Origin of the sequence: Paenibacillus sp. A3, from assembly GCF_001399685.1 — a bacterium.
GTDB lineage: Bacteria > Bacillota > Bacilli > Paenibacillales > NBRC-103111 > Paenibacillus_G.
Genome location: NZ_JTHN01000170.1, coordinates 1 through 42,097, shown reverse-complemented (window position 1 = coordinate 42,097; position 42,097 = coordinate 1). Strand labels below are relative to the sequence as shown.

40 protein-coding genes, 1 pseudogene and 1 other annotated feature are annotated in these 42,097 nt (G+C 55.3%); of the genes and pseudogenes, 8 read left to right on the top strand and 33 right to left on the bottom strand.

From position 1 onward, the window contains the following. The 5 genes and pseudogenes from proA to mtnB all read left to right on the top strand — a co-directional run. Positions 1-193: pseudogene (gene proA / locus QJ48_RS24645) on the top strand (gamma-glutamyl-phosphate reductase); the annotation flags it as partial. Positions 194-241: 48 nt separating this feature from the next. Continuing rightward, a complete protein-coding gene (proC, locus tag QJ48_RS24640; RefSeq protein WP_054976073.1) occupies positions 242-1,108 on the top strand; it encodes a pyrroline-5-carboxylate reductase in 867 nt (288 codons plus the stop codon). Between the two features lie 15 nt (positions 1,109-1,123). After that, positions 1,124-2,422, top strand: a complete 1,299-nt coding sequence (locus QJ48_RS24635) for a 2,3-diketo-5-methylthiopentyl-1-phosphate enolase (RefSeq protein ID WP_082420663.1) — start codon at positions 1,124-1,126, stop codon at positions 2,420-2,422. Continuing rightward, entirely contained in the window at positions 2,419-3,087 is a 669-nt protein-coding gene (locus QJ48_RS24630; protein ID WP_054976072.1) for a 2-hydroxy-3-keto-5-methylthiopentenyl-1-phosphate phosphatase, read from the top strand. Before QJ48_RS24635 ends, QJ48_RS24630 begins: the two co-directional genes overlap by 4 nt. Continuing rightward, a complete protein-coding gene (mtnB, locus tag QJ48_RS24625) occupies positions 3,077-3,721 on the top strand; it encodes a methylthioribulose 1-phosphate dehydratase (protein ID WP_054976071.1) in 645 nt (214 codons plus the stop codon). Before QJ48_RS24630 ends, mtnB begins: the two co-directional genes overlap by 11 nt. 109 nt (positions 3,722-3,830) lie before the next feature. Here mtnB and QJ48_RS24620 read toward each other — a convergent pair whose 3' ends face one another. The 11 genes from QJ48_RS24620 to pyrR all read right to left on the bottom strand — a co-directional run bounded on the left by QJ48_RS24620 (position 3,831) and on the right by pyrR (position 16,519). Then, the gene (locus QJ48_RS24620; protein WP_054976070.1) at positions 3,831-4,715 is read right to left on the bottom strand and encodes an ABC transporter permease; all 885 of its coding nucleotides are present in this window, start codon (positions 4,713-4,715) and stop codon (positions 3,831-3,833) included. Continuing rightward, positions 4,712-5,665: an ABC transporter ATP-binding protein gene (locus tag QJ48_RS24615; protein WP_054976069.1), complete on the bottom strand. Its 954-nt coding sequence runs from the start codon at positions 5,663-5,665 to the stop codon at positions 4,712-4,714. Before QJ48_RS24615 ends, QJ48_RS24620 begins: the two co-directional genes overlap by 4 nt. Next, positions 5,662-6,786: a hypothetical protein gene (locus QJ48_RS24610; protein WP_054976068.1), complete on the bottom strand. Its 1,125-nt coding sequence runs from the start codon at positions 6,784-6,786 to the stop codon at positions 5,662-5,664. The genes QJ48_RS24615 and QJ48_RS24610 overlap by 4 nt, the downstream gene beginning before the upstream one ends. A 14-nt stretch (positions 6,787-6,800) precedes the next feature. Further along, on the bottom strand, positions 6,801-7,319 hold the full coding sequence (locus QJ48_RS24605; protein WP_054976067.1) for a sigma-70 family RNA polymerase sigma factor: 519 nt from the start codon (positions 7,317-7,319) through the stop codon (positions 6,801-6,803). A gap of 136 nt (positions 7,320-7,455) precedes the next feature. Further along, positions 7,456-8,115: an orotate phosphoribosyltransferase gene (gene pyrE, locus QJ48_RS24600; protein ID WP_054976066.1), complete on the bottom strand. Its 660-nt coding sequence runs from the start codon at positions 8,113-8,115 to the stop codon at positions 7,456-7,458. A gap of 50 nt (positions 8,116-8,165) precedes the next feature. Further along, entirely contained in the window at positions 8,166-8,888 is a 723-nt protein-coding gene (gene pyrF / locus QJ48_RS24595) for an orotidine-5'-phosphate decarboxylase (protein ID WP_272948154.1), read from the bottom strand. Between the two features lie 119 nt (positions 8,889-9,007). Next, a complete protein-coding gene (carB, locus tag QJ48_RS24590) occupies positions 9,008-12,223 on the bottom strand; it encodes a carbamoyl-phosphate synthase large subunit (protein ID WP_054976065.1) in 3,216 nt (1,071 codons plus the stop codon). After that, on the bottom strand, positions 12,210-13,385 hold the full coding sequence (gene carA / locus QJ48_RS24585) for a glutamine-hydrolyzing carbamoyl-phosphate synthase small subunit (protein WP_054976064.1): 1,176 nt from the start codon (positions 13,383-13,385) through the stop codon (positions 12,210-12,212). Before carA ends, carB begins: the two co-directional genes overlap by 14 nt. Before the next feature lie 320 nt (positions 13,386-13,705). After that, positions 13,706-14,989: a dihydroorotase gene (locus QJ48_RS24580; protein WP_054976063.1), complete on the bottom strand. Its 1,284-nt coding sequence runs from the start codon at positions 14,987-14,989 to the stop codon at positions 13,706-13,708. A gap of 43 nt (positions 14,990-15,032) precedes the next feature. Then, positions 15,033-15,941 carry an aspartate carbamoyltransferase catalytic subunit gene (locus QJ48_RS24575; protein WP_054976062.1) on the bottom strand — a complete coding sequence of 303 codons (909 nt, stop codon included), beginning with the start codon at positions 15,939-15,941 and terminating at the stop codon, positions 15,033-15,035. Next, positions 15,938-16,519 (bottom strand): bifunctional pyr operon transcriptional regulator/uracil phosphoribosyltransferase PyrR, encoded by a 582-nt coding sequence (pyrR, locus tag QJ48_RS24570; RefSeq protein ID WP_054976061.1) that lies wholly within the window; start codon positions 16,517-16,519, stop codon positions 15,938-15,940. Before pyrR ends, QJ48_RS24575 begins: the two co-directional genes overlap by 4 nt. A gap of 402 nt (positions 16,520-16,921) precedes the next feature. On the opposite strand from pyrR, the gene dapD reads away from it, so the two are divergent. Together dapD and QJ48_RS24560 are read left to right on the top strand one after the other, a co-directional pair. Continuing rightward, complete coding sequence (gene dapD, locus QJ48_RS24565; RefSeq protein ID WP_025853391.1) at positions 16,922-17,635, top strand: 2,3,4,5-tetrahydropyridine-2,6-dicarboxylate N-acetyltransferase; 714 nt, start codon at positions 16,922-16,924, stop codon at positions 17,633-17,635. A gap of 76 nt (positions 17,636-17,711) precedes the next feature. Further along, complete coding sequence (locus tag QJ48_RS24560; protein WP_054976060.1) at positions 17,712-18,860, top strand: N-acetyldiaminopimelate deacetylase; 1,149 nt, start codon at positions 17,712-17,714, stop codon at positions 18,858-18,860. Positions 18,861-18,921: 61 nt separating this feature from the next. Here QJ48_RS24560 and QJ48_RS24555 read toward each other — a convergent pair whose 3' ends face one another. From QJ48_RS24555 to lspA, 3 genes are read right to left on the bottom strand one after another with little or no spacing between them, the layout of a single operon-like run. After that, on the bottom strand, positions 18,922-20,085 hold the full coding sequence (locus QJ48_RS24555) for an aminotransferase A (protein ID WP_054976059.1): 1,164 nt from the start codon (positions 20,083-20,085) through the stop codon (positions 18,922-18,924). 18 nt (positions 20,086-20,103) lie between these two features. Then, positions 20,104-21,057: an RluA family pseudouridine synthase gene (locus QJ48_RS24550; RefSeq protein WP_054976058.1), complete on the bottom strand. Its 954-nt coding sequence runs from the start codon at positions 21,055-21,057 to the stop codon at positions 20,104-20,106. After that, on the bottom strand, positions 21,054-21,581 hold the full coding sequence (gene lspA, locus QJ48_RS24545) for a signal peptidase II (protein ID WP_054976057.1): 528 nt from the start codon (positions 21,579-21,581) through the stop codon (positions 21,054-21,056). Before lspA ends, QJ48_RS24550 begins: the two co-directional genes overlap by 4 nt. Before the next feature lie 117 nt (positions 21,582-21,698). Between lspA and QJ48_RS24540 the strand changes: the two genes are divergently transcribed. Further along, entirely contained in the window at positions 21,699-22,469 is a 771-nt protein-coding gene (locus tag QJ48_RS24540; RefSeq protein WP_054976056.1) for a TraR/DksA C4-type zinc finger protein, read from the top strand. A gap of 5 nt (positions 22,470-22,474) precedes the next feature. On the opposite strand, the gene QJ48_RS24535 is transcribed toward QJ48_RS24540, so the two are convergent. The 19 genes from QJ48_RS24535 to spoVE form a co-directional block, all read right to left on the bottom strand. Continuing rightward, the gene (locus QJ48_RS24535) at positions 22,475-22,801 is read right to left on the bottom strand and encodes a DUF5665 domain-containing protein (RefSeq protein ID WP_025853398.1); all 327 of its coding nucleotides are present in this window, start codon (positions 22,799-22,801) and stop codon (positions 22,475-22,477) included. 78 nt (positions 22,802-22,879) lie between these two features. Further along, positions 22,880-25,648, bottom strand: a complete 2,769-nt coding sequence (gene ileS, locus QJ48_RS24530; RefSeq protein ID WP_054976055.1) for an isoleucine--tRNA ligase — start codon at positions 25,646-25,648, stop codon at positions 22,880-22,882. Between the two features lie 50 nt (positions 25,649-25,698). After that, positions 25,699-25,967, bottom strand: a binding site (T-box leader). A 60-nt stretch (positions 25,968-26,027) separates the two neighbouring features. Further along, positions 26,028-26,507, bottom strand: a complete 480-nt coding sequence (locus QJ48_RS24525) for a DivIVA domain-containing protein (protein ID WP_025853401.1) — start codon at positions 26,505-26,507, stop codon at positions 26,028-26,030. A 119-nt stretch (positions 26,508-26,626) separates the two neighbouring features. Beyond that, positions 26,627-27,409 (bottom strand): RNA-binding protein, encoded by a 783-nt coding sequence (locus QJ48_RS24520; RefSeq protein ID WP_054976054.1) that lies wholly within the window; start codon positions 27,407-27,409, stop codon positions 26,627-26,629. A 26-nt stretch (positions 27,410-27,435) separates the two neighbouring features. Beyond that, the gene (locus tag QJ48_RS24515) at positions 27,436-27,705 is read right to left on the bottom strand and encodes a YggT family protein (RefSeq protein ID WP_054976053.1); all 270 of its coding nucleotides are present in this window, start codon (positions 27,703-27,705) and stop codon (positions 27,436-27,438) included. Between the two features lie 28 nt (positions 27,706-27,733). After that, a complete protein-coding gene (locus tag QJ48_RS24510; RefSeq protein WP_036677368.1) occupies positions 27,734-28,159 on the bottom strand; it encodes a cell division protein SepF in 426 nt (141 codons plus the stop codon). A 29-nt stretch (positions 28,160-28,188) separates the two neighbouring features. Next, complete coding sequence (locus QJ48_RS24505) at positions 28,189-28,878, bottom strand: YggS family pyridoxal phosphate-dependent enzyme (protein ID WP_157261743.1); 690 nt, start codon at positions 28,876-28,878, stop codon at positions 28,189-28,191. 79 nt (positions 28,879-28,957) lie between these two features. After that, positions 28,958-29,818, bottom strand: a complete 861-nt coding sequence (gene pgeF / locus QJ48_RS24500; RefSeq protein ID WP_054976052.1) for a peptidoglycan editing factor PgeF — start codon at positions 29,816-29,818, stop codon at positions 28,958-28,960. Positions 29,819-29,916: 98 nt separating this feature from the next. Further along, entirely contained in the window at positions 29,917-30,216 is a 300-nt protein-coding gene (locus QJ48_RS24495; RefSeq protein WP_054976051.1) for a YlmC/YmxH family sporulation protein, read from the bottom strand. A gap of 295 nt (positions 30,217-30,511) precedes the next feature. Further along, positions 30,512-31,294 carry an RNA polymerase sporulation sigma factor SigG gene (sigG, locus tag QJ48_RS24490; protein ID WP_010491950.1) on the bottom strand — a complete coding sequence of 261 codons (783 nt, stop codon included), beginning with the start codon at positions 31,292-31,294 and terminating at the stop codon, positions 30,512-30,514. Between the two features lie 171 nt (positions 31,295-31,465). Then, positions 31,466-32,188: an RNA polymerase sporulation sigma factor SigE gene (gene sigE, locus QJ48_RS24485; protein ID WP_054976050.1), complete on the bottom strand. Its 723-nt coding sequence runs from the start codon at positions 32,186-32,188 to the stop codon at positions 31,466-31,468. 144 nt (positions 32,189-32,332) lie between these two features. Continuing rightward, positions 32,333-33,232, bottom strand: a complete 900-nt coding sequence (spoIIGA, locus tag QJ48_RS24480) for a sigma-E processing peptidase SpoIIGA (RefSeq protein WP_054976049.1) — start codon at positions 33,230-33,232, stop codon at positions 32,333-32,335. A 461-nt stretch (positions 33,233-33,693) separates the two neighbouring features. After that, positions 33,694-34,830, bottom strand: a complete 1,137-nt coding sequence (gene ftsZ / locus QJ48_RS24475) for a cell division protein FtsZ (RefSeq protein ID WP_054976048.1) — start codon at positions 34,828-34,830, stop codon at positions 33,694-33,696. A gap of 49 nt (positions 34,831-34,879) precedes the next feature. Continuing rightward, positions 34,880-36,127: a cell division protein FtsA gene (ftsA, locus tag QJ48_RS24470; RefSeq protein ID WP_054976047.1), complete on the bottom strand. Its 1,248-nt coding sequence runs from the start codon at positions 36,125-36,127 to the stop codon at positions 34,880-34,882. A gap of 182 nt (positions 36,128-36,309) precedes the next feature. Next, the gene (locus QJ48_RS24465; protein WP_054976046.1) at positions 36,310-37,233 is read right to left on the bottom strand and encodes a cell division protein FtsQ/DivIB; all 924 of its coding nucleotides are present in this window, start codon (positions 37,231-37,233) and stop codon (positions 36,310-36,312) included. Between the two features lie 251 nt (positions 37,234-37,484). Continuing rightward, positions 37,485-38,753, bottom strand: a complete 1,269-nt coding sequence (murA, locus tag QJ48_RS24460) for a UDP-N-acetylglucosamine 1-carboxyvinyltransferase (protein WP_054976045.1) — start codon at positions 38,751-38,753, stop codon at positions 37,485-37,487. A 15-nt stretch (positions 38,754-38,768) separates the two neighbouring features. Next, a complete protein-coding gene (gene murB / locus QJ48_RS24455) occupies positions 38,769-39,674 on the bottom strand; it encodes a UDP-N-acetylmuramate dehydrogenase (protein ID WP_054976044.1) in 906 nt (301 codons plus the stop codon). A 197-nt stretch (positions 39,675-39,871) separates the two neighbouring features. Beyond that, on the bottom strand, positions 39,872-40,945 hold the full coding sequence (locus QJ48_RS24450) for an undecaprenyldiphospho-muramoylpentapeptide beta-N-acetylglucosaminyltransferase (protein WP_054976043.1): 1,074 nt from the start codon (positions 40,943-40,945) through the stop codon (positions 39,872-39,874). 9 nt (positions 40,946-40,954) lie between these two features. After that, on the bottom strand, positions 40,955-42,052 hold the full coding sequence (gene spoVE / locus QJ48_RS24445) for a stage V sporulation protein E (protein ID WP_054976042.1): 1,098 nt from the start codon (positions 42,050-42,052) through the stop codon (positions 40,955-40,957). Between the last annotated feature and the right edge of the window lie 45 nt (positions 42,053-42,097).

Below are 42,097 nucleotides of genomic sequence, written 5' to 3'. Positions count from 1 at the left end.
CTTCCTGCAGGAAGTCGATGCAGCCGCCTTGTATCACAACGCCTCCACCCGCTTCACGGACGGCTTCGAATTCGGCTTTGGCGCCGAAATCGGTATCAGCACGCAAAAGCTGCACGCTCGCGGCCCTATGGGCTTGCCGGCGCTGACGTCGAGCAAATACTGCATTGTCGGAAGCGGACAAATTCGGGGTTAAACCCAGAAGATCCTATACATTTATGAATTTCGGAAGGAGCAGCCAATCATGACACAGATTTTATCCAAAAACATCACGTTCGTCGGCGCCGGCTCCATGGCGGAAGCGATCATTCGGGGACTCATCTCCGAAGCGGGCATGCAGGCGGACCAGCTTGTCGCTGTCAATCGGTCGAATGAAGCCCGTCTGCAAGAATTAAATAAGCAGTACGGCATTCGTTATGCCGCGGGAGCCGCCGAGCGAAACGAAGCCATCGCTTCCGCCGATATCCTCGTACTGGCCTTTAAGCCAAGCGACGCCGCTCAAGGCTTACTCGATTTGAAGCCGCTGCTCCGTAAAGAGCAGTTGCTCGTATCGGTGATTGCCGGACTTTCCGTCGACACGATGGAAGCGATTCTCGGCGGCACCGGCTGGGCCATCGTCCGCACGATGCCCAACACATCCAGCACCATCGGGCTTGGCGCAACCGGACTCAGCTTTTCCCGCGGCGTCTCGGACGCGCAGCGGCAGTTGGGCGAAGAGATGTTCCGCTCCATCGGCATCGTATCGATCGTCGAAGAATCGCTGATGGAAACGATTGTAGGTTTATCTGGCTGCGGCCCGGCCTACATTTATTATATGATGGAAGCCATGATCGAAGGCGGGATGAGCGGGGGGCTATCGCATGATGAGGCCAAGCGTCTGACCGTGCAAACGGTGATGGGCGCGGCACGCATGGTCGAGCTGAGCGGAGAAGAGCCGGCCGAGCTGCGACGCAAGGTGACGTCTCCTAACGGCGCTACGCATGCAGCCATCGAGACGATGGACAATTGCGGCTTCACCGATGCGGTCTCCAAAGCGATGCGCCGCGCCGCGGAACGCTCCGCCGAGATGGGTACGGCCATCAGCGCTTCCATCGCTTCCCATATTAAGTAAAGAAGGTGTCCGTTTGTGAGTCATGCTATATCCTCAGCCTATTGTATAGCCACCTACCGTTGCTACGACGAAAAAGCCGATTTTCATAAAAAAGCGACCGGCATAGCCGTCGGTCTGACCGTCGGAAGCTGGACCGAGCTGCCGGAAGCGCGCAAGGCGGAAATGGAAAAGCATCTCGGCCGCGTCGTCAGCGTGGACGTACACGAACCGTCGTCGGGCGAACCCGCTTCCGCAAGATATGCGGATATTCGTATCGCTTATCCCGATATTAATTTCAGCCGCGATATCCCTGCCCTGCTTGTCACCGTTTTCGGGAAGCTGTCAATGGACGGCCGGATCAAGCTGATCGACTTGGCATTTTCCGAGTCGTTCTTATCCGCCTTTCCAGGACCACGATTCGGCATCGAGGGCGTACGCAAGCTGCTTGGCGTCCACGACCGTCCGCTGCTCATGAGCATTTTCAAATCGGTGATCGGCCAGGATCTGCCCGCGCTTCGGGAGCAGTTTTATCAGCAGGCGCTCGGAGGCGTCGATCTGATCAAGGACGACGAGATTTTGTTCGAGAATCCGCTGACCCCGATCGAGAAGCGGGTCGAGCTGTGCATGCAGGCGGCGGCCGAAGCCGAGCGGGAAACCGGCCAGAAGCTGCTGTATGCGGCTAATCTTACCGGACCGACCTTCGGGCTCGTCGAACAAGCCAAAAAAGCGATCGACGCCGGAGCCAACGCGCTGCTGTTTAATGTGCTGGCTTACGGCTTCGACGCGCTCAGCGAGCTGAGCCGGCACCCTGACGTCAGCGTGCCGCTGATGGCTCATCCGTCGCTAGCCGGGGCCTTGTATCCGTCGCCGTATCACGGCATCGCCGCGAACGTACTGCTTGGCAAGCTCATGCGGCTAGCCGGGGCCGATTTGGTGCTGTTCCCTTCACCGTACGGTTCCGTCGTCATGCCGAAGGAAGAGAACATGGCGATCAAGGAAGCGCTGCTGACAACCGAAGCGGCCGATTATATTTACGGCGGGGGCGGCACATCAACGTCCGCGAACAGACAAGTTCCGCTTGCGGCGAGCTTTCCGGTTCCTTCGGCCGGCATTCATCCCGGACTTGTGCCGCTCATCTTGCGAGATTTTGGCGGGCAAGTGGTCGTCAATGCGGGAGGCGGAGTACATGGCCATCCTATGGGCGCTGCAGCCGGCGGGCGGGCCTTCCGGCAGGCGATCGACGGCTGCCAGTCGGGCGTTCCGCTGCGGGCGTATGCCGCGGACGGACATCCTGAGCTGCAGGCGGCTATTGACGCGTGGGGGATTAAAGAATGAGCAAGCAGCGGGTTATTTTTTGCGATTTCGACGGGACGATTACCGTGAACGACAATATCGTAGCGATTATGAAGCATTTTCAGCCTGAGGGCTGGGATACTTTGGTTAACCAAGTCATCTCCAAGGAGATTACGATCCGGGAAGGCGTCGGACGCATGTTTGCGCTGCTGCCGACCTCCCGCCGGCAGGAAGTCGTCGATTACGCGATCGGCAACGTGACGATTCGCAGCGGGTTCCGCGAGTTGCTGGATTACTGCAAGAAGGAGGACATCCTCTTTTTGGTGACAAGCGGCGGAATCGCCTTTTTCGTCTATCCCGTTCTATCATCATTTGCGATTCCGAAAGAGAACATTTATTGCAACGCGAGCGACTTCAGTGGCACGCATATTCGCATTTTGTGGCCGCATTCATGCGATGCCGAATGTGATAACGACTGCGGCATGTGCAAAACGAGAATCATTCGCTCCTACCCGCGGGAGAAGTACGAGCGCATTATGATCGGCGACAGCGTAACCGATTTTGCCGGGGCCAAGCTGGCCGATACGGTATTCGCCCGCTCCCATCTGATCGAGCTGTGCCAGGAGCTCGGGTTGAATTACTATCCATTTGAAGATTTTCACGACGTGATCAAGCAGTTAGAGGAGATGAAAGTGCGTGAGCTTTAGCGCTATTCGTTTGGAAGAGAAGCAGCAGGCGTTCGCCGAGCTGCGGGAGATTAAAACTTTGCTTGCCGCACGGGGCTGGTTTCCCGGAACAAGCGGTAATCTGTCGATCCGGACGGGGGAATTTTCTCCCGAGCAGTTTGCGTTTGCCATTACGGCGAGCGGCAAGGACAAATCGGTCAATACGCCTTCCGACTATTTGCTGGTCGATCAGTCGGGCCAACCGGTCGAAACGACCGGTCTGAAGCCGTCCGCGGAAACGTTGATTCACTGCGAGATCTACCGTTTGACGGGCTGCGGCGCGATTTTTCATGTGCACACCGTGTTCAACAACCTCGTCTCCGAGCTGTATGCGGAACGAGGCAGCGTGCCGGTGGACGGCGTCGAGCTGATCAAAGCATTCAACATATGGGAAGAAGAAGCGCACATCGATATCCCGATTCTGCCCAACTATGCGGAAATTCCGCGGATCGCCGAATTGGTCGAAGGCGCAATCGTGCCGCGCATTCCCGGCATTCTGCTGCGCAAGCACGGCATTTACGCTTGGGGCGCCAATGCCTTCGAAGCGAAGCGGCACCTCGAAGCGTTCGAGTTCCTGTTCGAGTACGCCTATCGCTGGGCCCTGCTGAAGAAGTAGACCGTTTCAGCAAGAACGCGGTCCTACTCGGCTTAAACGCAAAAACCCGTCTATCCCCTCATCGCATCGCGGTGAGGAACAGACGGGCTTTTTTTTATCGAAAAAGCATTCATAGGTCCTTTCTCCGAAACGACCACAAGCCGAGCAGCAGCATAACAAGCATATATCCGGCACTGTACATTAGAAAGGCGTTTGACGGCACTTGGCCGACACCGACAAAACCGAAAAGATTTCTAAGATTCACGATGCCTTGAAGCTCGTTCACGGCAAATAGCTCTGCTTGCATTCGGCTTTGCAGCGAATCGGCCGGCATGACAAGAGACATGATTCCTGCGATGGTCAGCAGCGGCTTAATAGCTATATTTTGATCAATTTGGACCGAGCCTGCCACTTTTTCAATCATGCCCCCAAGCCATCCCGCCCCGTAGAGCATCGTCATCAATACGCCATTCCCGGTGGAAGAGAAATGGGAGGAGCCCAGCATCGATAAAGACACAAGCAGTGGCACAACGAAAATAAACAAAGCAAACGAACGCGTCAGCGATACGATATCTCCGGGAATACCTGCATGAGCCCAAGCCACCAGCAGAATCGATATAAAAAGCAGCGCCGCATAACCGATTCCCCAACTGACAAATCCGATCCATCGACCCATATACCAGGATAAACGGGATAATGGCCGAGTCATTAAGGCCTGAAGTACGCCCTGCTCGGCTTCCCCTGCAATCACGGAGAACGAGCTAAAAATGGACAAAAAAGCAATGACGAACGAACCGAAAAAAAAGCCGAGCGACAAGATCATCGCGCTTCGTTCATAAACGGCAATTATATATTGCACGTCCGACGGATTATAGGTGCCGTCATGCAAGCTTGCTCCGATGGTTTTGGCAACAAACCAGAAGGCGAACAAGAAAATAACGGTCATCAGCAGCGTCAGCAGCATGACCCGTTTGCGCAGCAGCTCCTTCCAAGTCGAGCCGATGATGGTAATCATTCGCGTTCCCCCCTGTGGCTCCGTCCGGCAACAGAGCTGACGAACCATTCGTCCAGCTTCGTTTTTGCCTTCTTTACTTCGTAGAGCGTCATCCCCTGTTCGATAACAAGCGCGTTCAACCAGCCGACCTGTTCGTCATCTTCCAGCTCCGCTTCCAGCCAGACCGAATCTTCTTCCGCTCCCATCTCAAGAAGACGTACGGTCAGGCCCGAGGCTTCTTGAAGCCAGGCCAGCAAAAACGGCGCAAACCCGCCGACACGAAGGTGCCAGCGGGATGTCTCGTGCAGCACGTCGGCCACGGAACCAACCTGCAGAATTTGACCGTTATTCAGCAAGGCCACGCGATCGCACAGCAGCTCCACGTCCTCCAACAAGTGCGAGTTGAGAAAAATCGTTTTTCCCTGCGCCTTCATCAGCCGGAGCAATTCTCGTACGTCTCTCCGGCCCAATGGATCAAGCGCGGAGGCCGGCTCGTCCAAAAAAACGATAGGCGGGTCGTTTACCAAGGCGCAAGCCAAGCCAAGCCGCTGCTGCATCCCTTTGGAGTACATCTTCACCCGGTCTTTGCCCCGCAGCCCGAGACCGACAAGGTCGAGCAGCTCCGGAATGCGCCGCTTCGCCTCGGAAGCTTCGACGCCGCATAGCCGGGCATGCAGCTGCAGCACTTCTTCACCGCTGAGCCAATCCTGGTACCGGTACAGCTCCGGCAAGTAGCCGAAATGCCTTCTCGCTTCCAACGACCCGATCGGATGGCCGCAAATCGCACCGTGGCCCTGCGTCGGCCGGATCAAGCCGACGAGCATTTTCACAAAGGTGCTCTTGCCAGCTCCGTTCGGGCCGAGGAAGCCAAAGGCTTCCCCTTCCCCTACGGTAATCGTAATGCTGCGGCAGCCGCGGCCGTTGCCGTAATCTTTCGTCAGCTCATGCGCTGTAATGGCTAGCCCGGTCAAGAGCCGATCAGCTCCTTCACTTTGCCAAGCAGCGCTTCACGATCCGTGAGATATTCATAGCCATAAAGTTTGAAGAGTTGACCTTGCTTCACCCACATGGCATTGTAATAATTATGATTTTTCGTAGATTCCGTCATGATCAGCACATCCGTGCTTCCCACTTTGACCTTCTCGGTAGGCTGATTCGTGATGATAGGCAGCGGCACGTTTCCGGTAGTAAGCAGGTCCACGTTCTGCAAGCTCTGCTTCAAATGCTCCGGGAGCAGCGGGAACTGCAGAACCGCTTGCAGCGCTTCGGCCACCGGAATCGACGGATCGACTGATACGACGGGAATCGGCTCTTGGGTCAGAGAGTAGCTTCGTTCGCCGTTTTTCACGTTCAGATGAACTTTTTCGCCCGTTTCAAGCGTAATCGGTTTCCCGTCCACGGATTCAGGCAGCATCTGCTTCGCGCCAAGCCTGGACATTGCCCGGTTTACTTCGTCAACGTTCAACTTTAACGTTAGCGTATTGGAGGGGCTAACGTAAGGCTTATCTTGCTTGGCGTTGTAATCCTGAGGTAAGACGATACTGCGTCCCAGCATCTGCGAGAGCTCATTGGCCTCAAAAGATCCTCTTATTTTGCCGGATGTATTCGTGAATGCTCCAAGTTTGTTGATGTTTTCTTTCGTTTGTCCTTCCGGAAAAGCGCTGTTCAGCAAATACGTCAGATCGTTTTCCTGAACGACTGTCACTTCCTGCATCCGAAATTTATTCAATATGGAAGCCAGCGCTTCGTTGCCGATTGGCGTGCCCAGGAAAGCGGCCAGTACCAGCACCGCGGCCGAAGCAGCCACCCGCTTCCTGCGCCGTTTCATCCAGCGGACGAACGGATGGGCTTTAGGCGTCTCCCCCGTTGTCCTGTCCGGTTCCAAAACAGGTAACGGACGAATATCGGATACAGCGATCGATTGTAACGTTTCTGTCTCCCCGGCTTCTGCCGCCGACGGGTTTATTTTATCGGCTTCCTTTGCCCACTGCTCCCAACGAAGCGATTTCGATTCGGAAGCAAGCCGCTGCTGAAGCTTCTCCCAAGCCGTATCCGTGGGATCGGAATTTTTCCTTACAAATGACTCAGTCATATGCCATGGTCCTCCTATTCAACTTGAGTTTGCAATTCCGCATGCCGTTTCAATCGGGCGGTCGCCCGGTTGATAAGCGTCCCTACAAGCGGTGCGCGAATTTGAAGCTTCTCGGCGATCTCCGCGTAACTGTAGCCGGAGAATCGAAGGAGCAATACTTGCCGGTCCCGTTCCGAAAGCTGGTCCAGCCACCCGCGCAATTCCTCGTGTTCAAACTGCTCCAAAACCGTCTCCTCGTTCGACTTGCCCTCCTGCTCCGTTACCCGCAAATGAAGCTCCTGCTTCTCCTGAAGCGCCCGTTCGCGGGCCCGCTTGGACATATGGTCGTAGGCGATCCGGGTCAATACCCGATGAAGCCAAGCGCCGATCAATTGCGGATCGTCCGGCGGGTTGCGATATAGACGCAGAAATACTTCCTGGGCCAAATCATCGGCGGCTGCCTCGTCGCGGACTAACGCGATTAATTTTCGGCGCACCGACGGGTAATGCTTATAAAATATGTGACGGAAATAATCGGAATCCGGATGTTCCAATGTGATGTCCTCCTTTCAGCTGCAGCTATACATAAGACAGAGGTCAGCCTTATTTTGTATCACCCGGTGAAAAAAGAAAAGCATCCGAGCTCTTCCCTGTACCGTAGCGGAAGAATTCGAATGCCATAAATTTTGTTTAGGCTTTGCCGTATTCGCTCGGATTTTCACGCCATGCCTTCAGCGCCTGCAAATCCTGCTCTTGGATGCTGCCGTTCCGAAGAGCGACGTCGAGCAGTACCGAGTAATTCGTCAGCGTCTCAAAAGGAATGCCCGATCCCGCAAAGGCCTCGCGCGCCTTCTCGAACTGATACGAGAAGATGCCAAGCACCCCGAGAGCCTGCGCTCCGGCTTCATTTACGGCCAAGGCCACCTTGAGCGAGCTTCCGCCCGTCGAGATCAAGTCCTCGATGACCACCGTCTTCTGCCCGGGCTTGATCAAGCCTTCGATCAAGTTTTCCTTCCCGTGGCCCTTGGCCTTGTCGCGCACGTAAACCATCGGCAGACCGAGCTTTTGAGCGACCCAAGCCGCATGTGGAATCCCTCCGGTTGCCGCTCCCGCAATGACTTCGGCATCCGGGAAATTGTCGCGGATGAGCGTAACGAAGCCTTCGGCGATCCGTTCGCGGATCTCAGGAAACGAAATGGTCAGCCGGTTATCGCAGTAGATCGGCGATTTCAGGCCGGATGTCCAAGTAAACGGCTGCTGCGGACGAAGCGCCACGGCGCCGATCGCGAGCAGATCGGCGGCAATTTGCCCGGCCAGCTCCGGATTTATACGAATCGATGGGGTTGTCATTCGATTTCATCTCCTTAAGGTGTTGGTCTTCGTAAAAAACTTCTCTGCCGCTAGACAGAGGCGATAATCGCTTCCAGCGCCGCTCTTGGGTCCGGCGCGGCTGTGATCGGACGACCAATGACGATATAGTCCGTCCCTTGAGCAAACGCCTGTTCCGGCGTCATGACGCGGGATTGATCGCCGATGTCCGCTCCTGCCGGACGAATGCCCGGGGTCACGGTCACAAAGCCGCTGCAGCACGTTTCTTTGATCCGGACGACCTCCAGCGGAGAAGCGACCACACCTTGCAACCCGGCGGCTTGGGCCAATCGGGCATATCGGATCACCGCATCCTCTACCGTACCTTCAATGCCGATTTCTTCGTTCATGACCGCCTGGCTTGTGCTGGTAAGCTGTGTAACGCCGATGACGATCGGCTTGGGACCGGATGCAGCTTGAAGCGCTTTGTCCACGCCTTCCATCGCCGCCTCCATCATCTGCTTGCCGCCGGCCGCATGCACGTTGAACATGTCTACGCCAAGCTTCGTGATGCTTTCCGCGCCGCCTTTGACGGTATTCGGAATATCGTGCATTTTCAGATCGAGAAAGACGCTATAGCCCTTCTCTTTGAGCATCCGCACGAACGCCGGACCGGCGCTGTAAAACAGCTGCATTCCCACCTTCAAATAACAAGGAATGCCTTCCAGCGACCGGACGAGCGACTCCGCCTGCTTCGCCTCGGCATAATCGAGAGCAACCATGATGCGTTTCGCCGCCGCTAAGTTGGTAGACACAAGTTACCGCCCCTTTTTCTTTAAAATCGGATGAATCTGACGGCTCGTAGAAGGGCCTAATCAAGGGATTAGCACAGCATTTCCGCAAGGAACGGAACGCTGTGCTAATGCAATTGTTGTTATGCGTGATTCGCAGGCATAGCCGTGGATTGGAAGTAAATGGACTCCAACACGTGCAGCAGTGCGCTAACCGTATCTAACGAAGTCATACAGACGACGCCGTTCTCTACTGCCTCGCGGCGAATCCGGAAGCCGTCGCGCTCCGGCGTTTTGCCCTTCGTCAGCGTGTTGACGACAAAGTGCGCTTCGCCGTTGCGGATCAGGTCGAGAATGTTCGGCGAGCCTTCGCTCAGCTTGTTGACGCGGTTCACTTGGAGACCGGCGTCCTCCAAAGCCTGTGCCGTTCCGCCCGTAGCGACAATGCGGTAGCCCAATCTTTCGAAGCCGCGGAAGATCTCAATCGCCTCGGCTTTGTCTTTATCGGCAATCGTAGCAATGATCGCGCCTGTCGGCGGAATTTTCATGCCGGAGCCGATTAGCCCTTTATACAGCGCTTTGGCAAACGTTTTGTCACGGCCCATGACTTCGCCCGTCGATTTCATTTCCGGTCCGAGTGTCGTATCGACACGGCGCAGCTTCGCGAAGGAGAAGACCGGAACTTTGACGGATACGAAATCGTCCTCCGGCCACAAGCCGGTTTGATAGCCCATATCGGCCAGCTTTTCGCCCATAATGACGCGGGTTGCCACGTTGGCCATCGGAATTTTCGTCACTTTGCTGAGGAAAGGAACCGTACGCGAGGAGCGCGGATTCACTTCGATAACATACACTTCGTCTTTATAGATGACGAACTGGATGTTGACGAGACCGACAACCTGCAGCCCTCTGGCGATTTTGGTCGTAATGTCGATAATTTTTTGCTTCAGCTCGGCGGATACCGTCTGCGGCGGGTATACCGCGATGGAGTCGCCCGAGTGAACGCCGGCCCGCTCCACGTGCTCCATGATGCCCGGGATCAGTACCGTTTCTTTGTCGCAGATCGCGTCGACTTCAACTTCTTTGCCGAGCATGTAACGGTCGATGAGTACCGGATGCTCCGGATTGATTTTGACCGCGTATTCCATGTAGCTGAGCAATTCTTCGTCAGAGTAGACGATTTCCATCGCGCGGCCGCCAAGGACATACGACGGACGGACAAGCACCGGATACCCGAAGCGGGAGGCCATGCCGACAGCCTCGTCCACCGAGGTTACCGTACCGCCCGGCGGTTGTGCGATGTCAAGCTGACGGAGCAGCGCTTCGAACTTTTTGCGGTCCTCGGCCGCGTCGATGTTCTCCAAATCCGTGCCGAGGATGCGCACGCCAGCTTTCGCAAGCGGTGCCGCGAGGTTGATCGCCGTTTGTCCGCCGAATTGGACGATAACACCGATCGGCTGCTCGCGCTCGATGACGTTCATGACGTCCTCGAAGAACAGCGGCTCGAAGTACAGCCGGTCCGAAGTATTGAAGTCCGTAGACACCGTCTCCGGGTTGTTGTTGATAATAACGGCTTCATAGCCGGCCTTTTGGATAGCCCATACCGCATGCACGGTCGAGTAGTCGAACTCGATCCCTTGACCGATCCGGATCGGACCGGAGCCAAGCACGACAACCTTTTGTTTCGCCGTTTCCTTGACTTCGTCTTCCGTCTCGTAAGTCGAGTAATAGTAAGGTGTCGTCGCTTCGAATTCCGCGGCGCAGGTGTCGACCATTTTGTAAACCGGCTTCAGCCCCAAGCCGATTCGGTATGCGCGAACGTCGGCTTCCTGCGTCAAGCTCAGCCCTTTGTCAGCCTGACGGCGCAGCTCGGCAATGGCGCGGTCGGTGAAGCCTTTGCGCTTCGCTTCGCGGAGCAGCTCTTCGCTCAGCTCCGGCGCAAGCAGCTCGGCTTCGAAGGCGATCATGCCTTCCAGCTTGTGCAGGAACCACCAGTCCACCTTGGTCAAATCCTGCAATTGCTGTACGCTGTATCCGCGGCGGAGCGCTTCGGCGATCAGGAAGATGCGCTCGTCGTCCGGCTTCACGAGCCGCTGCTCAAGCGTCTCTTGGTCCAATGTCACCGCATCTTTCAAATACAGGCGGTGCACGCCGATTTCAAGGGAGCGAACCGCTTTGTGAATCGACTCTTCGAACGTACGACCGATGGCCATGACTTCGCCCGTCGCTTTCATTTGCGTGCCGAGCTTGCGGTTTGCCGCCGTAAATTTATCGAACGGCCAGCGCGGAATTTTGGAAACGATATAGTCCAGCGTCGGCTCGAAGCAAGCGTACGTTTGACCCGTTACCGGATTGACGATTTCGTCGAGCGTATAGCCGATCGCGATTTTGGCTGCCATTTTGGCAATCGGGTAGCCGGTTGCCTTGGAAGCGAGCGCCGACGAGCGGCTAACCCGCGGATTCACTTCGATGACGTAATATTGATAGCTGTGCGGGTCCAGCGCAAACTGCACGTTGCATCCGCCTTCGATGTTCAAGGCGCGGATGATTTTGAGCGATGCGGAACGCAGCATTTGGTATTCCCGGTCCGACAGTGTCTGGCTCGGCGCTACAACAATGCTGTCGCCCGTATGAACGCCGACCGGGTCGAAGTTTTCCATGTTGCACACGACGATACAGTTGTCGTTCGCGTCGCGCATCACCTCGTACTCGACTTCCTTCATGCCAGCGATGCTTTTCTCGATCAGACATTGGCCGATCGGGCTGTAACGTATACCGGAGGAAACAGTTTCCAGCAGTTCTTCCTCGGTGGCGCAGATGCCGCCGCCCGTACCGCCGAGCGTGTACGCAGGACGTACGATAATCGGATAGCCAATTTCATTCGCAAAATCGAGCGCTTCCTGCACGGTCGTTACGATCGTGCTCTCCGGTACCGGCTGCTCCAATTCGCGCATCAGATCGCGGAACAAATCGCGGTCTTCCGCTTTCTCGATTGCCGTCAGCTGGGTACCGAGCAGCTTCACGTTCTCGCGCTCCAGTACACCGGCGCGTGCCAACTCAACCGCCATATTGAGGCCAGTCTGCCCGCCGAGGGTCGGCAGCAAGCCGTCCGGACGCTCTTGGCGGATGATTTGGGTGACGAAGTCGAGCGTAATCGGCTCGATATATACTTTGTCGGCCATGTTCGTATCGGTCATGATCGTCGCCGGATTGCTGTTGATCAGAACGACTTCGAAGCCTTCTTCTTTCAGAGCTTGGCAAGCTTGCGTACCGGCATAATCGAATTCCGCTGCTTGTCCGATTACGATCGGACCGGAGCCGATCACGAGAATTTTTTTAAGGTTATTATTTTTCGGCATAGTGGAGCTCCCCTTTCGATGCGGATACGGCCGTGCTGCCCGCTTTGTATGCCGCTGCGATCTGCGCCTGACGCGGAAGCTGCGGGTTGTTGCTCTTATGCTCGCGGATCAGCTGCAGGAAGTCATCGAACAAGTAGCTCGAATCGAACGGTCCCGGCGCTGCCTCCGGGTGATACTGAACGGAAAAGGCCGGATATTTTTTGTGGCGCAGCCCTTCGATTGTCTTGTCGTTGTTGTTGATATGAGTCACTTCCAAATCCGTGCCGGCGATCGACTCTTCATTTACGGTGTAGCCATGGTTTTGCGATGTGATGTAGCAGCGGCCCGTAGCCAAATCTTTCACCGGGTGGTTGCCGCCGCGATGGCCGAATTTCAGCTTTTCCGTATCGGCGCCGCTCGCCAGCGCGAACAATTGATGGCCGAGGCAGATGCCGAAGATCGGGAATTCGCCGAGCAGCTCGGCGATCATTTTCGCCGCATGCGGCACGTCTTTCGGGTCCCCAGGACCGTTGGACAGCAGAATGCCGTCCGGCGCCAACCGGCGGATTTGGTCCGCGGTCGTGTCCTGCGGAACGACGACGACGTCGCAGCCGCGCTTGGTCAAGTCGCGCAAAATGCCGCTCTTGGAGCCGAAATCGACGAGCACGACGCGTTCTTTCGTTCCCGGTGCGCTGAACACGCTTTTCGTGGATACACGGGACACTTGATCAGTCATGAGCGGAGATGCTTTAAGCTGCTCCAGCAGCTCTTCCACACGCTTCTCGGAGGTGGTCAGAATGCCTTTCATGACGCCGTGGTGACGGATGCGGCGGGTCAGCATCCGGGTATCGATGCCGCTGATGCCGGTAATGCCATATTCTTTAAGCAGACTGTCCAACGAGTACTCGGCTCTCCAGTTGCTGGGCACCATTTCATGCTCGCGAACGACGAACCCGTGAATGAACGGGCGGATCGATTCGAAATCGTCGCGCGTGATGCCGTAGTTTCCGATCAACGGGTACGTCATGGTCACGATCTGGCCGCAGTAGGACGGATCGGACAATACCTCTTGGTATCCTGTAATGCCTGTATTGAACACGACTTCGCCAACCGAGTCGCCTGTGCTTCCGAATGCTTTGCCGGTAAACAGCGTACCGTCTTCCAACAACAATCTTGCCTGCATCTGCTGTCATCTCCTTATGTGGTATTAATCCCCCTAAATCCCCCTTTCTAAAGGGGGACCCCAGGGGCGCCGCCCCTGGACCCCTCAAGTTGTCGCACAAGGGGGTATGTAGCTTTAAAGGGGCTGCGGCGGGGGGATCGCGTTTGTCCGGACGGCGCGGAGGCTGACGCCCCCGCGGTCGGCCGGACACGCTTAACGGTGCTGCACACAGCGATGTGCGACCCACTCAAGCTGTTCTTTCAACTTCTATAAATAAACTTTGTTCCTTTATTTTCCCTAACTGTAGGTTTCCCTGGCAGCAGAGGTCTACTCGCTTTTTCTTACTCGGACCAGACGACGTTCCCGCCGACGATGGTTAAAGTCGGCCAGCCTTTCAAGCTCCAGCCCGTGAACGGCGTGTTGCGTCCCTTGGAGAGGAATTCCGCCGGATTGACCTCCTTCTCCGTTTCGAGGTCGATCAGCGTCAGATCGGCGGCTTTGCCAACCTCGATCGTTCCCCAAGGAAGTTCGAACACTTGCGCCGGCAGCTTGGTCATCTTATCGAGCAGAAACTCCAGCGTCCATTGGCCGGTAGCGACGAACTTTGTATACAAGAGCGGGAAGGCCGTCTCGAAGCCGACAATGCCGAACGGAGCCAGCTGCATGCCGCGCGCTTTCTCTTCCTCGCTGTGCGGCGCGTGATCGGTGACCACGATGTCGATCGTGCCGTCGACAAGGCCCTCGATGCAGGCCTGCACATCACGCGGTGTGCGCAGCGGCGGGTTCATTTTCCAGTTCGCATCCATCCCCGGAATGTCTTCGTCGGATAGCAGCAGGTGATGCGGGCACACTTCGGCGGTCACTTTGATGCCGATCTGCTTCGCTTGCCGGATCAGGCGGACCGACTGTTCCGTGCTGACGTGGCATACATGGTAGTGCACCCCTGTCGCTTCAGCCAGCAGAATGTCACGGCCGACATGAATCGCTTCGGATTCGTTCGGGATTCCTTTGAGTCCATGCTTGCGGGCAAATGCGCCTTCGCTTACGGCCGCGCCTTCGACCAACGTATTGTCCTCGCAGTGCGCAATAATCGGCATGCCGATCGATGCCGCTTTGGCCATCGCGTCCTTCATCATTTGCGCGCTTTGCACGCCGACCCCGTCGTCCGTATAGCCGATTACCCCGGCTTCCTTCAAGGCATCGAAGTCGGTGAGCTCGCGGCCCAGTTCGTTTTTCGTGATGCAGCCGTAAGGCAGGACGCGCACGATCCCTTCGGTTTGAGCCTTGTTCAGCACGTACTGCACCGTTTCCACCGTATCGATAACCGGCCGCGTGTTCGGCATGCAGGCAATCGTTGTGAAACCGCCGCGCGCCGCGGAACGGGTACCCGATGCGATATCTTCCTTATATTCGAAGCCCGGTTCGCGCAAATGTACGTGCATGTCGATAAGTCCGGGTGCCAGCAGCTTGCCTTGGGCGTCGATAATCGTATGTCCGGCCGTATCCGGCAAAGCTTCCCCTGCGTCGACGATTTGCTCGATACGCTCACCATTCGCGAACACGTGCTTTTTCTTTAATTCATTGCCCCCAGCCGCCAGGCTGGCATTCAGTATCCAAATTCCCATGGGAACCTCCGCTTCGTTTCATCTTAGTAGGTTAGGACTCGGTTTAGCTAAGCGCCCGCTCGATGACCGCCATCCGGATCGGTACGCCATGGCTCATTTGCGTAAAAATTTTCGATTTCTGGCATTCCACCAGCTCATCGTCGATTTCCACATTCCGGTTGAACGGAGCCGGGTGCATGATGACCGCGTGCGGTGCCATGCGGGCGGCGCGTTCTGCCGTCAACCCGTACGCGGCGCGATATTCCTCGGCCGAGCCGAACAGCGAGCCTTCGTGCCGTTCGAGCTGCACCCGCAGCATCATGACCACGTCGGCCTTCAGCGCCTCGTCAATCGAGACATAAGGCGCATGCTCCGCAAGCTCGGCGGCCTGCATGACCGGCGGCGCACAGAAGCTTACTTTGGCTCCCAGCGTTTGCAGCGCCCACAAGTTCGAACGCGCCACGCGGCTGTGCTGGATATCTCCGACGATCGCCACATGAAGGCCGCGGATTTCGCCGAACTGCTTGCGCATCGTATACAGATCGAGCAGCGCCTGCGTCGGATGCTCGTTGTTGCCGTCGCCCGCGTTGATCAGCGGGACTGTGATTTTTTGCGCCAGCTCGGCCAGCAGCCCGTTGGGCTTCATGCGGATGACGCCGGCGTCGATGCCCATCGATTCGAGCGTTCGCACCGTATCGTAGATCGATTCGCCCTTCTGTACGCTGGAGACGGCCGCCGCAAAGTTGAGTACTTCCGCTCCAAGCCTTTTTTCCGCAACCTCGAAGGAGAATCTCGTTCTTGTGCTGTTTTCAAAAAACATGTTGGCGACAAAGCGCCCTTGCAGCTGGTTCGTCACTTTTACCGGATGCTGTTCCCAGTGGGCCGCACGATCGAGGATCGCGTTCAGCTCTCCGGCGCTAAGTCCTTTGGTGCCTAGCAAATGTTTTTCCGACTGTACTTGAAGCTGTGTCATTCGTTTGGCCTCCTCTGTCCTGTGATGACGACTTGATCCACCCCATCCACTTCATTCACCTGTACTTCGATGCTTTCGAGCCGGGACGTCGGAATATTTTTCCCTACGAAGTCCGGACGAATCGGCAGTTCCCTGTGCCCCCGATCCACCAGCACCGCCAATTGAATCATTTGCGGCCGGCCGAGATCCATCAGGGCATCCATGGCTGCCCTTACCGTGCGTCCCGTGAACAGCACGTCATCGAACAAAATGAGCTTTTTGTTGTGAACCTCCAGACGATCGTTCGCCTGTTCGCTTCCCGGCGCATCTTCCCGGGTTCCCGATACGGTCGCTTCCAGCAAGCCGCTCCGGTCGTCCCGGTATTTGGTCACATCCACTTCGCCGACAGGTGCGGGTATGCCCTCGATTTCGCGGATTCGGTCGGCCACCCGCTTCGCGAGGTAAATCCCCCTTGTCCGGATCCCGATTAACATGCAGTTTTCAATGCCCTTGTTTTTCTCCAAAATCTCATGGGCGATACGCGTCAGAGCCCGACGTATCGCGGTTTCATCCATCAACACATGTTCATCAGACTGCATCGGTCAGGCAACCTCCTTCACCAAAGCTTTCGCGATTTAGACCATAAAAAAACCTTGCCGTATCGGCAAGGTTTGCGCACACAGGAACAGAACAGGTTACACCGGAACAGACACACCTCACCGGCATCTATGCCGTCGGGCGCATCCGCTTGGACCGTTCGATTCGTCGTTCACCTTGCCAGCCTCACGGGACTGATTTTAAAGGTGCTATTCAGTTACAAGCATTATGCCATGTTCGCCCCCCGATGTCAATACTCTCTGAATCGCACCCGGTTCAACCGGCCAAGGATTGCTAGGGCATGCGTTTTATGCTATAAAAGATGTAGTTCGTGATCTTCGGGACAACGGATCATGCCCGTTTTCGTTCACGGTATCACTACATAAGGAGCTGGAATCCCGTTTATGTCGATCGAAATGAATACGGAAGACGTCATTAATCTCATTAAAACAAGCAAGAAAAAGACTCCGGTTAAAGTATATGTCAAAGGCGACCTGGAATCCATCTCCTTCGGAGACAATATTCAAGCGTTCATCTCCGGCAAGAGCGGCGTGCTGTTCGGCGATTGGGCGGAAGTGAAAAGCGTGCTGGACGCGGAAGCCGGCAAAATCGAAGATTACGTGGTGGAAAATGACCGCCGCAATTCCGCAGTTCCGCTGCTGGACCTCAAAAATATCAATGCCCGCATCGAGCCGGGCGCGATAATCCGCGACATGGTCGGCATCGGCGACAACGCGATCATCATGATGGGAGCCGTCATCAACATCGGCGTAACCATCGGCGAAGGCACGATGATCGATATGAACGCCATTCTCGGCGGCCGCGTGAAAGTCGGAAAAATGTGCCACATTGGAGCAGGCGCTGTCCTCGCGGGCGTGATCGAGCCGCCTTCCGCTCAACCGGTCGTGATCGAGGACGACGTGCTCGTCGGAGCTAACGCCGTTATTCTCGAAGGCGTGCGCGTCGGACAAGGTTCCGTCGTCGCTGCAGGCGCAGTCGTCGTAGAAGACGTGCCGGAATTCAGCGTCGTTGCCGGTACCCCTGCCCGCGTCATCAAAAAAGTGGACGACAAAACGAAGTCGAAAACGGAAATTTTGAAAGACTTGCGCAACCTGTAATTCGGCGCAATCAAGGCTCGGCGATCAGACGCCGGGCCTTTCTCTTCATTCTCTCACCAAAGGAGGCATTGACACCATGTCCGTAGCCGTCAACCCGAGCCGCTTTGTACAAATTCGCAGAGATTTGCATAAAATCCCGGAGCTCGGGTATCAAGAGTTTAAGACCCAGCGGTATTTGCTCGATTACATCGCAACCTTGCCGCAGGAGCGGCTCGAAGTCCGCACTTGGCGAACCGGCATTATCGTGAACGTGAAAGGAACCGCACCCAAGCGCCGGTTCGGCTACCGCGCCGACATCGACGGGCTGCCGATAACAGAAGACACCGGGTACGATTTCCGTTCGGAGCATCCCGGCTTTATGCACGCCTGCGGGCACGATCTGCATATGTCCATCGGCCTCGGCATCCTGACGCATTTTGCAAAGCAGCCGATTCGCGATAATCTGACCTTTATTTTTCAGCCCGCGGAAGAAGGCCCGGGAGGCGCCAAGCCGATGCTCGAATGCGAAGAGCTCCGGGACTGGATGCCCGACGAAATTTTCGCCCTGCATATTGCGCCAGAATATCCGGTAGGCACCGTGGCTACCAAACCGGGCATCTTGTTTGCCAATACGTCCGAGCTGTTCATCACTCTCACGGGCAAAGGCGGACATGCGGCTTTTCCGCACAACGCGAACGATATGGTGATTGCCGCGTGCCAGCTTGTGGGACAACTGCAGACCGTCATTTCCCGAAATGTCAATCCCCTTGATTCGGCGGTCATTACCATCGGTAAAATCGACGGCGGCACGAAGCAAAATATTATCGCCGAAACGGCCCGCCTGGAAGGAACGATACGCACGCTCTCAGCCGAAACCATGTCGCTCGTCAAGTCTCGTATCGAGGCGCTCGTTGCCGGAATGGAGACGGCCTTCGCCTGCAAGGCCGAGATCGACTACGGGGCCAATTACAGGCAAGTGTTTAACGAGGCGGATGTGACGGGCCAATTTATGAACTGGGTCCGGGATACGAACCATTCGGTTCCCCTTCAATTGATCGAATGTACCGAAGCGATGACTGGAGAAGATTTCGGGTATTTTCTCGAAGCGATCCCCGGATTCATGTTCTGGCTCGGCGTCGGGACGCCTTACGGACTGCATCATGCGAAGCTTGAACCGGACGAACGCGCCATCGACGTGGCCATCGACCTAATGAGCCGCTTCCTGACTTGGAAAAGCGAGCAATAAAAAAAGCTTCTCATCACCGTCTCTGTCCATAGAGAAACGGGATGAGAAGCTTTTATTTTACCTACAAGCCGCTTACGAATACCTTCAACCGTTCCATGGCCCGTTCCAACACGTCCATCGAGTAAGCGTACGATAAGCGGATATAGCCTTCTCCAAGGGAGGAGAAAGCATCCCCCGGTACGACGGCGACCCGCTGTTCGTCCAGCAGCTTCATGGCAAAATCCATGGAAGACAAGCCAAAGCGCTCAATCGAAGGAAACAAATAAAACGCTCCCTCCGGCTTCGCCAGCTCGAAGCCCATCTCGACGAGCCGGTCATAGACGAAGTCCCGTCTTTTCACGTATTCGGCCCTCATCGGCAGCGCATCGTCGATTCCCGCCGTCAGCGCTTCGATGGCCGCATACTGGCTGATGGAGCTTGCGCAAGTGACATTGTACTGGTGAACCTTAACCATGTGCTGCGTCAAATAAGCCGGGGCAAAAGTAAAGCCAATTCGCCAGCCCGTCATTGAATGCGACTTGGACAATCCGTTAATGACGATGGTACGCTCCCGCATCCCAGGCAGGGAGGCAATGGAACGATGAGGCCCGTCGTAGATCAGCTCGCTGTAGATTTCGTCGGAAATGACGAACAGCTTGCGCGATTCGAGCAGCCGGGCAATATCGGCAAGCTCCTCCGCACTCATCACCCGGCCGGTCGGATTGGACGGATAAGCCAAAATGACACACCGCGTTTTATCCGTCAGATACGGCTCCAGCACTTCCGCCGTCAGCTTGAAGCCGGTGCCGCGGGTATCTGCATAAACCGGCACGCCGCCGCACAGCCGAATGAGCGGCTCATAGCCTGGATAGATCGGACCCGGCAGGATCACTTCGCTTCCCGGCTCCAAAATCGTGCGAAGCGTAATATCCAGCGCCTGACTCGCGCCTACGGTAACGAGCACTTCCTCCAGCCCGGAATAGCTGAGCCCGTATTTGCGTTCGATGAAGGCCGCTGCAGCCTGCCGGAGCTCCGGTAGACCCGGATTCGGCGTATAGGTCGTCCGATGCTCTTCGATGGCCCGCTCGGCCGCACGCATAATGTGGTCCGGCGTCGGAAAATCGGGCTGGCCGATCGTCAGCGTGAGGGCGTCTTTATAGTTCGCAACCAAATTGGAAATTTTCCGGATACCGGAGATCTGAATCTCCTTGACACTCGGATTAATTAAGCGCTCAAGCTGTTCCATAGCGTTCCCCCATGTTCCTTACCTTGTTCTTAGCACTTCCAGAACCCGCTGCATATCGTCCGGAATCGGCGCTTCGAACTGCAGCTCCTGTCCCGAACGCGGGTGCTCGAAACCGAGTACGGCCGCGTGAAGCGCTTGTCCCTCCATCAGGACCCCCTTGCTTTTGGAAGGACCGTAAGCCGGATCCCCTACAAGCGGATGTCCGATGAATTTCATATGCACCCGAATCTGATGCGTGCGCCCCGTCTCCAGCTTCAGCTCCAATAGCGTGTAATCGCCGAACCTTTCCACTACGAGAAAATGCGTTACCGCATGCTTGCTGTTCCGTTCGGTGACCGTATACAGCTTCCGATCCTTCGGATCGCGTCCGATCGGCGCATCGACGGTACCGTTCTCGTGCGGAACGTTCCCGTGCACCAGGGCAAAATATTTACGGTTGACCGTATGTGCCTTCAGTTGGGCGGCCAGCCCCGAATGAGCCAGATCGTTTTTCGCGGCCATCAGCAGACCCGACGTATCCTTATCGATACGATGAACGATGCCGGGCCGAATGACGCCGTTAATGCCGGACAAATCCTTGCAATGATACAGAAGCGCATTGACGAGCGTTCCGCTGTAGTGTCCTGGCGCCGGGTGCACGACCATGCCCCGCGGCTTGTTTACGACAATCACGTCGGAATCTTCATACACAACGTCCAGCGGAATCGGTTCCGGCGTAAGCACCAGCTCTTCCGGCTCGGGCATGACCAGTGTCATGGCATCCCCTTCGGAAAGCTTATAGTTCGGCTTGACCGCGCGGCCGTCGACCTTCACGCAGCCGTCCTTGATCCACTGCTGCACTTGCGTGCGGGACACTTCTTCCTCCAGCGCTTCCGTAATGAACTTATCGATTCGCTCTCCGGCGTCTTCCGGTTCGGCCGTCCATTCGAAGCGCTGATCCTGCTCCGACCATCCTTGCTCGGTCACACTCATGATTGCGCGTCCCCGCTTTCCAGCTTGTTGGCAGCATTTTGTTTCGATTCTTGGCGCCAGCTGATCAGCGAATCAACGAAGATCAAGGCGACGCCAACGACAATAGCGGAATCGGCAACGTTAAAGATCGGGAACGGATAGTCCACCGGGATGCCGAAGAAACTGAAACGGAAGTGAAAATCGAGAAAGTCCACGACTTCGCCAAACAGCGCACGGTCGATAAAATTGCCGAGCGCGCCTCCAAGCAGTAAGCTCAGAGCAAAAGGCAGCAGCTTCTTTCCTTCTTTTCGCGTCTTCTGCAAATACCAGACCACCCCAACCGCTACAAGAACGGTAATCACCAGGAAAAACCAGCGCTGATTTTGCAAAATACCGAAAGCCGCTCCAGCGTTCCGATGAGAGGTAATTTGGAAAAACTCGCCGATGACCGATCGCGATTCCCCCAGCTCCAACCGGCTTACAATTAGCCATTTTGTAGCCTGGTCCAACAGGAGAACGATGAAAGCGTAAATGTAATATCTCAAGATAACAACTCCTTATTGGGCTTGCTGAAAACCTGCATACATTTACCTAGCTAAAAACAACGGGCAGCGCGAAAAATAACGATACTTGCTTGCTTTAATCAAAAGGAGGCGCTTTTCTTGACAAACCTTCCGTTCGAATCCGGTTCATCCGGTCCGCTTACCGGGCAGCAGCTCCAAGCGCTCAAAGCCAAGCTGACGGAAGAAAAGCAATGGCTGGAGCGGCACTTGGAATCGCGCGAGCATATGGGACTCGGCGATTCCATGCGCGTCCAGACCGGAGAGCTTTCCAACTATGACAACCATCCGGCCGACTTGGGCACCGAGATGTACGAGCGCGGCAAAGATATCGCTCTTCACGAAAATGCCGAGCACCAGCTTACCGACATCAACGAAGCTCTGACACGTATGGAATCGGGGGAATACGGCATTTGCCGGGTATGCGGGCAGCCGATTCCGCACGAACGGCTGGAAGCCGTCCCTACAACCGCCTATTGCGTAGAACATGTACCCGACCCCGATATGTCCCAACGCCGTCCCGCGGAAGAAAAATTTCTTGACCCGCCGTTCGGAAGAACAAGCTTGGACGAGCGTGAGGGGCAAAATCAATTCGACGGCGAAGACGCTTGGCAAATCGTCGAAAGCTGGGGAACGTCCAATACGCCGGCGATGGCCGACGATCCGAACGAATCCGACAGCTACAACGAGATGCAGATCGAAGCCGACGAGACCGAAGGATATGTCGAACCAATCGAAAGCTTCCTTGCCACCGACATGTACGGCCGTCAGGTCACGGTTGTCCGCAACAAGGCGTACCAACACTATATGCGCAGCGGCGAAGGAGACGGCCTGCTCGAACCCGAGGAAGAGGCCGAAGACCGTTTTTCGTAAATGGGCTAGTACGTTCTTCTTCCTTCCAATTGAAACTGCACATATTTGACAATACTGGCGATATAGTCTCCGATAATAGGCAAGTTCAATACGTTAAGTGCCTGCAGCAAATACAGGATCGTGGAAGCAAACACGGTAAATCCGATCGCAATACCTACGCCGCGTGAAATCCCGGCAAGCAGGTTGGTCCAAATCAGGCGGATCGGGCTGTTCATGAGCAGTACGTAATCGGCAATTTGCGTCCGTTCGATGTTCGCGGCAATTTCGCTCACTTTTTTGTGCACCTGCTCAAGCAGTTTTTCCTGATCGTTCTTTTTCGTCGTCTGTTCCATTGTGCAACCCTCCCGGGGTTCAAATAACGAGCTTTCCATGGGAAGAACTTCACCCCCCATGGATGGCTCGCTAGCCCCTCAGCCTGCAGTGCCGGCTTTCAACACTTCCGAGCAGCGTTTGCACAGCGTCGGGCGCTCGGAGTCATGACCGACCTCCGGCGTAACGATCCAGCAGCGTTCGCACTTCTCCCCATCGGCCACAGCGACTTTTACGGCAAGTCCCTTGAATGTTTGAGCTCCCTCAGGGGCTGTTTCGTCAGGATGGTGTACCTTCACCGCGGAAACGATAAACAACAGATCCAACCGCTCAAAGCCGCCGAGCAGCTCGTACGTCTCCGCATTCGGGTACAGATGTACCGAGGCGCTGAGCGAATTGCCGATCAGCTTCTCCTTCCGCGCTTCCTCAAGCGCCTTCAGCACGTCGTCGCGCACGCCGCTGAACTTTTCCCATTTTTGTTCCAGATTCGCATCAAACAAGCTTGCATCGACCGCGGGCAGCTCCGCGAGCTGTACGCTCGGCAGTGTCGTGCCCGGAATGTATTTCCATACTTCGTCGGCCGTATGCGGCAAAATCGGAGCAATCAACTTAGTTATTGCCGTCAGCGCATCGTATAATACGGTTTGCGCCGCTCTGCGGGCCGGATCGGACGGCAGGCTGGCATACAGCCGGTCTTTCAAAATATCCAGATAGAACGCGCTCATATCGACCGCGCAGAAATGGTTCACGGTCTGATATACCACGTGAAAATCGTAATTATCGTACGCCTTAATGACACGATCCGTCATCCGGTGCAGACGCAGCAGCGCGAAGCGGTCCAGTTCGCTCATTTGTTCTACGGCTACGCGGTCTTTGGCCGGATCGAAATCCGACAGGTTGCCGAGCAAAAAGCGCAGCGTATTGCGGATTTTCCGGTAGCTCTCGGCAATCTGGTTCAAAATGTTGTCCGAGATACGCTGGTCCGCTTGGAAATCGGTCGAAGATACCCACAAGCGCAAAATATCGGCGCCCAGCTTGTTGCACATCTGGTTCGGATCGATCGTGTTGCCAAGCGATTTGGACATTTTGCGTCCTTCGCCGTCCAGCGTAAAGCCGTGGCTCAAAATGCCCTTGTACGGCGCTTGTCCTTTGACCGCCACACCGGTAATTAAGGACGAGTTATACCAGCCGCGGTATTGATCCGAGCCTTCCAGATACAGATCGGCCGGCCATTGCAGGTCTTCCCGCGTTTCGAGCACTGCCGAATGGCTGGACCCGGAATCGAACCATACGTCCATAATATCCGTTTCTTTGCGGAAATGGTCGTGACCGCATTTCGGGCAGACGGCACCCGCCGGAAGCAGCTCCTTCTCTTCACGCAGGAACCAGGCGTTGGAGCCTTCCTTCTCGAAAATCGAAGCGACATGCTCGATCGTCGTCTCGTTGACCAACGGCTCGTTGCAGCTGCGGCAGTAAAAGATCGGAATCGGCACGCCCCACGCCCGCTGACGGGAAATACACCAGTCGCCGCGGTCGGCGATCATGTTATGAAGGCGAATCTCGCCCCATTCCGGCGTCCACTTCACGCGCTTGATTTCGTCCAGCATCGCTTGGCGGAATTTATCTACCGATGCGAACCACTGCTCGGTCGCCCGGAAAATGACCGGCTTCTTCGTCCGCCAGTCATGCGGATATTGGTGCTGAATAAAGCTCATTTTGAGCAGGTGGCCGCTTTCCTGAAGCTTTTCTGTGATCGCTTTATTGGCTTTATCGTAAAACAGCCCTTCAAAGCCCGGCGCTTCCGCGGTCATATGCCCTTGGTCGTCCACCGGACACAAGACGCCGAGACCGTATTTTTGTCCGATCACGAAGTCGTCTTCCCCGTGCCCCGGAGCGGTGTGCACGCAGCCCGTCCCGGCTTCCAGCGTCACGTGCTCGCCGGTCATCACGAGCGACGTCCGGTCGTAGAACGGATGGCGGCAGAGCACATGCTCCAGCTCGCTGCCCTTGAACGTCTGTACAACGTTCACATCTGTCCAGCCGATCTCCTTGGCCGCCGCTTCGAGCAATCCTTGCGCCAGCACAAACTTCCGGCCTCCCGCTTCTACCAGCACGTAGTCGAAATCCGGATGAATGCTGATCCCAAGGTTCGCCGGCAGCGTCCAAGGCGTCGTCGTCCAAATGACAATAGCGGCGTCCGCAGGCAGCTTGCCTCTGCCATCCTGCACGTCGAAAGCTACATAGATCGAAGCCGACGTCTTGTCGCGGTATTCGATCTCAGCCTCCGCCAGCGCGCTTTCCGAAGAAGGCGACCAGTACACCGGCTTCAGCCCTTTGTAGATGTATCCTTTCGTCACCATCCCGCCGAAAACACGGATTTGCTGAGCTTCGTATTCAGGCAGCAGGGTAATATACGGGTGATCCCAATCGCCGCGGATACCGAGACGCTTGAACTGCGCTTTTTGCTTCTCCACCCACTGCAAAGCGTAGTCTTTGCAATAGTCGCGGAACTCCGGCACGCTCATTTTTTTCCGGTCCACTTTGCCGCTGTTGGTGATGGCCTGCTCGATCGGCAAGCCGTGCGTATCCCAGCCCGGCACGTAAGGCGCATCGAAGCCCTGCATCGTTTTGAAACGGACGATAATGTCCTTTAAAATTTTGTTCAGCGCGTGGCCGATATGAATGTCGCCGTTCGCATACGGCGGTCCGTCGTGCAATACAAACTTCGGTTTGCCCTTGCGGCTCTCCTGCACTTGACGGTAGATGTCCGTCTCGTCCCAATGCTGCTGCATTTTCGGCTCAGCCTGCGGAAGGTTGCCGCGCATCGGAAAATCCGTTTGCAGCAGGTTTAGCGTTTTTCCATAATCCATCGAATGTCTCACTCCTAACTGAATTTGCAACAAAAAAAGACCTCGCATCCCTAAGGGACGAGAAGTCTCGCGGTACCACCCTGATTAAGACGACGATCGTCGAAGCAATCGCCCGTGATATTCACGGCCGCTGCCCGGCTCGAAGTCTTCGCTCCATTGATCGATAACGGGATCAGCCGATGCTCTTTACTTCCGGAACGAGGTTCAAGAGATGCTCCTGGGGGATATTCCTTGACCGCCGAAGTCCGGGCTCGCACCATACCCCCGGTTCGCTGGCCTCCGCTGGACGTCAAGTACTCGTCCCAGTCATCGCTTTGGTTCATGTTAACTTATACAGGGAGTATAGCGGAAATGAGCTTCCACGTCAACTTTGGGCCCATTATGGCTGCTCGATTTCCACCCGGTCGAGCGAGCTCCAATCTTCCTTGCTAAGAAGCTCCAACTGCGCCTCGATGAGCGTGCGGAACCGGGTCCGGTAGATCGATGCCTGCTTCTTCAGCTCTTCGATTTCTACCGATACTTTACGCGCTTTGGTCAGCGATTCGTTAATGATGCGGTCGGCGTTCTTCTCCGCTTCTTTAATAATCAGCTGCGCTTCTTTCTTCGCGTTATTTTTCACTTCATCTGCGGCTTCCTGCGCGATGATGATGGTTTTGCTAAGCGTTTCTTCGATATTGGCAAAATGGTCAAGACGCTCTTGAATCGCGGCCAACTGATTTTGCAGCTCTTTATTTTCACGGATCAGCGATTCGTAATCTTTAATGACCTGATCCAGAAATTCGTTCACTTGATCTTCGTCATATCCCCGAAACGAGCGGCTGAACTCCTTGTTATGTATATCGAGCGGTGTTAAAGCCATTGCTGCACCTCCTGCAAATTTGGCAAAAAAGCTATGATCCTTGTTGTCCGCGCATGCGTAATCCTATATTCGACAGTTGCTGGCATATTCCTGCATCGGCAAACAAAAAAAATCGGCGTTCACGCATATTTGCCGATTTTTAAACGGTATCTTCCTTTTTTTGTTACCCCTTCGACTTCCAGCACCTTGAAGCGTCCGAACCCTTGAAGCGATACGACATCGCCCTGCTTCAGCGGCTTGCTCGGATCTTCCTCCTGCTTCCAGTTCACTTTGCACCGCCCGGCTTTAATCGGAACAAGCACTTTGGCCCGGCTCAGCCGGTACACGTCGCTTACGATGCCGTCCAGACGAAGCGAAGCGACCGATAGGGACATCTCGCCCAGCTTCGTTTCCGTCGCCTTAAGCTTATCGAGCGGCAGCAGCTCTGTCCGCACGTGCAGCCGGTGCACCTGACTGAGATTGAGCCGAATATAATCGGCAATTTCCGAAGCTACGAGAAAATGACAGCCATCTTCCCGCACATAAATATCGCCGATTTTATCGCGCTTGATGCCAAGTCCGAGGATCGCTCCCATGAAATCCCCATGGTCCAGTTCCTTCAGCTTGTCGTCCTCGGAGGTAATTTCAATGAGGCTGATCCCCATCTCCTCGCCGTCCAGCACGCGATAATCCGGAGCGACCAATGCCCGCTTCCGTTCCGCTCCCGGATGTCCGCCGTCGAATCGCACCTGCACGTCCGGGCTCCGGTTGGCGAGCGTGGTTAGGATGAAGATCTGCCGCGGGTCCAAAAAATCGGTCAGCCTGACCGTATGCTGTCCGGCCCGCTCCACCCATTCCTCCGCCTTATCGACAAAGCGGTGTTCGTCCGGATGGAAGTGGGCATATAGATGTTCCTGCATCATCGATTTCAGTCTCCTGCAATATTAAACTAGGGGATAATGAAACGGAGAACCGCAACGATTCCTTCCCCTACGAAACGAAGCGCAATCAGCGCGACAATCGGGGAAATATCGATCATCCCGCCGATCGGGGGAATGAAACGGCGGAATACGGACAAATACGGCTCGCACAGCTTCCCCAGCATTTCCCCAATAAAGCTTTCTCGCGCGCTCGGCAGCCAGGAGAGCAGAACGTAGGCGATGAGCACGTACTGATAAATCTCAATTAAAGTGCGAATATAACCTTCAATGGAGTACAAGCTGTTCACCTCGTTCTTTCTAAGTACGCTATTCTTCGTTATGGTGCATCATTTCCGAAATCGAACCGTGAATTTCCACGGTATCCGGAGTGCACAAGAAAATGTTCGGTCCGATCTTCGAGATGGAACCGCTGAGCGCATACACGGTACCGCTCAGGAAGTCGACGATCCGCGTAGCCTGATCCGGCCGGACCCGGTGCAGATTGACGACGACAGGTCGGCGTGAGCGCAAATGGTCGGCAATTTCCTGGGTTTCCTCGTAAGACCGTGGCTCGTTCAAGACGACCCGCACGTTTTTTTGTGAATGGATGCTGACGATGTTCCCCTTATTTTTACGCAATTCCTGCGCCGGGGTTTCAGCTTCTTCGTGATGCTCTACGACGCGCTCGCGCTCCACGACTTCTTCTTCTTCCTGCAAGCCCAGAAAGTTCATGAATTTATTCATTACGCCCATATCCTTTCCTCCTCGGAGTTTCATCTCTGTCACTCTTTACCTACCAAGACCGAACCAAGACGCACCCAAGTCGCTCCTTCTTCAATGGCTACTTCAAAATCGTTCGACATTCCCATCGATAAACCGGTCACTTCGTAATCGAGCACGGCTTCCCGGTTCAGACGGTCCCGCCACTCGCGCAAGCCGCGAAACACCGGACGTGTCGCCTCGGGCTCCGCTTCATAAGGCGCCATGGTCATCAGGCCGGCGACACGAATATGCTTCATGCTCCGCAGCTCCGCCGCAAAATCAAGCAGCTCGCCGGGCTCCAAACCGTATTTCGTCTCTTCCCCCGACACGTTCAGCTGAATAAAACACGGAACCTCGATTCCGAGCGCCGACGCCTTCTTCTCGATCTCTTTGGCCAGCGACAGCCTGTCCAGCGAATGAATATACGCGAATCGTCCGACGACGTCCTTTACTTTGTTCGTTTGCAGATGTCCGATGAAATGCCATACGCCTTCGCTGCCGAATGCTTCCCATTTGGCAGCGGCATCCTGCCAGCGGTTCTCGCCGACATCCGCCAGTCCGCTCCGAAGCGCTTGTCCCGTCGTTTCGAGCGAAACGTACTTGGTCACGGCGATGACGCGCACCTCTTCGGGACTGCGTCCTGCGCGGGCGCACGCCGCGGCAATGCGCTTGCGGACTTCTTCAATCCGTTCCTGCAGTTGTATAGTCAAAACGTCAATTCACCTCGCTTTCGGCCTGCTCGGCTATGGGGCGGTCCCCGGTGTTGTCAAGCCGGAAGTCCCCCAGCCGCTATTCCCGCAGTCCGATCCACGCCGCCATTCTGCCGGTTTTTCCGCCCTCTTTGCGGTGCGAGAAAAACAAGTCGGTACGGCAGCTTGTGCATAAACCACTTATTTCGATATGAGACGGCATAATTCCTGCTTTTATCATAATTTGTCGGTTTATTTGTTGCAAGTTCAACTTGTATTTTCCGTTGGCCTTTTTTTCGTAGAACGGCGAACGGCCGGATTCGTCGGCGCCGCTTCCCGTCGCAACCTTCTCAAGCACATTGTCCATTCGCGCAATAACGGCATCATCCACCTCGTAGCAGCATGCGCCGATGGAAGGGCCGATGGCGGCCTTCACGTCCCGGGGCTTGGTGCCGTATGCCGCACTCATCGTCTCCAGCGTTGCCCTGGCGATTTGCAGTGCGGTCCCCTTCCACCCCGCATGCGCCAACCCTACCGCCTTGCGGACCGGGTCGTAAAAATAAAGCGGCACACAGTCCGCAAACAACGCGTGCAAAAAGACCCCCGGTTCGTTCGTCACGAAGCCGTCTTTGCCCTGCAGCGCCTTCTCCCGAGAATCGTTGCCTGCGCCGCGCTGTCCTCTGCCGACAACTTGAATTTCCTTCCCGTGCACCTGCTCCGCGTAAGTACACGATTCGAACGGCAGCTCGAGCGATTCGGCCAGCAATTTTCGGTTCGCAACCACATCTGCAGGCGCATCCTCCACGTGAAGCCCGCAGTTCAAGCTGCCGAAAGCTTCGCGGCTAACTCCGCCGCGTCTTGTCGTAAAGCCGGCCGTAACGGCCGGACAGGCGTTCATGAAACGATCCAGCATAAGCAATTCACAGCCGTTTTCGGCTTGTCGGATTACAAAAGGTTCCATGGGTCCGCCTCCCGTCTTTTTACTACTCAGTATACACGAAGCGAAAAAAAAGAACACCCTTGTTCGTCCGGGTGAATGCACGCCTGTCTTCTTTTTCCCTATCCGCGGGACTGGCGGTTGTACTCATACACGTTATCGGCCGGCTCCTGCTGCCGGAAAGCCCGGACGTCCTCCAGCTTGACCAGGACAACGTCCATGCCGATTTTGACAATGTTGCTCCAAGGGATAATCACATCGGTTCCACCGCCGAATAATCCGAAAAAACGGGAGGAATTCGGGACGACGATCGCCTCGATACGTCCGTGCCGGAGATCAAGCTCCAAGTCGCTGATTTGGCCCAGCTTTTTGCCGTCGACGATATTGATCACGTCTTTGGTTTGGAAATCGGATATTTTCACGCTGTCACCACCGGGGAAGGCATATTGCGGAACGATTTTGGCAGCTTCATTGGCGGCACGTCTGCGAGTGAAAAGTAATCCGCTTCGGCTCAAACACAGCCTGAAAAAAACTCGCCGCGGATCACTTTTCACTCTACGACCAACGTCTCAAAATCCAAAAAACCGGTTCCGCAAATGCCCTTTTTTATACTATATGAGCAACTTGGGCAAAATGTCCTCGCCAGGCTATAAAAAAAGACCGTGCCCGCAGCGTGTAGCGAGTCGGTCGGATCTTCGCAGGTCGGGCAAGCTCCCGTCAGTTTTTCACATGCTTCTGCATCTGGGATATGGCCGATTTCTCGAGCCGAGATACTTGCGCTTGGGAAATGCCGATTTCGTCGGCCACTTCCATCTGGGTCTTTCCGTCGAAAAACCGCATGGACAAAATCATTTTCTCGCGGTCGTTCAGCTTTCGCATCGCTTCCCGGAGAGCGATGCCCTCGATCCACGATACGTCTTTGTTCCGGTCGTCGCTAATCTGGTCCATCACATAGATCGGATCGCCGCCGTCATGATAGATCGGTTCGAAGAGCGACACCGGGTCCTGTATGGCATCAAGCGCAAACACGACATCTTCCTTCGGCACGCCGAGCGCTTCCGAAATTTCGTAAATCGTGGGCTCCCGCGAATTCTGATTCGTCAGCTGATCGCGCACCTGAAGGGCCTTATAAGCGATATCGCGCAAGGAGCGGGATACGCGGATCGGGTTGTTGTCCCGAAGGTAACGGCGGATCTCTCCAATAATCATCGGAACCGCGTAGGTGGAAAACTTGACGTTCTGGCTCAAATCGAAATTATCAATGGCTTTCATCAGTCCGATACAGCCTACTTGGAACAGGTCGTCGACAAATTCCCCCCGATTGTTGAACCGCTGGATGACGCTCAGCACGAGCCGGAGGTTGCCGTTGACTAATTTCTCTCTTGCAGATCGTTCGTTATTCGTTTGCAGGTCCACGAATAGTTCACGCATTTCCGCATTGGTCAAAACCGGTAGCTTTGCCGTATCGACGCCGCATATTTCGACTTTGTTTCGGGTCACCGTGATTACCTCCCAAGGAGAAACATTATTGTTAATTATCTCCTCGGAATGCTTTTTTATGCGGCTCTTTCGGGCCCTCTCCCCGCCCCATCGTCACCCGAAAATCGTTCAAAGCCAGTTCCGGCAAGGACGGTTTCGCTTTCATCGCCGACGAAAAAAACTTTTTCCAGTTTACACCATCTTATTGAACTCTTTGCGGAGCCGTTTGATGATCCGTTTTTCGAGCCGCGAAATATACGACTGGGAAATGCCGAGCATGTCCGCGACGTCCTTTTGCGTCTTCTCTTCGCCGTCCTGCAGGCCGAAACGCAGCTCCATGATGATCCGTTCGCGCTCCGTCAGCTTATCAAGCGCCTTATGGAGAAGCTTCCGGTCTACCTGCTCCTCGATATTGCGGTAGATGGTGTCGTTTTCGGTCCCAAGCACATCCGAAAGCAAAAGCTCGTTGCCGTCCCAATCGATATTGAGCGGCTCGTCGAACGAAACTTCGGTGCGGATTTTGCTGTTGCGCCGCAAATACATCAAAATCTCGTTTTCGATGCATCGCGAGGCGTACGTGGCGAGCTTGATCTTTTTCTCGGGATCGAACGTATTGACCGCTTTGATCAAGCCGATTGCGCCGATCGATACGAGGTCTTCGATGTTGATGCCTGTGTTTTCGAATTTGCGCGCGATGTAAACGACGAGCCGCAGATTTCGTTCGATCAGCATGCCGCGGATGGCCGCATCTCCTGAAGGAAGCTTTTCCAGTAAATATTCTTCCTCTTCGCGTGTGAGCGGGGGCGGCAGCGCTTCGCTTCCACCGATGTAGTAGATTTCGTCCGACTTGAGCCCCAGCACCAGCAGCAGGCGAAAATACATAATTTGCAGCATCAGCTTCCACTTGACCATCATGTTTACGCTTCCTCCCATTCGTACCGTTTTAATAGCCGGTCAGCCCCAGTGAACACAACTTTCTTGCGGTCAAGCTTCGTTCTTCCTTTACAAGCACGGCCTTGAGCTGCGGCAAGCAGGCGGTAGATATCGGGTCCCTCTCGTTTACATGTTGACTAGCGAAGGATGAATGATGGCCTGATAAGCGTTGTCCGAACTGAGGCGGCCACCGTCCAGTCCGATCAACACTTTATTCGCCTCGATCTGCTCGCTTCCCGTTGTGATAACGACCCGGTCCGGCTTGAGCGCCAGCATAAACTGCGTATTCCGGTTCACCCCCCGATACGGCACCAAGCGCAAACGGTCTTGCCAGACAAAGGGTTCGGTACCGATCGACGTCACGAGTTGATCCACTTCGGCCCGGCGGATTTTGGCCAGCCAAGCTTCGGGAATGCGCTCTCCCCACTGTGCCGCTTCCATGACCATGACCGGCGTTTTTGTCAGCGGATCGTATAGTTGATTGCCCGTATCGATAAGTCCGGTGCAACTGGAAGCAAATTCGTCGATATGGACCTCCACCTTGGCCAAGAACGAGGTCAGCTCCTGCTTGCGCCTCCAAGCTTGCAGGACGTGCCGGCACAGCCATACCGCCAAAGGGAAGGAAAAGGCCAGCATCGTCAGCGTGACCCCCAAATCGTGGCTGAACAAGATGCCATTTACGATTTCGTTGGAGGATTGCCAGAAGTAGGCGCACCCGAAGACGGCACCGGCCGCCATGAAATTAATGACATAAAATGCGCCAAGGTTCCGCAAAAAATGCTGCAATCCCCTAAATCCGAAGGCGGTCAGCAGCATCAGCAGAGAAAGCGCAAATTTTAGCGCAAACGTAAACAGAAACGATAACGGCGGAAAAAAGAGCATCCCCGCATAGCTGCCTCCGATGGCTGCGGAAAGCCCCAACCGCCACGGGCGGTAACGGAGCTTGCGCGACCAGGCCGTCGTCCAGAGCAGCGCGCCGTCGATCAGCACGTTCATGAGGAAAATGACATCGACGTATACGACCATCTTCGTTACCTCCCGCCCAGCTTGCCGCCCGCTTGCCGCGAATGAGACAAGTATATCCCAATCGTATTCCAAAGTCTGTCTAAACATGCCGAGGGGGTGGTACTATTTTTGTCGAGAGGAGGGGGTTGGGAGAGAGTGAGTGATGGAACTGAGTGGAATGGAGGTTGATCAGCAGTCGTGTGGCTGCGAGCAGCCGTATGTGCCTTCGGCCGCTGTTGAACTCGGGTTCTATTCAATTTACCTTGCGGTAAGAACCCGAGTTCAAAGGCGGCACGTAAACTCTACGGCACATACGCTGCTCTCCGCCACACAAGCTGATCTGGCAAGGACTCACTCCTCCCAACCGAGGAAGGAGTAGAAATTTATGCCTCTCGGTACGTGAGGAGGCGAAAAAAAGCACAGCCGCCTCTATCGCTAGAGGCGGCTGTGGATTAACAATATAATAACCATAGATTAGTTCATTATTTGTCGAAGCCGTTGCGGTTGCGGTTGCGAAGGAAAGCCGGGATGTCGAGCTGGTCGTTCGACGATTGGCCTCCGAATGGACGGAGGTTGCCAAGCCGGTTGTCTACAGGCTCCTGCGATTGGCTGGCGGATGCCGTTGTTCCGGTAGCTGCCGGTTTCTTGGCAGGTGATGCCGCTTCGCGATGTTCGAAACCGGTGGCGATAACCGTCACCCGAATCTCGTCTTTCAAGGTTTCGTCAATAACCGCACCGAAAATCATATTAACTTCCGGGTCGGCGGCATCGGCTACGATATCAGCCGCTTCGTTGACTTCGTAAAGCGACAGGTTGTTGCCGCCCGTGATGTTGAGCAGAACGCCGCGCGCGCCGTCGATCGACGTTTCAAGCAGCGGAGAGCTGATCGCTTTCTTGGCGGCTTCTGCCGCACGATTTTCACCCGAAGCGTAGCCGATGCCCATCAAAGCCGAGCCGCGCTCGGTCATGATCGTTTTTACGTCGGCAAAGTCCAAGTTGATCAAGCCGGGAACGGCGATCAGGTCGGAAACCCCTTGAACCCCTTGACGCAATACGTTGTCCGCCGCAAGGAACGCTTCCAGCATCGGCGTTTTCTTGTCAACAATCTCGAGCAAACGATCGTTCGGAATAATAATGAGCGTATCGACTTTTTCTTTGAGAGCCGCAATTCCTTGCTCCGCTTGTCGAGCGCGCTTCAATCCTTCAAAACGGAACGGACGCGTCACAACGCCGACGGTCAGCGCGCCGCACTCTTTGGCGATTTCGGCGATAACCGGCGCAGCGCCTGTCCCTGTACCCCCGCCCATACCGGCGGTAACAAAGACGAGGTCGGAGCCTTTGAGCGCATTGGCGATTAACTCGCGCGACTCCTCAGCCGCCTTCTTTCCAACCTCGGGATTTGCACCAGCCCCAAGACCGCGCGTGAGCTTGTCCCCGATTTGCAGCTTCATCTCCGATTTGGCAAGATGCAGAGCCTGCGCGTCGGTGTTGACCGTTATAAACTCGACCCCTTTCACGCCGGTATCAATCATCCGGTTGACAGCGTTGCTTCCGCCGCCGCCGCAGCCGATTACCTTTATTTTGGCAAATCCTTCCATGTCCATATCAAATTCAAACATACTAGCGTCTTCCCCCTCATTAGGCTTTCATCGTGCAAGCTACCCGAGTTTAAATAAATTCGCTTAACCAATTTTTGAAACGTTCCATGGCCGAGGGCTTTTGCTCTTGACCGGAAGACGCTTTTTTCGTCGTGACCAGCTTCTTGACGCCGGAGCTTTGTTTGGCATGCCGCAAATATTTGGAGGCGTACTGGATAATCCCTACGCCGCTCGTGAAAGCAGGGTCGCGCACGCCGATGAACTCGGGAACGGCAATACGAACGGAAGACGCCAGCTCCACTTGGGCGACATTCAATACGCCGGGCAGCGAAACCGTTCCGCCAGAGAGCACATAACCGCCTGGCAGATCGGTGAAGCCAAGCCTCTGAACTTCAAGACCGATCAGATGAAATATTTCTTGTACCCGAGGCTCGATGATGTTCGCCAGATCGACCTGGGAAAATTCCTTGTCCACATTGCTGCCGATCCGGTTAACCTTGAACACTTGATCAGGCGCTGCATGCTCGACGACGGCGCACCCGAATTTCAGCTTGATCTTCTCGGCGATGTCCGCTTGCGTCCGCAAGCCGTAAGCAATATCGTTCGTAATGAACTCGCCTCCAATCGGAAGCGTCGATGTAGCAACCAGATTGTTCTCGTTAAAAATGGCGATCGTCGTAGCGCCCGCCCCGATATCGACCAGTACGGTTCCGACAGCCTTTTCGTCCTTGGACAAAGCTAGATGGCCTGCGGCCAGAGACATCAAGATAAGTCCGGCTACCTTGAGCCCGGATTTCTCCACGACGCGAAGCAAATTATGTATCGCCGTTTTCGTACCGGTAACGATGGTCGCTTCGACTTCCAGTCTAACTCCGATCATGCTCCGGGGATCGTGAATCTGATCCGTTCCGTCTACTACGTATTGGTTCGGCACAACGCCGATAATCTCGCGTTCGGGAGCCAAAGGAATCACTTTCGCCGCCTGAATGACCCGTTCGATGTCGTCGTCGCCGATTTCGCGGTCTTCGTTCGATACCGCCACGACCCCGTGACTCGATTGCAGCGCAATATGATTGCCGGAAATTCCAACGTACACTTCCGATATTTGCACTCCGACCATTCGCTCGGCATGATCCACTGCGCTCCGGATCGACTGGACCGTTTGATCGATATCCACGATCGCTCCTTTGCGAATTCCCTGCGAGTCGGCAGATCCAACTCCAATTATATTAATGGCGCCGTTAACGACTTCCCCAATAATAGCACGAACTTTGGATGTACCGATGTCCAAACTAACAATGATGTCATTGCTGCTCAACCCGTGGCACCTCCTGTGACAATAATTTCGATATGAGCCTTGGTCAGCAAAACCTCCTGTAGATATTCCACACGGCTCGGCAATTCCCTCTTTTTTAGTTCATTTTTTTTCACGGCCAGGCTTAAATTATACCATAATTTCAATTCTAGCACTATTCTAGTAGGTTGAGTAGAGTTTTTTGCTCAGTTGCGGGCCGTTTCCTGGCTTTCCGGCTTCTTTTCGTCAGCGGACGATGATGCGCTATCGCGCTTGTCCGTCTCTTTGGAAGCGGGGGTTTTACCGTCCTTACCGTCCTTACCTTCCTTGCTATCCTTGCTGTCTTTTCCTTCCGCGCTGTCTTTTATATCCTTGGCGTTCGTTTTGCCCGACTCCTTGTCAAAAGGGGCATGCGTGTCCGCTTCGAGCATCGTAATCACGCCCCCCGATATTTTACTACTTTGCAGGCTGGCGATGTAAGAATCCAAATATTTCATCTTTTCGGGCAAATACTCGATCGTCGTCTGCACTTCATAATGGGATCGGGTGTACATCTTGATTTTATCGGGATAAGGAAGTGTCGGCGAAGGCTTGATCTCGGACACGTCGGAGAAGTAAGCGGCCGGCAGCTTGGACATGGCCAGACACAGCTTGACCTTGAGCGGATCGTCCTTCGACCATCCCGTCAAGATCGGCTTGTCCAGCGCAACGCCCTGAACATTAACGGGCACAACGCTGGCGTCGGCGAGCAGCGCCTCGATCTGGCCGTTCTCCCCAACTTGGTAGGCTACCTTCGGGTACTCGTGCACCTGTATGATGAGGCGCCCCGGGAACTTTTTGGACACTTCGACGGATTCGACCATCCTTAGCGCTTTGACCTGCGTTTCGACTTTGGAGGATGAGACGGAAAAGAAATGGTCCCCCGCTTTGACGGCGGCCGCTTGGGCGATTTCCTCCTTGGATATCAACTGCTGCCCTTGAATCTCGATCTCCGTTATTTTACTGAGCGACGATTGGAAAAAGAGAATCAGCAGAAGCGTAATAAAAAAGATAAATAAAAACACCAGCAGCTTCTTGCTGCTCCGGCTTTTCGGATTCGGTTTCTTGATCACTGGGAGTCTTTCTTCCATAGGTGCCTCCTCTTCTGAACGCAACAAAGCCCGCATGGCAGGCTCTGTACGCTTTTGCGCCGGGCAGCTTGTCCCGGACAGGACGGGAGCCGTCCGCGGGCTGGGCCGGAACGGTCGTCCTCCCCCGCATTTGCCGGCATCACCTGCGCGATAAAGCAAATCAAATACGGAATATGTAAACCGCAGGGTATCCCTTCTCCCATGGAAAAAGGGATATTCCAGCGGCTGTGGTCATATGGATGTATAAAGTGCTACTCCGTAGGCACCGGCGTCGTACGATGAATGCCCGCCCCAAGGGACGCGAGCATCAGTTCAATCCGGTCGTACCCCCGGTCGATATGATGGATTTGTTCGATGACGGTTGATCCCTGAGCCGCCAATCCGGCGATGACGAGCGCAGCGCCGGCCCGAAGGTCGGTCGCTTCCACGGTGGCGCCATACAGTCTAGGCACTCCCCGGATATAAGCCGAGTTCAAATCGACCCGGATATCCGCTCCCATGCGCGACAGTTCGTCTACATGCTTGAATCGTCCTTCAAATACGGTTTCCTTCACGATGCTTACCCCGTCGGCAAGACTGAGCAGCACCATGATTTGAGATTGCAGGTCCGTGGGGAACGACGGATAAGGCGAAGTTACGATCCTCTCCACCGATTTCGGCCGGCTGAGGGCGCACACGTTCATTATATCACCGTTAATTGTGATTTGAACACCTGCCCGCTTGAGCACGTGAATGGCGGAGGTCAGATGAGCCGGACAAACCTTCTCCAGCGTCACGTTTCCTCTGGTAACCGCAGCGGCAATCATCATAGTGCCGGCTACGATGCGATCGGGAATGATCCGGTAAGTACAGGGGGTTAGTTCCGAAACGCCTTCAATGGTGATCGTATCCGTACCGGCTCCGATAATACGAGCGCCCATGGCGTTCAAAAAGTTTTGCAAATCCTGAATTTCGGGTTCTCGGGCCGCATTGATGATCGTCGTCATCCCCCGGGCCATCGCGGCGGCCATCATGATGTTTTCGGTCGCGCCCACGCTCGGATAATCGAGCACGATTTCCGCACCTTGGAGCTCATTGGCCGTGCATACGATCTGGCTGCCGTTTTCCTCGATTAGCGCTCCCAGGGCTGCCAGCCCTTGCAGGTGCAGATCGATTTTTCGCTCGCCGATCGCGCAGCCGCCCGGTTGATACAGCTCCACGCGTCCGAGACGGGAAAGGAGCGGGCCCATCAAAAAAATGGAGGATCGCATTTGGCTCATCAGGCTTTCGGGAATATGAAACTGATGAACGGCGTTCGTACTCACGGTTACGTTATCCCCGACCAACTCCGCCTTGCATCCCAGCGCCCGCAAAATACCGAGCATCACGTGAATGTCCGACAAATCCGGCACGTTCTCAATCGTGATCGTTCCTTCCGCCATGATGCTGGCTGCCAGAATGGGCAAAGCGGCGTTTTTCGCACCGTGAATTCTGATGGCTCCCGAGAGAGGTTTCCCGCCTTCGATAACCAACTTTTCCAAAGTCCCACCTCCGATTTACCGCTCACCCACCACCAATACTTCAGGTACAAGGGAGACGCCGAACTTCTCGTTCACGGCAGTCTTGACTTGTTCGATCAGGGTGAGCACGTCGTGGGCCGTCGCCTGCCCGGTGTTGACAATGAAGTTGGCGTGCAGCGGCGATACTTCGGCTCCGCCGACCCGAAGGCCTTTAAGTCCGGCTTCCTCGATCAGCTTGGCGGCGAAGTGTCCTTGAGGATTGCGAAAGACGCTTCCGGCGCAAGCAAGCTGCAGCGGCTGCGTCCGCAGCCTCCGATCTTTGTACGACGCGAGTGTAGCGGCAATCTCCTTGCGGTCCCCATACCGCAACTGGAATACCGCCTCAGTCACAATCCCCGGCTTCGTCTGCAGAATCGAATGTCGGTAAGCATAAGCCAAATCCTCATTGTTCAGCGTCACCAACTCCCCTGTCGGGAGCAGTACTTCAGCCCGCAATAAGATGCGTGACACATCAGACCCGTGCGCCCCGGCATTCATGTAGACGGCGCCTCCCACGGTTCCCGGAATGCCCCCCGCGAACTCCAGGCCGGTCAAACCTTCCTTGCCCGCCATCACCGACAGCTTAATGAACGAATAGGCTCCGCCGGCATAGACGAGTTCCCCCTCGAACCGTACGGTTTCCAGAGCATCCCCGAGCTTGATGACCACGCCCCGTATCCCTTTGTCGGTTACAAGCATGTTGGAGCCCCGTCCCAGCGCCGTCCATGGAGTCTGGTGCCGGTTCAGCAGCTTTACCGCATCGATAAGCTGCGATCGTGTACGAGGAATGAGCAAAATGTCGGCCGGACCTCCGATTTTCCACGTGGTGTAAGGGGCGAGCGGTTCGTTCAGCCGCAACTCGCCGCAGGACCCGTTCAGCAATTCCGTTATGACCTGTTGCATGGGAAAACCTCCTTCACAGAACGACGCGGCGTCCGGCTTTCCGGGAAACGAGCTCCGGAACCAAGGACTGGCGGCACGCGTTGAGCTCTTGCTTTCTTGCGCCCGGGCTGCGCGCCGCTTCGCCAAGTGTCTGTCACGGTATAGTGTAGTTTATGTGAAACGTATCAGAGTGTGACAATCGCCTAGTGCAAAATTCACTAGGCGCGAGGTAAGCAATAGGTTTCGATCAGCTTTACGATGTGATCGGTGCCGTTGCCGTACGGATTCAATTCCATCCGCTGCCGAATTTCATCCTGCTCCACAGACAGACCGCAGAGACTGGAGATCAGCGACTCCGGATTCAGCTCCTCTTCGAACAATACTTTGCCGTAACCCATGCCCCGGAACGATTCCGCGTTAAGAATCTGGTCTCCGCGGCTCGCCTGGCGGGTCAAAGGGATGAGCAGCATCGGCTTGCGCAGCGCAAGAAATTCGAAGATGGAGGTGGAGCCTGCCCGCGAGACGACCAGATCGGCGCAGGCGAGCAGATCGGGCAGCTCGTCCTTTACGTACGCATACTGCCGGTAGCCCCGGATTCGGTCGAAGGAGGGATCGGTGTTTCCTTTCCCGCAAATATGAATGACCTGAAACCGCTCCAGCAGCGCCTCTAACGATTCGCGAACCGTTTGGTTGATCCGCTGGGCGCCAAGGCTGCCGCCCATAATCAACAGGACCGGCTTTTGAGAATGAAAATCGTTTATTTGCAGTCCGCGGGACGCCTTCCCGTCCAAGATTTGCTCACGGATCGGAAGACCGGTGCGTTCCGCCTTGTCTCTGCTGACATACTTCAACGTTTCGGGAAAAGTCACGCAAATACGGGAGACGAGGGGCATCGTAATCTTGTTGGCAAGGCCCGGAGTATAGTCGGACTCGTGCGAAATGACGGGAATCCCCCTCAGTTTACTGGCAACGATAACCGGTACGGTAACGAAGCCGCCCTTGGAAAATACGATATGAGGCTTAATTTTGCCCAGCAGCCGGTAAGCCTGGCCGACGCCTTGCAGCACTTTGAACGGGTCTTTAAAGTTTTTGGCGTCAAAGTAACGTCTCAGCTTGCCCGAAGCGATATGATGAAACGGAACCCCTTCGTGCTCGATAATTTCTCTCTCGATTCCATCCTTGGAACCGATATATTCCATGTCCCAGCCGAGCTTGCGCAGCTTGGCCATCACCGCCAAATTCGGCGTCACATGACCGGCCGTACCGCCGCCGGTGAAGACGATTTTTTTCATAAAGGAAGGTCACCTCGAATACCGGGAAATGTTCAATAGCACGCCGATCGAGGTCAGCATCAGCGTTAGCGAAGAGCCGCCGGCGCTGATTAGCGGCAATGTAATGCCTGTGACGGGAAACATGCCGATCACGACGCCGATGTTGATGATGACCTGGACGGCGATCATGCCGACAATGCCCGTCGCAAGCAGACTGCCGAACGTATCCGGCGCAGTAATCGCCGTACGCAGCCCCCGCCAGACCAGCAGGGTGAACAGCAGCAGCACGAAGGAGCCGCCTATAAAGCCGAGCTCCTCTGCGATGATGGAAAAGATAAAGTCCGTTTGCGGCTCGGGCAAATAACTGTATTTTTGCCGGCTCATGCCAAGACCGAGGCCGACCAGTCCCCCGGGACCGATCGCGTAAAGCGATTGAATCGCTTGATAGCCCGCGCCAAGCGGGTCCTGCCACGGATCGAGAAAAGCGGTAATCCGCTTCAGCCGATAGGGTGCCGTAATAATCAAGCCGACGAATCCGAGAATCCCGATCAGCCCGAGATACGATAAATGCAGCAGCCGGGCTCCCGCCGTGTAGATGATCAGCAGTGAGGCACCAACCAGCACCGCGCCCGTTCCCAGATCGGGCTGCAGCATGATAATTCCGAAAGCGAGGCCGACGAGGCCAAGCGGCGGCAGCAGCCCCCGGGTAAAATGCGTAATGGAGCTCTGCTGCTCGGACAACCATTTGGACAAAAACACGATCATGCCCATTTTCATAAATTCGGACGGCTGAATCCCGAACGAACCGATCCCGAGCCAGCTGCGCGCCCCTCCGCGAACGACCCCGATGCCCGGAATAAGCACAGCGACCAGCAAAATGAAGCAGACGATCAAAATGATTTTGGCATATTTTTTCCAGATCCAATAATCGGTGTTCATCGTAAAAATCATCGCTGCGATGCCGAGCGCCGCAAACAGCGCTTGACGTTTCAAATAGTACAGCGAGTCGCCGAACTCGCGAAACGCAAGCACCGCGCTGGCGCTGTAAACCATAATCACGCCAACGGCAAGCAGCAGCAGCGTGGAGCCCAACATCATCCAATCCGGAGTCGAACGTGCTTTCACCATACCGCCCACACCTCTACCTCTCGGTAATCTGGGAAGGAACCTTCG

Excerpts from the sequence above, each read along its gene's own strand:
- proC (WP_054976073.1), top strand. The coding sequence starts at position 242 with ATGACACAGATTTTATCCAAAAACATCACGTTCGTCGGCGCCGGCTCC.
- QJ48_RS24630 (WP_054976072.1), top strand. The coding sequence starts at position 2,419 with ATGAGCAAGCAGCGGGTTATTTTTTGCGATTTCGACGGGACGATTACC.
- QJ48_RS24620 (WP_054976070.1), bottom strand. The coding sequence starts at position 4,715 with ATGATTACCATCATCGGCTCGACTTGGAAGGAGCTGCTGCGCAAACGG.
- QJ48_RS24610 (WP_054976068.1), bottom strand. The coding sequence starts at position 6,786 with ATGACTGAGTCATTTGTAAGGAAAAATTCCGATCCCACGGATACGGCT.
- pyrE (WP_054976066.1), bottom strand. The coding sequence starts at position 8,115 with ATGACAACCCCATCGATTCGTATAAATCCGGAGCTGGCCGGGCAAATT.
- carB (WP_054976065.1), bottom strand. The coding sequence starts at position 12,223 with ATGCCGAAAAATAATAACCTTAAAAAAATTCTCGTGATCGGCTCCGGT.
- carA (WP_054976064.1), bottom strand. The coding sequence starts at position 13,385 with ATGCAGGCAAGATTGTTGTTGGAAGACGGTACGCTGTTTACCGGCAAA.
- QJ48_RS24580 (WP_054976063.1), bottom strand. The coding sequence starts at position 14,989 with ATGGGAATTTGGATACTGAATGCCAGCCTGGCGGCTGGGGGCAATGAA.
- QJ48_RS24575 (WP_054976062.1), bottom strand. The coding sequence starts at position 15,941 with ATGACACAGCTTCAAGTACAGTCGGAAAAACATTTGCTAGGCACCAAA.
- pyrR (WP_054976061.1), bottom strand. The coding sequence starts at position 16,519 with ATGCAGTCTGATGAACATGTGTTGATGGATGAAACCGCGATACGTCGG.
- dapD (WP_025853391.1), top strand. The coding sequence starts at position 16,922 with ATGTCGATCGAAATGAATACGGAAGACGTCATTAATCTCATTAAAACA.
- QJ48_RS24560 (WP_054976060.1), top strand. The coding sequence starts at position 17,712 with ATGTCCGTAGCCGTCAACCCGAGCCGCTTTGTACAAATTCGCAGAGAT.
- QJ48_RS24555 (WP_054976059.1), bottom strand. The coding sequence starts at position 20,085 with ATGGAACAGCTTGAGCGCTTAATTAATCCGAGTGTCAAGGAGATTCAG.
- QJ48_RS24550 (WP_054976058.1), bottom strand. The coding sequence starts at position 21,057 with ATGAGTGTGACCGAGCAAGGATGGTCGGAGCAGGATCAGCGCTTCGAA.
- QJ48_RS24535 (WP_025853398.1), bottom strand. The coding sequence starts at position 22,801 with ATGGAACAGACGACGAAAAAGAACGATCAGGAAAAACTGCTTGAGCAG.
- ileS (WP_054976055.1), bottom strand. The coding sequence starts at position 25,648 with ATGGATTATGGAAAAACGCTAAACCTGCTGCAAACGGATTTTCCGATG.
- QJ48_RS24525 (WP_025853401.1), bottom strand. The coding sequence starts at position 26,507 with ATGGCTTTAACACCGCTCGATATACATAACAAGGAGTTCAGCCGCTCG.
- QJ48_RS24520 (WP_054976054.1), bottom strand. The coding sequence starts at position 27,409 with ATGATGCAGGAACATCTATATGCCCACTTCCATCCGGACGAACACCGC.
- QJ48_RS24510 (WP_036677368.1), bottom strand. The coding sequence starts at position 28,159 with ATGGGCGTAATGAATAAATTCATGAACTTTCTGGGCTTGCAGGAAGAA.
- pgeF (WP_054976052.1), bottom strand. The coding sequence starts at position 29,818 with ATGGAACCTTTTGTAATCCGACAAGCCGAAAACGGCTGTGAATTGCTT.
- sigE (WP_054976050.1), bottom strand. The coding sequence starts at position 32,188 with ATGATGGTCAAGTGGAAGCTGATGCTGCAAATTATGTATTTTCGCCTG.
- spoIIGA (WP_054976049.1), bottom strand. The coding sequence starts at position 33,232 with ATGGTCGTATACGTCGATGTCATTTTCCTCATGAACGTGCTGATCGAC.
- ftsZ (WP_054976048.1), bottom strand. The coding sequence starts at position 34,830 with ATGTTTGAATTTGATATGGACATGGAAGGATTTGCCAAAATAAAGGTA.
- QJ48_RS24465 (WP_054976046.1), bottom strand. The coding sequence starts at position 37,233 with ATGGAAGAAAGACTCCCAGTGATCAAGAAACCGAATCCGAAAAGCCGG.
- murB (WP_054976044.1), bottom strand. The coding sequence starts at position 39,674 with ATGCAACAGGTCATAACGGAATTGCTGAACGGGTCCTGCGGCGAGTTG.
- QJ48_RS24450 (WP_054976043.1), bottom strand. The coding sequence starts at position 40,945 with ATGAAAAAAATCGTCTTCACCGGCGGCGGTACGGCCGGTCATGTGACG.
- spoVE (WP_054976042.1), bottom strand. The coding sequence starts at position 42,052 with ATGGTGAAAGCACGTTCGACTCCGGATTGGATGATGTTGGGCTCCACG.